Here is a 56074-nt window from a genome sequence, read left to right as displayed (position 1 = left end):
CCCGGCCGCCGGGCGGGACGAACTTGGCCGCGTTGTCGAGCGCGATGTCCGCGATCCGGCCGACGGCGGCGGGCAGCGGGGCCTCCTCGACCTCACCCGCCTCCAGGGTCAACCCCTGCGCCGCGTACACCTCCTGCCACCCGGCCAGCCGGGGGAGCAGCCCGCCGGCCGGGACCTCCTCCGGCAGCCCGGCGTCCGCCTCCACCCGGGCCAGCGCCAGCAGGTCCTCCAACAGGGCCGCCAGCCGGTCGAGTTCGGCGAGCGTCTCCGCGTACTCGGGCTGCCCGTCGGCGGTCAGGTACGGCTCCAGGTTCTCCAGACGGAGGGAGAGCACGGTGAGCGGGGTGCGGAGCTCGTGCGAGGCATCGGCCACGAAGGCGCGCTGGCGCTCCAGCGCGGCCGAGATGGCGTCCGCCATGGCGTTGAACCGCTCCTCCAGACGGCGCAGCTCCACCGGGCCGCGGACGGTCGACACCCGCGCCCCGAGCCGGCCCCCGGCGATCTCCCGGGTGGTGGCGTCGAGTTCGGCCACCGGGCGGAGCACCCAGCCGGCCAACCGCCGGGCCGCCGCGAGCGATCCCGCCAGGGCCAGCACCGCCCCGACCGCCAGCGCCCCCCAGACCACGGCCACCTCCCGCCGGGCCGAAGCGGTCGGCACCCGGAGCACCACCGCCCCCGACACCTGCCCGTCCCGCCCGGCCGGCTCCGCCACCAGCACCGTCTCCGGTCCGCCCGGCGTCAGGAGCGGCAGCTCCGCCGTGGTCCGCCCCGACAGCGCCCGCCGCAGCGCGGCCCCGCCGCCGACCGCCCGCCCCGCGATCAGCACCCCGTCCCGGTCCCTGACCTCCACCGCCGTCCCGTACACCTCCGCGTACCGCTCCACCTCCGCCCCCAACCCCGAAGGCCCGCCCTCCCGCAACGCCCGGTCCGCCAACTCCGCGAACCGCGTCGCATCCGCCCGCCGCGCCAGCAGCAACTGGCCGGTCCGGTGCGAGGCGTAGGCGTACGCCAACGGCACCGCCAACGCCGCCACCAGACACACGATCAGCAACCCCTGGAGCACGAGCAACCGCCGCTGCATCACGCCTCCGGCCGGGGGCGGGAGGAGTTCTGGGGGCGGGTGTGGGCCGGGTCTCGGGCGATCGCGGACAGGCGTGCCGCGTGCGCGTGGGTGGTGGCAGCGGGGTGGGAGGGTGTGCGGGCGAGGTGGAACCAGCCCTCCGGGCAGGGGTGGGGGGAGTTTCGGGAGCGGGTGTGGGCCGAGCCCCGGGCGATTGCGGACGGTCGTGCCGCATGCGGCGACCTGCCGCGGGTGGTGTCCGCGGGGCGGGGGCGTGTGCGGGCGAGGCGGAGCCGACGGGCCGTCAGGAGCGGCCGCCCGCTGCCGTCCGGCCGCCTCGCGCCGGCCCGCCGCAGGCGGTACGCCACCCGGGTGCCTCTCCCGTGCCCCGCAGCCCGCCGCAGGCGCTCGCGTGCCGCCTCGCCGGCCCGCCGTGGCCGTCCTTCCCCCGCCCGCCGCAGGCGATGTTCATCCCTCATTCGGTGGCCAGGCGGTAGCCGGTGGCGCGGAGGGTCTGGATCAGGTGGGGGCGGGCGGTCTTGGCGCGGATGCCGGCCACGTGGACGTCGAGGGAGCGGGAGGCGGAGAGTTGGACGTCGCCCCAGAGTTCGTCGAGGATCTCCTCGCGGCTGCGGACCACCCCGGGCTCCCGGGCCAGCAGGGCGAGGACGTCGAACTCCCGGCGGGTGAGGGTGATCGCGGTGCCGGCCACCAGCACCTGGCGGGCCGTCAGGTCGATCCGGACGTCGCCGGCCTCGACCACCGGCCCGGCGGCGGCCAGCGGGCGGCTGCCGCGCCGCACCACCGCCGCCATCCGCGCCACCAACTCCGCCGTCCGGAACGGCTTCGCCAGGTAGTCGTCGGCTCCGGACCGCAGGCCGCGCAGCACGTCCCGCTCCTCCGTCCGGGCGGTCAGCACGATCACCGGCACCGTGGAGACCCGCCGCAGCCGCCGCAGTGCCTCCAGCCCGTCGAGGTCGGGCAGCCCGAGGTCGAGCAGGACGAACTCGCAGGTGTCCTTGAGTCGCAGCGCGTCGTCGGCCCGTGCCGCCCGCACCACTTGGTGGCCGTGCCGGGCCAGCGCCGGGATCAGCGCAGCCGCCAGCCGGTCGTCGTCCTCGACCAGGAGCACCCGCATGCCCACACCCTAGAGGTCGCGGGCGCGCAGCAGGGTGACGCCCAGGGAGATCAGCCAGAGGCTCCAGAGCACGTACCCGGCGAAGTTGGCCTGGCCGGCCCCGGGCACGCCGAGCGGCACCAGCAGCCCCGCGAGGATCAGCGGCACCGCCACCAGTGCCAGCGCGCCCGACGCGCGCCCGACGAGGCCGCCGCGCCGGAGGAGGAGCACGGCCAGGACGGTCCAGGCCGCCGTGAGCAGGTAGCCGAGGGTCTCGCCGATCACCTGACCGAGCACGGTGTTCAGGGTCGCGAACCGCTCCACGGCCTCCGCCGTTCCCGCGTGGTCGGCGACCCGCCCGGCCAGCGAGGGCACCAGCAGCGGCCAGCGCAGCAGTCCGACGACCTGGACGGCGGCCGCGGCCACGCCGGTGACCGCGACGCCGAGGGCCAGGCGGCGGGGGCCGCCCAGCCGGGCCAGCCGCAGGGCGATCGGCGCGAGCAGGGCGGCCCCGGCCGCGAGCAGGGCGAACAGGCCGCCGATCAGCGGGGCGTCCGCGTGGAAGCGCAGCAGTACCTGTTCGCCGGGCTGCTGGAGGACGTCCGGGTACTCGAAGGCCGAACCCAGCAGCACGAAGGCGGTGTTGGCGATCAGGGCGGCCCCGACGAGCAGGGCGCCGGTGACGACGTGGGGGGATCTCGCGGACATGGCTCCGCCTCTCGACCATATCTCTGTACAGCGTCCAATCTGTACGGCGTACAGCGATTCTGGACGGCGTACAGTATTCGCGTCAAGGGCTCCTCACCGGACGGAAGGCGGCACGGCATGACGACGGCACAACGGGGACGGCCCGGCCCGCGGCGCACCCTCACCGCGGAGGCGATCGTGGACGCGGCGCTGCGGCTGCTGGACCGGCGCGGGGCCGAGGCGGTGTCGGTCCGGGGCATCGCCGCCGAGCTCGGGGTGGCGCCCAACGCGCTCTACACCTACTTCCCGGACAAGTCGGCGGTGCTGCGCGCCGTGGTGGACCGCCTGGTCGGCGAGTACGATCCGGCCGCCCTGGCCGACCCGGCCCGGCCGTGGCGCGACCGGCTGCACGGGCTCGCCCTGTCGCTCCGCGCCCGGCTGCTGGCCCACCCGGGCGCGGCCGGGCTGCTGCTCGGTGCCCCCATGGACGGCCCGCGGGCGCTGGCCCTCGGCGAGGCACTCCTGGAGCTCCTCGCCGGGGCCGGCCTGGACGAGCGGGACGCGGCCCGCGCCTCGTACCTGCTGATCGTCTACGTCCTGGGCGCCATCGCCCTGGAGGCCGCCGAGCTCGACCCCGCGCTGCCCGTCCCGCCCGAGGCGGACCGCGTCGCGGCCCGCCGGGCCGCGCTCGACGCCGTCCCCGAGGAGACGTACCCTCGGACGGCCGCCGCCGCGCGGACCGTGTCCCGCTACATCACCACCGAGCAGTTCCGCTGGGGTCTGGACCGGGTCCTCGACGGTCTCGCCGTGAAGGGCTGAACCGGTCAGGCGGCCGTGGCCACCTTCGCCGGGGCCGCCTCCACGGTCAGCGCCGCGCCGCGGGTCTCACGCATCGTCAGGTAGACCACCAGCGACACCGCCGCGAGCCCCGAGACGTACCAGTAGTACCCGGACTCCATCCCCGCGTCCTTGAACCAGAGCGCCACGTACTCCGCCGTCCCGCCGAACAGCGCGTTGGCCAGCGCGTACGGCAGCGCCACCCCGAGCGCCCGGACCTGGGTCGGGAAGAGCTCGGCCTTCACCACCGCGTTGATCGAGGTGTACCCGGTGACGATGACCAGCGCGGCCAGCGCCAGCAGCAGGGCCTCGCCGAAGCCGCCCGCGTGCGAGAGCGTGGTCATCAGCGGCACCGTGCCGAAGGTGGCCCCGATCCCGAAGGCGATCAGCAGCGGCCGCCGCCCGATCCGGTCGGAGAGCGCCCCGGCCAGTGGCTGGAGCAGCATGAAGACGGTCAGCGCGCAGAAGCTCACCAGCGCCGCGTCGCTCTTGCTCAGCCCCACCGTGTTCGACAGGTACTTCGTGAGGTACGTCGTGTAGGTGTAGTACGCCACCGTGCCGCCCATGGTGAGCGCCATCACCAGCGCGAACTCCCGCTTGTGCTCCAGCAGTCGGCGCAGCGTGCCGCGCCCGTCGGCGTTCTCCGCCTCCTCGTAGGCCTCGGTCTCCGGCAGGTTGCGCCGCAGCCAGAAGACCACCGCCGCGCCGACCGCCCCGACCACGAAGGGGATCCGCCACCCCCAGGAGTGCAGGTCCCCGGCGGTCATGGTCCGCTGGAGCACGATCTGCAGCCCCAGCCCGATCAGCTGACCGAAGGTCATCGAGACGTACTGGAAGCTGGAGACGAAGCCGCGCCGCCGCGGCACCGAGGCCTCCGTCAGGTACGTCGCGCTGGCCGCGTACTCGCCACCGACCGAGAGCCCCTGCAACAGCCGGGCGATCAGCAGCACCACCGCCCCGGCGTAGCCGACCTGCCCGTACGTCGGTGCCACGGCGATCAGCAGGGCGCTGGCCGACATCATGGTGACGGTGAGGGTGAGCGCGGCCTTCCGGCCCCGCCGGTCGGCGTAGCGGCCGAGCAGCCAGCCGCCGACCGGGCGCATGAAGAAGCCGACCGCGAAGATCCCGGCGGTGTTGAGGAGTTGGGCGGTCGGGTTGCCGTGCGGGAAGAACGCGGCGGCGAAGTAGGTGGCGAAGCTGGCGTAGACGAACCAGTCGTACCACTCGACCAGGTTGCCGACCGAGCCGCCGAGCACGGCCTTCCACGGTGTCCGGGCTGATGACACGGGTGTACCTCCCCAGGTCGAAGGGCGGCGGCCGGGTGGGAGCCGCCGTGCCCGGAAGGTTCCTCCGCCCGGCACCCCGGGGACAGGGAGGCGCCCAAGACCTAACCTCCGGTTAACAGAGGCGGTAGAAATGTTCGTATGACTTCTGAGCTGGTGGACCGCGCCCGAGCCCTCCTCCGCACCGCCCCCGTGGTGGACGGTCACAACGACCTGCCCTGGGCGATGCGCGCCCAGGCCGGCTACGACCTGGACGCCATCGACCTGACGGCCGACCAGAGCGGCCGTCTGCACACCGACTTCGACCGCCTGCGCAGCGGCGGGGTCGGCGCGCAGTTCTGGTCGGTCTACGTCCGCTCGGACTTCGCGGGCGACCACGCGGTCAGCGCCACCCTGGAGCAGGTGGACTTCGTCCGGGAGATGACGGCGCGTCACCCGGAGGTGTTCCGCCTCGCGCTGACCGCGGACGAGATGGAGGCGGCCCGGGCCGAGGGCCGGATCGCCTCGCTGATGGGCGCCGAGGGCGGGCACTCGATCGACTGCTCGCTGGCCACCCTGCGGGCCCTGCACCAGCTGGGCGTGCGGTACATGACGCTCACCCACAACGACAACGTGCCGTGGGCCGACTCGGCCACCGACAAGCCGGAACACGGCGGGCTGACCGCCTTCGGCGAGGAGGTGGTCCGGGAGATGAACCGGGTCGGCATGCTGGTCGACCTCTCGCACGTCTCGCCCGACACCATGCGGGACGCGCTGCGCGTGTCCGAGGCACCGGTGGTCTTCTCGCACTCCTCCGCCCGCGCCGTCTGCGACCACCCGCGCAACGTGCCGGACGACGTGCTGGCCCAGCTCCCGGCCAACGGCGGCCTGGCGATGGCCACCTTCGTGCCCAAGTTCATCCTGCCCGCCGCCATCGAGTGGACCCTGGCCGCCGACGCCAACATGAGCGCCCACGGCTTCCACCCGCTGGAGACCACCCCCGAGGCGATGGCCGTCCAGCACGCCTACGAGGCCGCCCACCCGCGCCCGGTGGCCACCGCCGCCACGGTCGCCGACCACCTGGACCACATGCGCGAGGTGGCCGGCGTCGACCACGTCGGCATCGGCGGCGACTTCGACGGCACCGCCTTCACCCCGGCCGGCCTGGACGACGTCTCCGGCTACCCCAACCTGATCGCCGAACTGCTCGGCCGCGGCTGGTCCGAGGCCGACCTCTCCAAGCTCACCTGGCACAACGCCGTCCGGGTGCTCCGCGACGCCGAGACGGTGGCCGCCCGCCTCCAGACCGAGCGCCGCCCGTCCATCGCCACCATCGAAGCCCTGGACGGCCCGCGCTCCTGATACCGCCCGGCACCTGTGTGGCTGGCGTGAGTGGCTACACTGGGGGCGCGGGGAACTGCGCGCGGGGGAACGGCAGCACCTGCAACTGGCTCGCCTGCCCCGACCTCACGCTGGTCCGCCTTCCGGACTCGCGCAGTTCCCCGCGCCCCCGGGGTGACCAATGACCGGGTCGCCCCGGGGCGACCACCACCACGCCGCTTGCCGGATCTTGCCGACGGGCCTGACGGAGTCTCAGGGCATGGACGCGGCGAACCGGCCACGGTTAGGGTCCGTGACCATGACCTTCTCTGTGGTGGCCCGCTCCGGCGGTGCCTGCGGCATCGCGGTGGCCAGCAAGTTCCTCGGCGTCGGCGCGGCCGTCCCGGCGGCCGAGGCGGGCGTCGGGGCACTGGCCACCCAGGCGCTGGCCAACCTCGCCTACCGCCCGCAGGGCCTGGCCCTGCTGCGCACCGGCGTCGGCCCGGCCGAGGTGGTGGCCGGGCTGACCGCGGCCGACCCGGAGCGGGCGCACCGTCAGCTCGGCGTGGTCGGCCCGGAGGGCGACGGCGCCACCTACACCGGCGCGGAGTGCCTCAGCTGGGCGGGCGGTGTGAGCGGCCCCGGCTACGCGATCCAGGGCAACATCCTGACCGGCCCCGAGGTGGTCGAGGCGATGGAGCGCGCCTGGCTGGCCGGTGCCGAACTCCCCTTCGCCGAACGGCTGGTGGCCACCCTGGCGGCCGGGGACGAGGCCGGCGGCGACAGTCGCGGCCGGCAGAGCGCCGCACTCTGGATCGCCGAGGAGGGCGCCGGCCTCGGGGCCCCGGGCGGGATCAGCCACGACCTGCGGGTGGACGACCACCCGGCCCCGGTCACCGAACTGCGCCGCCTGCTGGCCGTCCACGACATCCTCTTCGGCACCCCGGACCCGGCCGCCCTGCTCGACCTCACCGGCGAGCTCGCCGAGGAGGTCGCCGCCCTGGTCGCCACCACCGGCTACACCACCCTCGACCAGTGGGCGGGCGTCGAGAACCTGGAGGCCCGTCTCGTCCCCGGCCGCATCGACCCCCTGGTCCTCGACCACCTGCGGGCCGTGACCAAGACCGCCTAGAGCCGGGGCAGTTCGATCGCCGGGCAGCGGTCCATCACCATGTCGACCCCGGCCTCGGTGGTGCGCGCGTAGGCCTCGGGGTCGACGACGTCCAGCTGGAACCAGACCGCCTTGGCGCCCTTGGCCACCGCCTGGTCGGCGACCTCGCCGGCCAGCGAGGAGTTCACGAAGACGTCCACCACGTCCACGTCGAAGGGGATCTCGGCGAGCGAGGCGTAACCCTGCTCGCCGAGCACCGTCTCGGCCTTCGGGTGCACGGGCACGATCCGCTTCCCCGCGCGCTGCAGCACCCGGGCCACGCCGTACGCGGCCCGCGCCGTGTTGCTGGAGAGCCCGACGACCGCCCAGGTGTCGCCGCTCTCGGTCAGGATCTTCCGCACCACCGGTTCCACGCTCATACCGGTGTGCAACCCCGCCCGCCCGGAGGGCTATTCCACGGTCGGGCGGCCCATCGCGCGGTAGGTCCAGCCGGCCGCGCGCCACTGGGCGCCGTCCAGCACGTTCCGCCCGTCCACCAGCCGCCGCTCGGCGACCACCGCGCCGATCGCGGCCGGGTCGAGCTCGCGGAACTCCTGCCACTCCGTCAGGTGGAGCACCACGTGGGCGCCTTCGACGGCCTCCAGCACGGAGTCGGCGTAGGTGATGCCGGGGAACATCTTCCGGGCGTTGTCCATGGCCTTGGGGTCGTAGACGGTGACCTGGGCGCCCTGGAGCTGGATCTGGGCCGCGACGTTCAGCGCGGGGGAGTCCCGGATGTCGTCCGAGTTGGGCTTGAAGGCGGCGCCGAGCACGGCCACCCGGCGGCCCAGGAAGCCGCCGCCGCACTGCTCGCGGGCCAGCTCCACCATCCGGGAGCGGCGCCGCATGTTGATCGAGTCCACCTCGCGCAGGAAGGTGAGCGCCTGGTCGGCGCCGAGCTCCCCGGCCCGGGCCATGAAGGCGCGGATGTCCTTGGGCAGGCAGCCGCCGCCGAAGCCGACCCCGGCGTTGAGGAACTTGCCGCCGATCCGCTCGTCGAAGGAGAGCGCCTTGCTGAGCTGCACCACGTCGGCGCCGGCGCTCTCGCAGACCTCGGCCATCGCGTTGATGAAGGAGATCTTGGTGGCCAGGAAGGAGTTGGCGGCCGCCTTCACCAGCTCGGAGGTGGCGAAGTCGGTGACCACGAAGGGCACGCCCTCGGCGATCGGGGTCGCGTAGACCTCGCGCAGCAGCTGCTCGGCCCGCTCGCTGCGCACGCCGACCACCAGCCGGTCCGGGTGCAGGGTGTCGCCGACGGCGTAGCCCTCGCGCAGGAACTCCGGGTTCCAGGCCAGCTCGGCGCCCTCGCCGACGGGGGCCAGCTCGGCCAGCCTGACGGCCAGTCGGTTGGCGCTGCCCACCGGCACGGTGGACTTGCCGACCACCAGCACGGGGCGGGTCAGCAGCGGGGCCAGCGAGTCCATCGCGGCGTCCACGTAGGACATGTCGGCCGCGAACTCGCCCTTGCGCTGCGGGGTGTTGGTGCAGATGAAGTGCACGTCGCCGAATTCGGCGACCTCTTCGTAGGAGCTGGTGAAGCGCAGCCGCCCGGTGGAACCGGGGTGCCCGGGCACGTGCTTGACGAGCAGCTCGGCCAGGCCGGGCTCGTACATCGGCACCCGGCCCGCCGCCAGCATGGCGATCTTCTCCGGGTCGATGTCCAGGCCGAGCACCTCGAAGCCGAGCTCCGCCATGCAGGCGGCGTGCGTCGCGCCGAGGTATCCGGTGCCGATCACCGTGATGCGGAGGGTCACGCGGGTCCCCTTTGGTCGTGCTGCGCGGGCGCTGGACAGTCCCCGATGCTAGTCGCTCGCCGGAGGGCCGTGTAACGAGTTCGCCCTAGTCCAGACCGTTCCGTTCCGGCCACCCCGGAGCCGCCGCCACAATGCCCGCATGACCTCCGAGAACGGGCCGGACCCGGCCGGGCTGAGCATCTTCGACGACGCCGACGAGGCCGCGGAACGGCCGGCCGCGAAGCCCCGCCGGCGCCGCGGCCGGCGGGTGCTGCTGATCACCCTGGTGGCACTGCTGCTGGTGGTCGGCGGTTGCACCGGCACGGTCTACTGGACCGCCGAGCACTACGCCTCCTCGGTGGCCCGCATCCCCGGTGCCTTCCCGACGGTGGCCGAATCCGCCCAGCCGAAGCCGGTGCCGAACAGCGGCCAGACCTTCCTGCTGGTCGGCCTGGACGCCCGCACCGACCCGACCGCCAAGGCCAAGGCCCCGGTCTGGAAGGCGGGCGCGGCCCGCAGCGACACCATGATGCTGCTGCACGTCTCGGCCGACCGGAAGAGCGCCTCGCTGGTCTCGCTGGCCCGCGACACCTGGGTCGACGTCCCCGGCCACGGCAAGGCCAAGCTCAACGCGGCCTACGCGTACGGCGGCCCGGCCCTGATGGTGCAGACGATCCAGGACCTCACCGGCGTCCGGATCGACCACCTCGCGGTGATCGACTGGAACGGCTTCCGCTCCCTCACCGACGCGGTCGGCGGGGTGGACATCACCATCCCGCAGACCATCGAGGGCAAGGGCGAGGCCCGCCAGTGGGACGCCGGCACCCACCACATGGACGGCGCCACCGCCCTCCTCTACGTCCGCGAGCGGTACGGCCTGCCCGGCGGCGACCTGGACCGGACGCGCCGTCAGCAGTACTTCCTGCGCGCCCTGATGCAGCAGACCCTGGAGTCGGGCACCCTCGGCAACCCCGGCAAGCTGCGGGGCCTGCTCGGCGCGGTCGGCGAGGTGGTCAGCGTGGACGACCGGCTCTCCAACGGCGACCTCTACGAGCTGGCCTGGAGCCTGCGCGGCCTGCGCGGGGACGGGGTCCGCTTCCTGAACGCGCCGTTCGGCGGCTTCGGCGACGAGGGCGGCCAGTCCGTGGTCTACCTGGACCGGAGGGCGGCGGAACCGCTCTGGGAGGCGATGCGCAACGACCGGATGGCGGAGTACCTGGCCGAGCATCCCGGCTCCGGGGAGCTCGGTGACGTAGTCCGTTGAGAACGGTGTCGCGCATGTCACGTACGGGGTAGGCAGGGCGCGAGCCTAGAATTACGCTTACTTAACGGTAATTAACGTGGTCCGAGTTCAAGGGGCGAGGCACATGGCGGGCAACTCCGGGGCGGATTTCGACCTCTTCCGGCTCAGCGAGGAGCACGAGATGCTCCGTGAGGCGGTGCGGTCGCTCGCGGAGGCGAAGATCGCCCCGTACGCGGCCGAGGTGGACGAGCAGGGCCGCTTCCCGCAGGAGGCGCTGGACGCGCTGCAGGCCAACGACCTGCACGCCGTGCACGTCCCCGAGGAGTACGGCGGCGCCGGCGCCGACGCGCTGGCCACCGTCCTGGTGATCGAGGAGGTGGCGCGGGTCTGCGCGTCCTCCTCGCTGATCCCGGCGGTCAACAAGCTCGGCTCGCTGCCGGTCCAGCTCTCCGGCTCCGAGGAGCTGAAGGCCAAGTACCTGGGCGCGCTGGCCCGGGGCGAGGGCATGTTCTCCTACTGCCTCTCCGAGCCGGACGCCGGTTCGGACGCGGCGGGCATGAAGACCCGCGCGGTGCGCGACGGCGACTTCTGGGTGCTCAACGGCGTGAAGCGCTGGATCACCAACGCCGGCGTCTCCGAGTACTACACGGTGATGGCCGTGACCGACCCCGAGAAGCGCTCCAAGGGCATCTCCGCCTTCGTGGTGGAGAAGGGCGACGAGGGCGTCTCCTTCGGCGCCCCCGAGAAGAAGCTCGGCATCAAGGGCTCGCCGACCCGCGAGGTCTACCTCGACAACGTGCGCATCCCGGCCGACCGCATGATCGGCGAGGAGGGCACCGGCTTCGCCACCGCGATGAAGACCCTGGACCACACCCGCGTCACCATCGCGGCCCAGGCGCTCGGCATCGCCCAGGGCGCGCTGGACTACGCCAAGGGCTACGTCCAGGAGCGCAAGCAGTTCGGCAAGCCGATCGGTGACTTCCAGGGCGTCCAGTTCATGCTGGCCGACATGGCGATGAAGCTGGAGGCCGCGCGTCAGCTCACCTACGCCGCCGCCGCCAAGTCGCAGCGGACCGACTCCGACCTCACCTTCTTCGGCGCGGCTGCCAAGTGCTTCGCCTCGGACGCGGCGATGGAGATCACCGTCGACGCCGTCCAGCTGCTCGGCGGCTACGGCTACACCCGTGACTACCCGCTGGAGCGCATGATGCGCGACGCGAAGATCACCCAGATCTACGAGGGCACCAACCAGATCCAGCGCATCGTCATGGCGCGCAACCTGCCGTAAGGCCGGGCGCCCCGCGCGAAGGGTCCTGCCGGGTGACGGCGGGGCCCTTCGCCGTTCCTGCTCCGCGGCCGACGGTCCGTCATGACCTAGCGTGGGGTGGTGCGTGTTGCCGAGCGGGTGCCGCTCCTCTGCTTCGTGGGGTGCTTCGTGTTCGCCGGGGGGAACGCGGTGGGCATCCGGTTCAGCAACCGGGAGCTGGACCCGCTGTGGGGCGCGGCGGTCCGGTTCGGGGCGGCCGCGGTGGTGCTGCTCGTCGTGATGGCGGTGATGCGGCTGCCGCTGCCGCGCGGACGGGCCCTGGCCGGGGCGGTGCTCTTCGGGGTGCTCAACTTCGGCGTCACCTTCGGCCTCGCCTACTACGCGCTGCAGCGCGTCCACGCCGGGCTCGGCCAGACCATCCTGGCCCTGGTCCCGCTGGTCACCCTGCTGCTGGCCGCGGCCCAGGGCCGGGAGCGGCTGCGCGGGCGGGCCGTGCTCGGCACGCTGCTCGCGGCCGCCGGGGTGGCGGTGGTCTCCCAGGCCTCACTCTCCCGGGCCGTCCCGGTGCTCTCGCTGCTCGCGATCCTCGGCGCCGTCCTCTGCTTCTCCGAGGCCGCCGTGCTCGCCGACCGCCTCCCCCCGCTCCACCCCGTCACCACCAACGCCGTCGGCATGACCGCCGGGGCCGCCGTCCTCTTCCCCGCCTCCCGCCTGGCCGGCGACGCCTGGACCCTCCCCACCCGCCCCGCCACCTGGTGGGCCGTCAGCTACCTGGTCCTGATCGGCTCCGTCCTCACCTTCGTCCTCTACCTGCTGGTCATCAAGGGCTGGGGCGCCCCCCGGGCCGCCTACATCTTCGTCCTGGTCCCCGTGGCGACGATCGTCCTCTCCGCCTGGCTCGACGACGAACCCCTCACCGCCGCCCTCCTCCTCGGCACCCCGCTGATCATCGCGGGCGTCTACCTCGGAGCCCTCCGGAGACCCGCCCCGGACTGACCCGCCGTCAGTACGGCAGCAGTCCGGTGGTGGCGAGCTCGAAGCGGCCGGCTTGGGCGGACCAGGCGTTGCCGGGGCGGACATCGGGGGTGGCCAGCCAGGCGGACCACTCGTCGGTGGCTGGGTGGGGGCGGACCAGGAGTTGGGCGTGGGGGCCGTCCGGGCCCTGGTAGAGGAGGGCGGGGACGGGCGGGCCGTAGTCCACGGCCTCGTCGCAGTCGCAGTCGTCCTCCTCCTCGTCGTCCTCCGGGACGGTGGTGCCGGGCCAGGGGAGCCAGCGGCCGTCCTCCCAGACGTGCTCCTCATGGAGTGTCAGCTCCCAGAGGGGCGGGCCGGCGAGCGGGCCGGCCTGGGGGCCGTACCCCGGCTGGAAGAGGACGCGCAGGGCCGGGGCCCCGGGCCGTCGGACGAGGGCACGGCGGATGCGGACCGCCTTGGCGGCGGAGGCCAGGCAGACCAGGCCGAGCCCGGCCAGGCCGGCGGTCACCACCAGCACCGTGGGGTCGGCGAGTTGGAGCGCCGCAGCCCCGGCGAGCAGCACCGCGCCGAGGACCACGCGTCCGGCGGGAGGGGAGGGGTGATCGGCGAAGGGGGAGGGATGTCCGGCCAGGGTCCACGGGTACGGGACCTCGGGGCCCATCAGTTCGGCCAGCTGCCGACGGGCCCGGCGGCGACCGAGGGCGGCGACGGTCAGTAGGGCGGCCAGCGCCGCCTCGGCGAGCAGCAGGACCCAGAGGGCGGCCCCGTCCGGGGCGCCGGGGGCGTACCAGAGGAGGGGGAGCAGGGCGTAGGCAGCGAGCGGGAGTCCGCGCGGGCGGGCCCTCAGCGCCAGCGCCTGGAGCAGCAGGGCGGCGACCACCGCGTCCACCGAGGCGTACCAGTGCGGTGCTTCGTCGAATTCGGGGCCGGTGGGCACCACGAGCAGGAGGAGGATCAGCCCGAGCGGGAGCAGCCCCAGCCGGCGGGAGTCCCAGCGGTGGGCGGTGCGGGCGGAGCGCCAGCGGGCGGCGGCCTCGGGGGTGAGCGGGGGAGCGTCGGGCAGGGGCGGTGCGGGGTGGAGCATGGCGGCGATGGTGTCACGGGGTCCGGCGCCGGTGCGATGAGATTTCCAATCACGCGTCCGGGGCGCCCGTTGTTGCGCCCTGCGGCGGGGGCTCCCTAGGCTCGCCGGGCACCGAGTGCCCACGGAACGAGGAACCGTCATGACCGTCGCCGCCAGCCGGGACCTGCTGGACCGGAAGATCGACCTCTGCTTCGGGCAGGCCGACCTCGACAAGGACGGGGTGATCGACGCGACGGACGTGCTGGGCCTGGCCTCGCGGATGATCGACGCGTCCGGGGTGGCCTTCGACTCCCCGGAGGCCACCGCGATGCTGACGGCGGCTCAGGGCTGGTGGAAGGCGCTGGTCGCGGACCTGGACACCAACAAGGACCGCAAGATCCAGGAGCACGAGTACCGGGCCGGGATGCGGCTGCTGGCGCAGGCGCCGGGGGCCTTCGACGACGTGCTGGCGCCGGCCGCCCACGCGGTCTTCCGGCTGATGGACCGGGACGGCGACGGCCGGATCTCGGCGGCGGAGTTCTGGGACTTCCAGCGGGCGTTCGGGTCGAGCGAGCCGGCCGCCCGGTTCGCCTTCGAGAAGCTGGACACCGACCGGGACGGGGTGCTCTCGGAGGCGGAGGTGCTCTCGGCCTTCCGCGGCTTCTACACCTCCACCGACCCGGACCACGTCGGCAACTTCCTCTTCGGCGACGCGCTCAGCTAGCGAGAAGAACGACCGAAGGGCCGCACCCCCGTGGCGGCCCCTCGGTCGTTCCGTGTGACGTTCCGTGTGACGTCCGGTCAGGTCAGTCGGTGGCGATGGCCGCCAGGACGTTCATCCGCCCGGCCCGGAAGGCCGGGAAGAGCGCGGCCAGCAGGCCGATGACCGCCGAGGCGATCAGGATGCCGATGATGGTGCCGACCGGGACGTTCAGCAGGTTGAGGCCCTGGGAGGCCAGCACCTGCTGGGAGGTGACGCCCCAGCCGAGGCCGAGGCCGGTGCCGAGGAGGGCGCCGAAGACGGCGATCACCACGGACTCCAGGCGGATCATCCGGCGGAGCTGACGGCGCGACAGGCCGATGGCGCGCAGCAGGCCGATCTCGCGGGTGCGCTCGACCACCGAGAGCGCGAGGGTGTTCACCACACCGAGCACGGCGACCACGATGGCCAGGCCGAGCAGGCCGTAGACCATGTAGAGCAGGGTGTTGACCTGGCTCTGCACGAGGTCCTTGTAGCCGGCCTTGTCGGTGATGGTCAGCTGCGGGTACTCCTTGAGCGAGTCCTGCAGCGCGGCCAGCGACTTCGCCGGGTCGACGCCGTCGGCGGCCTTGGCGAAGGCCATCCGGTCCGCCGGGAGTTCGGCGGCCGGGATCACCTTGGCGACGGTCTCGGTGTTGAGGAAGATGCCGGACAGGATGTCGTTGCCGCCCTTGGCGATCAGGCCGACGGTGAGCTCCTGGGTGTGGCCCTGGCCGTAGTCGGCGGCGATCTTCGAACCGATCGAGAGGCCGCGCTCCTTGGCGAAGTCCTCGCCGACCACGACCCCGCCGGGGGCGAAGCCCGCCTCAGGGGTACCGGCCTTGGCCTCGAACTTGAAGTTCCTGATGAAGGAGGACGAGGCCGCGGCCAGGTGCTCGCTGGTCCGCTTGCCGTCGGGAGTGGTGAGCTTGGCCTCGACGTTCTTCTGGAGCGTCAGCTCCTTGAGCCCGGGCGTCCGCTCGATCGCCTGGACCATCGCCGGGGTGAGCTCCGCGGCCTGGCCGGCCACGATGTAGTCGGCGCCGACCGAGCTGTCGAGCTGGTCGTTCGCCGAGGTGACCATCGAGGAGGTGACCACCGAGGCCCCGGTGACCAGCGCGAGGCCGATCATCAGCGCGGCGGCGGTGGCGCCGGTGCGGCGCGGGTTGCGGGTGGCGTTGCGCTGGGCCAGCTTGCCGGACGGGCCGAACAACGCGGGCAGTACCGCACCGAGCACCCGGACCACGAAGGTGGCGAGCAGCGGGCCGACCACGACCAGGCCGACCAGGGTCAGCACCACGCCGCCGCCCAGGAGCATGCCCCCGGTCCCGGCGGCGGAGGCGCCCGCGGCTGCGGCCAGCAGGGCGGCGCCGCCGGCGGTGAGCACGATGCCGATGGCGGCCCGGATCCGGTTGGCCTTGGGCTCGGTGGGGGTGCCGTGGTCGCGCAGTGCGGCCATCGGGGAGATCTTGGAGGCCCGGCGGGCCGGGATCCAGGCGGCCAGCACGGTGATCACCACGCCGACCAGGTACGAGGCGATCGGCACGCTGGCGCCGATCTCCAGCTCGGCCGACGAGAGGTTCATCCCGGCGGCCTTCATCAGCTGGATCAGGCCCATGGCCAGACCGATCCCGGCCAGCAGACCGAGGGTGGAGCCGAGCACGCCGAGGATCAGCGCCTCGACCAGCACCGAACGGTTGACCTGGCTGCGGCTGCCGCCGATGGCCCGCATCAGGCCGATCTCGCGGGTGCGCTGGGCGACCAGCATCGAGAAGGTGTTGATGATCAGGAAGCCGCCGACCAGCAGCGAGATCCCGGCGAAGCCGAGCATGGCGTACTTCATGAAGTCCAGGAAGCCCATGTCCTTCTTGCCCTGGGCCTTCTGTTCCTCGGCGGTGAAGGCCTCGTAGCCGCTGCCGAGTGCGCCGAGCGCGGCGCTCTTCAGCTGCGCGTCGGTCTTCGAGCCGTCACCGGTCACCTCGACCGAGGTGAAGGCGGTCGCACCGAGCAGCACCTTCTGCGCGGTGGGCACGTCCATGAAGGCCAGCGCCGCACCGGGGTTGGTGGTCTGGAAGGTGGCGATGGCGGAGATGGTGAAGTCGTGGTTGCCGGTGGCGGCTATCAACCGGAGTTTGGAGCCGAGGCCGAGCTTGGCCTTCGAGGCGGTGTCGGCGTCCAGCACGATCTGCTCGGGGCCGACCGGGGCCTTGCCCGAGGTGATCTTCAGCATCACCTGGTCGTCGTGCCAGGAGCCGGTGATGGTCGGGGCGCCGGAGGTCGGGCCGACCAACTTGTTGGTGGCCGGGTCGACCAGCACCGCGCTCTGCGAATTGACCTCGCCGCGCGCGGACTTGACGCCCGGCAGGGCGGCGACCTTGGCCTGGACGTCGACCGGGACGGTGCGGGCCTTCTCGCCGATCATCCCCTCGCCGTCACCGTCCTCGTCCGGCGCGGCCGGGCGGACGGAGAGGCTGGAGGCGGTGGTGGCGAAGAGCTTGTCGAAGGTGGCGGTCGCGGTGTTGGAGAACACCAGGGTGCCGGAGACGAACGCGACCGAGAGGACCACAGCGATCAGGGAGAGCGCCATCCGCCCCTTGTGGGCGAAGAAGCTCCGTAGGGAGGTCTTGAGCAGCATCGGATTCTGATCCCGTCTCAGCTGGTGCGCTTGCCGTCGAAGCGGCGCATGCGCTCGAGGACGGAGTCGGCGGTCGGGGCGTACATCTCGTCGACGATCCGGCCGTCGGCGAGGAACAGCACGCGGTCCGCGTAGGAGGCGGCGACCGGGTCGTGGGTCACCATGACGATGGTCTGGCCCAGCTCGTCCACCGAGCGGCGGAGGAAGGTGAGCACCTCGGCGCCGGAGCGGGAGTCGAGGTTGCCGGTCGGCTCGTCGCCGAAGATGATCTCGGGGCGGGCGGCCAGCGCCCGGGCCACCGCGACGCGCTGCTGCTGGCCGCCGGAGAGCTGGGTCGGGCGGTGCTTGAGCCGGTCGGCCAGGCCGACGGTGGCGACCACCTGGTCGAGCCAGGCCTTGTCGGGCTTGCGGCCGGCGATGTCCATCGGCAGCGTGATGTTCTCCAGCGCGTTGAGCGTGGGGAGCAGGTTGAAGGCCTGGAAGATGAAGCCGATCTTGTCCCGGCGGAGCCGGGTGAGGTGCTTGTCCTTCAGGCCGGTGATCTCGCTGTCGCCGATCCAGATCCGCCCCTCGGAGACGGTGTCCAGCCCGGCCAGGCAGTGCATCAGGGTCGACTTGCCGGAGCCGGAGGGGCCCATGATCGCGGTGAACCGTCCGCGGTGGATGTCCACGTCGACGGCGTCGAGCGCGGTGACCCGGGTCTCCCCGTCCCCGTACGCCTTGGTCACCTGCCGCGCTGCCGCGGCGATGGCGGCGTTGCCGCCCGAGAGCTGCGGGTCCTGCACGGCGTTCGCTGCCGTCGTCACTGGATACTCCTGAGGTCGTGGTCCACCCGTGTCCCCGCTCTTCGGGGCCTTGGGGCGGCCTGACCGGCGAGGTAAGAACCACGTTAGGAGCGGCGCCCGAACGGATCGTCATCCGCCGGGAGGAAGCCGCCCAACTCTCGATGTACGGGCTACCCCCCGGTTCCCCTAGGGGTTTTCGGGCACCTTCTCAGGGACGCGAGGTCAGGGTCAGCAGGCCATCGCGGGCACCCGGTGGCGCTCCAGCGCGGCCGCGAAGGCGTCCACCACCGGGGTGAGCTGGGCGGCCGCCTCCGGGTCGAGCACGGTGGACCCGTCGGCCGCCGCGCCGACCTGACGGTCCAGCAGGAACCAGCCCTGGGTGATGTGGCCCGCCCCCATGGAGGAGAGCACCGGCCGCAGGGCGTAGTCCACCGCGAGCACGTGCGCGGTGGAGCCGCCGGTGGCCAGCGGGAGCACGGTCTTGCCGGCCAGCCCGTGCTGCGGCAGCACGTCCAGCAGTGCCTTCAGCAGCCCCGAGTAGGCCGCCTTGTACACCGGGGTGCCTATCACCACGCCGTCCGCCTCGGCGAACAGCCGTGCCGCCTCGATGAGTTGGGGGTCCGAGAAGTCAGCCGAGAGCAGTGCGGCGGCCGGCAGTGCGCGGGCGTCCAGCTCGACCACCCGGTGGCCGTGCTCGGCCAGCCGGGCGTCCACCACGTGGCGGAGCAGGCGGGTGGTGCGGGAGGTCGGTGACGGGGAACCGGAGACGGACAGGACAGTGGCCATGGGGACACCTCGGGGCGTGGAAGCGGCAGGGCTGAACGCGCGGCGGAGCGCGGAGAAACGGGGAGAAGGGTGGCGAGCGGTCAGCCACTACACAGGGAGCAGGCCACGCGCAGCAGGTCGACGTGCCGCCTCCGCGTGAGAATCCTCTGCTGCTCCATGCGTTTCATGGGACCACGGGCCCTTCGGAGGGGTCAAGGTCGGTCCGGTCCGTGGCCAGGTGTCCGTCCGGTCGGTGACCATGCCCCCGGGCCGTCCGCGGCGTGCATCAAAACGGATACAAGGGGGCCCAGGGGTGGCCCCGCCGTACTGACCGGCCCGGGTTTCGGGCATCCTTCCCCCCATGAACACGTGGCAGGAGGGCCGCCAGGGCGGCGGCAACGGGTACGGCGGCTCGCCGGGCGGCTACGGCTCCGAGGGCGAGCCGAACCCGTACCGCGCCCAGAACGGGAGCACCCCGGGCGAGAGCGCCCCGTACCCCGAGGAGCCGACGCTCCCCGCCGGGCTGAACCCGCGCGGTCCCAACGCGCCGAAGCCGCTCAAGCCGGGCCAGAGCCGCCCGGCCCCGCAGCCCGTGCCGCGGCAGGCGGACCGCGGGCAGCTGCCGGCCTCGCTCAACCCGCGCGGCCCCGGCGCCCCGACCCCCGCCTACACCCCGCCCGCCCCGGACGTGCCCGCCGCCTCGCCCGCGGGCCCCGGCGCGCCGATACCGCCCGGGCCGGGCACCCCCGGTGCCCCGGGCACGCCCCGCCCGGCCCGGCCGTCCAACTCCGCCTGGCCGCGCAAGCGCAAGATCAAGGTGGGCGTCTACGCCACCCTGGCCGCGCTGCTGCTGACCGCGACCGGCACCTACTTCTGGGCCGACTCCAAGCTCAACCACGAGAACGTGCTGGCCGACTACAAGGGCCGCCCGCCGGCCGGCAAGGGCACCAACTGGCTGATCGTCGGCTCCGACAGCAGACAGGGCCTCAGCGACGCCCAGGAGGACGCGCTGCACACCGGCTCGGCGGTCGGCAAGCGCAGCGACTCGATGATGCTGCTGCACATCGGGGACAACGGGAACACCCTGATGAGCATCCCGCGCGACTCCTGGGTCAACATCCCCGAGCACCCCAACACCAATGGCAACGGCAAGACCGTCCCGGCCACCACCTCGAAGATCAACGCGGCCTTCAACGGCGGCGGCGGCCGCCTGCTGGTGCAGACCGTGGAGGCCAACACCGGCCTGCGGATCGACCACTACGCCGAGATCGGCTTCGCCGGCTTCGTCGGCCTGGTGGACGCGGTCGGCGGCGTCGAGATGAAGATCGACAAGGACATCAAGGACCGCGACTCGGGCCTCGACCTCAAGGCCGGCACCCAGACCCTGAGCGGCAGTCAGGCCCTGGCCTTCGTCCGCCAGCGCCACCAGATGGCCGACCAGGACCTGGGCCGGATGCGCAACCAGCAGAAGTTCCTGGCCGCGCTGGCCCACCAGGCCGCCTCGCCCGGCACCGTGCTCAACCCGTTCACCTTCTACCCGATGGTCAGCGCGGGCCTGGGCACCCTGATCGTGGACGAGGACGCCGGCCTCGGCGACATCGGCTCGCTCTTCCTGGCCATGCGCGCGGTGACCGGGGGCGAGGGCCGGTCGATCACCGTGCCGATCTCCAACCCGGACTTCCGGACCAAGACCGGCGAGTCCGCGGTGAAGTGGGACGACGCCAAGTCGAAGCAGCTCTTCGACGCCTTCAAGAACGACACCAAGATCCCCGAGTTCAAGTAGCCCCGGCGGGGGTGTCGCGCCCGCCCCGGCGGGCCCGGGCGCGACACTCGGGGAATGGGCGGTGACATCAGCAACAGCGGTGGCGGACGGAACCGGTGGCGCATCGTCAGGTGGACGGTGGGCCTGCTGCTGCTCGCCCTGGTCGGCACCGCGCTCGGGACGTACCTGTGGGCCGACGGGCGGCTGCGGCACGTGGACGCCGTCACCGACTGGGACGGCCGCCCGGGCAACGGCCCCGGCACCAACTGGCTGCTGGTCGGCTCGGACAGCCGGGCCGGCCTGACCCCCCAGCAGCAGCGCGACCTGCACGTCGGCGGCGAGTCCGGCACCAACACCGACACCGTCATGGTGCTGCACCAGGGCGACAACGGCCCGGTGCTGATGAGCATCCCGCGGGACAGCTACGTCGCGATCCCCGGGCACGGCAAGAACAAGATCAACGCGGCCTTCGCCCTCGGCGGCCCCGCCCTGCTGGTGCGCACCGTGGAGTCCACCACCGGCATCCGGATCGACCACTACGTCGAGGTCGGCTTCACCGGCATCGTCGACATCGTGGACTCCCTCGGCGGGGTCGAGATGTGCCTGGACGAGCCGGTGAAGGACGCCAAGTCGGGGGCCGACCTCCCGGCGGGCTGTCAGGACCTGAACGGCACCCAGGCCCTGGCGCTGGTCCGCACCCGGTACTCGCTGCCCGACTCCGACCTCAGCCGGATCGGCAACCAGCAGGCCTTCCTCAAGGCGCTGGCCTCCGAGGTGCTCAGCCCCGCCACCCTGCTGAACCCCTTCGTCCTCTACCCGTTCCTGAGCGCCACCCTGGACGCCCTGACGGTGGACCAGGGCTCCTCGCTCTGGACCCTGGCCCGCTTCGCCCGGCAGATGGACCAGGTCTCCGGCTCCGGCGGCACCGCGCTCACCGTCCCGATCGCCGACCAGAATTACCAGACCCCGGCCGGCTCCTCGATCCTCTGGGCCCCGCAGGCCTCCAAGCGCCTGTTCGAGGCGATCCAGAACGACCGGCCCGTCCCGAACTCCTGACCGCGCCTCACCTCACGCACCGTCACCGCCGGTCCACAATGGGCTCCATGTCACTGGTGACCACCCTCATCGCCCACCGCCGCAGCCGCCTCCTCGGCCGTCTGGTCCAGGAGATCCTGGCGCTGTACGGCGTCGAAGTCCCCGCCCCCGTCGAGATCGGCCCCGGTCTGAAGGTCTACCACCGCGGCTTCGGCACCGTGCTGCACCCGTACACCACCCTCGGCGCCGACGTGACGCTCTACAACGGCGTCACCATCGGCCGGGCCGACCCCTGGGTGCCGCAGGAGCGCAGCGCGATGGAGCGGGTGGTGCTGGAGGACGGCGTGATGGTCTGCGCCGGTGCGAAGATCGTCTGCAAGCGCGGCGTCCTCACCGTCGGCGCGGGCACCATCGTCGGCGCCAACGCGGTGCTCACCACCTCCACCGGCCCCAACGAGATCTGGGCCGGCGCCCCAGCCCGCCGCATCGGCCTGCGCACCCCGGCGCCCCGCATCCCGCAGCCCTGAGGCCCGCAGCCCCGGGGCCCCGCGCCGCACCCGGTGGGCGGGCCGCCGAGGGGCGGATGGGACCATCGGGCCCATGTTCCATCCCGCACCGCCGCTCCCCGCCGCACCGCCGCCCCTGACCGACACCCTCGCCGAGCAGTGGCTGGCCGCCCGGACCGCCCAGCGGTGGGACAGCCGCTGGCTGTGCGTGGTGCCGCTGCTGGTCTGCGTGGTGGCGATGGGTCAGGCCGCCCGGACGCCGCTGCTCTGCGGCCCGGCCCACCCGTGCGGGCAGAGCTGGGCGGAGGGCGCGGTCGCCGCCGCCCTGCTGGCCGAGGCCGTCGCGCTGCTCGCCCGGCCCCGCGGCGTGGTGCTGATCCCGGCCGCCCTGCTCCCGCTGGTCTGGTACGTCCCGGACGGCCTGCCGGACCAGGTCAGCCGCTGGACCGCGCTGGCCGCCCAGGCCGCCCTCCTGGTGGTGCTGGCCCGGGCCGGCGCCGGCCGCCGGGCCGCCCGGCAGCGGCTGGCCGACCTGATGGGCGGTCAGCACCCCTACCCCTGGACCCTGGCGGGCGCCCCGGCCCCCACCCCGCCCCGGCCGGTGGTCCGGCTGGTCCTCGGCGGTCTGCTGCTCGGCCTGGCCACCGTCTCGGTGCTCACCGGACTGGACCGCCAGGAGGAGAGCGACGCCCGGGCCGCCCGGGCCGAGGCCGTTCCCGGCCGGGTGCTCTCCTCGGACGAACTCGGCGACACCGAGGTCGAGTACCGGCTGCCCGGCGACGACCGCCCCCGCACCGCCGAGGTGGAGGTCTACTGGGACGCGTACCCGAAGCCGGGCGACACCCTCCCGCTGCTGGCCGACCGCGACGGCTGGGTCCGCCCCGCCGGCGACGCCTACGACCCCACCGTCTGGCTGATGGCGGCGACGGTGCTCGGCAGCCTCGGCCTGGTCGTGCTCGGCTCCTCCGCCCGCAGCGTCCGCCTGATCCGCGACCTCGCCGCCCCCGGCGCCCCCGTCCTCCGGGTGGTGCACCACCCGGACGGGGACGAGGAGGTGGTCGGCCCCGAGGACGGCGGCCCGCTCTGGCGGCTCTCCACCCGGCAGTACCTCGGCTGGAACGGCACCGCCTGGGTGCCGCTCGGTGACTTCACCGTCAGCTGGGACGGCGAGGAGGACCGCGTCCTGGGACCGCAGACGGCCCTGCTCTACCAAGGACCCGACGGTGCGTCGGCCCCCGTCCTGGTGCGCCGCTGGACCCACCAGGACGACCGGGAGGGCGAGCTCGACCTCGACTGGATCGCCGTGGTCTGCACCCCGCAGGTGAAGGTACTCCGCCGCCCGCGACCCACCGCCCCGCGCCTGACGCAGGACCAGGGCATGCCCGCCCGCCTCCGGCTGGCGGTCGGCCCGGCCGCCGCCCTGGTCCTCGGCGCGGTGGTGGTCTCCCGCTCCGCCGACGGCTGGTGGACCGGCCTGCTCCAGCCCCTGCTCTTCGGCGGGTTCACCATCACCGGCGTGGTGGCCGCCCTCGGCTGGCAGGCCCGCTTCGACCGCGACGCCCTGGTGACCAGCACCGGCCTGACGAGGCGTCGGACCGCCTGGCCGGAGATCGCGGGGGCCACCGCGGAGAACGGCCGCGTCACGGTCCGCACCAGCGACGAGCAGGAACTCCGCATCGGCCACCGCGCCGTCGAATGGCTCGGCCTCGGCGACTACGACCCCCACGCCCTCGCCACCGCCGTCACCCGCGCCGCCCACGAACCCACCGCCCGCCCCACCACCGACACCCCCGACCACTTCCCCGAACACCTCGTCAACCGCCTCTCCCTGACCGCCTACCTCCTCACCACGGTCACCGTCTGGCTCACCTGACGTACGTGCTCCCCCCGGCGCGAAGTCGTACCTGGTTGCACCGCCGGGGGCGCGAGGAACTGCGCGCGGGGGAACGGCACCACGCGCAACTGGCTCGCCTGCCCCGACCTAGCACTGGGCCGCCTTCCGATTCGCGCAGTTCCCCGCGCCCCCAGCGGCGTAGCCACGTTCGTCAGGGGCAGCTGATGTCCGCGCCCGTGCTGGCCGTCACGGCGGGCGCGGTCGCGGACGGGGCGGCCGCGCTGGGCGAGGCCTGGCCCGGCAGCGCGCCCGTGTAGTCGGACCCCGCGATGACCTGCATGGTGGCCCCGAGCCCCGGCGCCTGGACCAGCTCCGCGTACGGCAGGGCGGCGGCCAGCGTCTTCACCGACTCGTCCCACCGGGGGTCGTACCGCACGACCGTCCGCACCGCACTCCCCCCACCCGCGTTCGAGGGCGCCCCCGTCGTCGCGAACCCGGCCTTCCGCAGGTCCCCGTCCACCCGCGCGCCGAGCCCCGCCGTCCCGGCCCCGTTGAGCACCTGGATCCGGATCTGCCCGGGCGGCACCGCCCCGGGAGCGGCCGCCGCGGCCGCCGCGACCGACGGCGCCGCCGCCCGCTCGGTCAGCGCCCGCCCGCCCCGGACGGCGTCGAACAGGGCCTTCGCCCCCGCCGGGTCCCAGAGCACCGTCGAACCCCACCCCTCCACCTGGTGGTTGACGTCCTTGAGCGGGACCGTCGCGAAGTCCGCGGTGGCCGGCGAGAGGTCCTTGAGCTGCGTCGCCAGCGCCACCAGGTCCGCACTCGACAGGTCCTGGTCGGCCTTGACCGACCGCAGCACCGTCTCCGTCACCCGGGTGAGCTTCACCGGGTTGAGCAGCGTCCCGCTGCCGGTGGCCTGCCGCAACAGCTGGGCCAGGAACTTCTGCTGACGCTGCATCCGCCCCAGGTCGGAGCTGCCGTCCACGTGCCGCGCCCGGACGTACTTGAGCGCTCCGGCCCCGTCCAGCCGGGTCGTCCCGGCCGGGAGGTCCAGCCCGGAGTACTGGTCCTTCAGGGGCTTGGCGGTGCAGACCTCGACGCCGCCGAGCGCGTCCACGGTGGAGACGAAGGAGAGGAAGTCGACCTGGAGGTAGTGGTCGATCCGCAGGCCGGTGTTGCGCTCCACGGTGCGGACGGTGAGGGCGGGGCCGCCCATCCCGTAGGCGGCGTTGACCTTGCCGTGGCCCTCGGGGACCTCCCGGCCGGTGGCCAGGTCGCGGTGGGCGGGGATCACCACGTAGGAGTCGCGCGGGATCGACACCACGCTGGCCCGGCCGCCGTGCTCGGCCAGCTGGACGACCATCAGGGTGTCGGTGCAGTGGCAGGACTCGCCGCCGGCGTGCAGCAGGCCCTTGAGGGTGGAGGCGGGGATGCCCTCCCGGTCGTCGGTGCCGGCCACCAGGAAGGTGGTCACCCCGTCGTCGGGCGGCCGGTCCCCGGCGTTGCCGAAGGCGTCCACCCGGCCGATCGCGTCCCCGACCCCGGCCAGCAGGGTCCGTCCGCCGCAGGCGGTGGCCAGGACGGCGAACGAGACGGCGGCCGCCAGCCAGCGGCCCCACCGGCGGCGCACCGGCGGGGTGCGCTGGTGGTCGTTCCCGGGGCGGGCGGCAGTCGGCGGCACCCTCGGATGGTAGGCGCGCCGCGGGAGCACGGAAGCAGGACGCGCCGGGCGGGTACGCCGTACGCGGGCCCTTCCGCCGAAACGTTCATGCACCCGTTCGCCGCAGCCGGACCATCCGTACCAACCGGCCCCGCGCCAGGGCCCCGTGACGCTATGTTCGGCGCCATGGGGAACCCAGTGCGAGTGGTGGAGAGCGCCGACGTCGACGAGCGGGCGCGGATCGGCGAGGGCAGTACGGTCTGGCACCTGGCCCAGGTCCGCGAGGACGCGGTGATCGGGGCCGAGTGCATCATCGGGCGCGGCGCGTACGTCGGCCCCGGGGTGGTGATCGGTGACCGGGTCAAGCTGCAGAACCACGCCCTGGTCTACGAGCCCGCCGTCCTGGAGGACGGCGTCTTCGTCGGCCCGGCGGCGGTGCTCACCAACGACGTGTACCCGCGCTCGGTGGACCCGGACGGCAAGCTCAAGCGCGGGGACGACTGGCACGCCCAGGGGGTGACGCTCCGTCAGGGCTGCTCCGTCGGCGCCCGCGCGGTGATCACCCCCGGGGTGACGGTCGGCCGCTGGGCCCTGGTCGCGGCCGGTGCCGTGGTGCACCGGGACGTCCCGGACTTCGCCCTGGTGGCCGGCGTCCCGGCCCGCCGCCTCAAGTGGGTCGGCCGGGCCGGCGAGCCGCTCACCGAGACCGCCCCCGGCAGCTGGCGGTGCCCCCGGACCGGCGAGCGCTACACCGAGACCGAGGGCGTGCTCCGCGAGGACGCGTGAGGCCGCCGCTCAGAAGGTGTAGAGCCCGCCCTGCGGGTTGACGTCCATGCAGTTCTTGTCGTTGTCGGCGGTGACGGCCTCGGCCGACTTGGGCAGCTGGGTCGGCGGGGCGGTCACCGGGAAGGTGGTGCCGCTCGGCCAGTCGGCGCCGACCGAGAGCACCAGGTCGCTCTTGGCGGTGCCCTCGTGCAGGGCGGTGCGGGGCAGTCCGAGGGCGGCGGCCACGGCCTGGGCCTGGGCCGACTGCTCGGGGGCGTACTCGAGCTGGGTGGTCTTGCGGGCCGTCCCGTTGGCGGTGGTCGAGGCCTTGGTGAAGCCCTTGGCGACCAGTGCCGCCCTGAGGTCGCCGGCCCGGCGCTCCACCCCGGAGGAGTTCTGCACGGTGACCGCCACGGCGGACGGGGTCACCGTGCTCGCGGACGGGGAGGGCGTGGGGGAGGGCGAGGGCTGCGCGGCGGGGGAGGCGGTGGGGGCCGGGCCCTTGTCGTCCAGCGGACGGTCGGCCAGCAGCATGTCCCAGATCTGCTTGGTGTCGGGCTCCTTGAGCTCCAGCCGGTTCTCGTCGCTGGTGGCCGTCACGGTCGGCACGGTGAGGGTGGTGATCCGCTCGGTCGGCACCTTGCGCAGGTCGGTGCCGAGGTCGATCAGGGCCTTCACGTCGGCCAGGTCCTTGTCCAGGCTGATCGAGCGCGAGGCGGTCTCGGCCAGCTTCAGCAGACCGGCCGGGTCGGTGAGCGTCCCCTTGGACTTCAGCTCGCGGATCATCGAGGAGAGGTACATGTGCTGGGCCTTGGTCCGGCCGATGTCGTCGCCCCAGGCGTCGCGGGTGCGCAGCCACTGCAGCGCCTGCTCGCCCTGGATCCGGTGGGTGCCCTTGGCGAGCTTGAGGTCGGTGCCGCCGTGGCCCTTGCGGTACCGGTCGTAGAGGTTCATGTTGACGCAGACCGGGACGCCGCCGACGGCGTCGGCCATGTCCACCACACCGGCGAAGTCGATCATCATGTAGTGGTCGACGTACAGGCCGGTGATGGCCTGCCAGGTGCCGAGCAGGCAGCCGGGGCCGCCGCGGGCCAGTGCCTCGTTGATCATCGCCCGGCGGGCCGAGGGCTTGGTGGTCTTCCCGTCCTCGCTGCGGCAGGCCGGGATGGTCACCAGGGTGTCGCGGGGGATGGATATCAGCGAGGCGTTGGAGCGGTCGGCGGAGACGTGCAGCAGCATCTGGACGTCGGCCAGTCCGGGCCGCCCGGCGTCGTCGGCCGAGCCGCCGAGGGCGATGTTCTTGGCCGAGCCGCGGTTGTCGGTGCCGATCATCAGGATGTTGATCGGGGTCTGGCCGGCCGCGTTGGGGGCGGTCCTCGCCCCGGAGGCGTCGCTCAGGTTCCGCTCGCCGGCCTGGAAGTTGGCGTTCAGGTGCTGGTAGTACCAGTAACCGCCGCCGCAGGCGGCCAGCAGCAGGAACGCCAGGCCCAGGGCCAGCCACCGCAGTATTCGGCGCCGTCCGCCCCGCTCCTGTTTCGCGGCCTGACGGGCGGCGGCGCGCCCCTCGGACGGCCTCGTCCGGACGTTCGTCATCGGTGACACCACCACTCGTCCCGAGCAGCCCCCCGTAGGCCACCTGTTCGGAACCTACCCGACGCCGTCACGGACATCGCGGATCTGTTACACAGTCAGAACGATTGTGCGACTGTGAGTTTGGCCATCCGGGCTCACTTGGCGCACACGTCGGCGTCGTCCGCCTGCACCCGCTGGAGGTCCTTGGGCGCCTCGGCCGGCACCGGTACGGCGGGCTTGCCGAGCTCGGCGGCGTCCTTGCCGAGCACCAGCAGCAGCGGCTCCCCGGCGGCGATCGCGCTGCTCTCCTTGACCGCCTCGGCCGGCAGCCCGAGCGCCGCGGCCAGGGCGGCGGCCTGCTCGGCCCGGCCCTTCGGGTAGGAGACCGTGGTGGTCGCGGCGGTGGCGGTGTCCTTGCCGGTGCCGGCCTGCGCGAAGCCCTTCCCCTTCAGGGTGGTGACGGCCTTTCCGGCCTGCCCGGGGGTGCCGGAGCCGTTCCGCACGGTGACCCGGACGGCGGCCGCGTCCACCGCGGCGGCGGGCGGGGCGGTGGGCTGGGCGCTCGGCTGGGCCGGCGACGGGTCGGCCGAGGGGGCGCCGGCCACCTCGGTCAGCGAACGATCGGCCGCGATCATCGCGAACAGCTGCGCGGCGGGCTTGTCGTTGAGGATGACCCGGCCCTTGTTCTTCGGGTCGTCCAGCACCGGCACGGTGGCGAAGGTGATGTGCTTGGTGTCCACCTTGGAGAGGTCCAGCGCGAGGTCCTTGAGCTTGTCCACGCTCTTCAGGCCGGGGTCCACGGTGAGCGCCTTGGTGGCGGCGTCGGCCAGGTTGAACAGCTTGGTCGGGCTGGTCAGGGTGTCGCCGCTCTTCATCTTGCGGATCATCGAGCTCAGGAACTGCTGCTGGAGCTCGATCCGGGACAGGTCGCTGCCCTGGCCGACGGCGTGCCGGGTGCGGACGAAGGCGAGCGCGTCCTCGCCCTGGACCACGTGCCGGCCCTTGGTCAGCTTCAGGTGCGAGCCCGAGTCGTTGATGTCCTTGGCCACGCAGACCTCCACCCCGCCGACGGCGGTGGAGAGGGTCTTCACGGCCTCGAAGTCCACCATCAGGAAGTGGTCGATCCGGATGTCGGTCATCTTCTCGACGGTCCGCCAGGTGCAGCCCGGGTCGCGGCCCTCCTGCCCGAGGCTCTCGTTGAACAGCGTCTTGGCGGTGCCAGGGATCTTCTTGTCGCCGGTCTCGCACTCCGGGATGGTGACCATCAGGTCGCGCGGGATGCTCATCACCGTCGCGTTGCTGCGGTCCTTGGCCACGTGCATCAGCAGGGTGGTGTCGGCGTGGCCGGGGCTGCCCTCGTCGCCGTACTCGCGGCCCAGGCCCTTGCGGCTGTCGGTGCCGATCACCAGGATGTTCATCGCCCCGGCCGCGGCCTGCGGGCGCTCGGAGTCCGGGCCGACCTGGACGTTCACCGAGGAGATGTTGCCGTTGAGGCGCTGGTAGGCGTAGAGCGCCCCGCCGCAGCCGGCCACCAGCACCAGCGCGGCCACCCCGGCCGTCCACTTGACGGCCCGTCGGCGCCCGCCGCCGGACTGGCGGCGCGAGGCCCGCCCGCCGGTCGGCGGGGCGGCCGCGGACCGGGCGGCCCGGGGCCGGGGCACGGTGGCCGGGGCCGGGGGAGGGGTGGCGTCCAGGTCCAGTCGGAACTCCCCGGTGGCCGGGTCGAGCACCCACTGGTCGGCCGGGTCCACGGCGGCCGGGGCCTGGTCCGCGAGGTGTCCGTCGTGCCGGTTTCCGCTGTTCACCCCGGACACCCTAGACGAGCTCCGGCCATGATCCGGTCGTACTGTGACCGTTGCCACGGCGGTCAAACACCATGAAAACGGTCAAAGTTCACGCCCCGTCGGGCCCCGGCCGACCCCTCCGCGACCGCCCGCGGTCAGTGCATCGAGCAGGCCTCCTGGTCCGCGGTCCGGCCCTCCAGGGTCGGGTCGGCGGTCGGCAGGGTGGTCGGTCCGGCGGACGGGGTCCAGCCGCCCAGGTCGTCCGGGAGGGGACTCGCGGAGGCGCCCGGCGGGGGCTCGTGCGCCGTGGAGCCGTCCACCGAGGGGTCGCGGAGCAACGGCGAGGGCGCCCCGTCGGCCAGCAGGGTGGCCGAGGGCGAGGCGCTCACCTGGTAGGCCCGCACGCTCACCGAGCGGTCGGACCGCAGCGCGGCGAACAGCTGGTCGGTGTCCGGCTGGACCAGCTGGTCCCGGTCCCAGTTCCCCGGGTACGGGCGGCGCGGGGTGGTCAGGAAGACCACGTTGGAGGCCGGCATCGAGCGCAGGTCCTGGGCCAGGTCGTAGAGCGCGCCCAGCCGGCTCAGCCCCTCGTCGGCGGTGACCGCCCCGGTGGCGGCGTTCAGCAGCGGCCAGAGCCGGGTCGGGTTGAGCAGCACCCCGGTGGACTGCACCTTGCGCACCAGCGAGGCCAGGAACTCCTGCTGACGCCCCATCCGCTGGGTGTCGCTGCCGTCCCCGATGGTCTCCCGGGCCCGGACGTACCCCAGCGCCTGCTCCCCGCCCAGCACCTGGCGCCCGGCCGGCAGGTCCAGCTTGGCGTTGCGGTCGTGGATCGCCCGCGGCACGCAGACCTCCACCCCGTCGACCGCGTCCACCATCTTCTTGAAGCCGGTGAAGTCCAGGATCAGGTGGTGGTCGATCCGGATGCCGCTGAGCCGCTCCACCGTACGGATCGTGCAGGCCGGACCACCCAGCTCGAAGGCCCAGTTGAACTGGACGAACCGGGGCGTCGAGCGGGTCCCGTCCGGGAGCTCGCAGGCCGGCACCCGGACCATCGCGTCCCGGGGGATGGAGACCGCGGTGGCGTGCTCCCCGTCCGCCGACAGGTGCAGCAGGATCGTGGTGTCCGAGCGCTGCCCGCCCGCGAAGCCGTACTCGCCGTTGGCCCCGCTGCGGTCGTCGCTGCCGATCAGCAGGATGTTCCTGGCCTGCTGCGGCCCGCGCTCCGGGCGCTCCGACTCGTCCTGCCGCAGCAGCCGCCCGGTCGCGCTGTCGGTCCCGATGTTGCCGTCCAGCTTCCGGTAGCCGATCCAGGCCACCACGCCCCCGGCGACCAGCAGCAGCGCCAGCACCCCGGAGAGGATCAGCAGGATGCGGCGGCGCCCCCCGCCGCGGACGGTCGGGGGGCGCACGCTCTGGTCATCGTCCTCGGACATGACCGGGATTCCTACCCGGTCGCCGTACCGGGCGGATCAGCCCAGACGCAGAGTCACTCGTTCGGATTCGATCCGCTTCGCCCACTGCTCCTCGGTCAGCCCGTCCGAGTTCCGGCAGAGCACCACCGAGGCGCCGGCCGCCAGCGGGGCCAGCAGCCCGGCCTCCAGCCCGGCCCAGTCGTCGTACGAGAGCGTGCTGAGCACCCGGCTGGAGGTGTCCAGCCCGAGCCGGGCCGCGCCCTCCCGGGCCAGCGCCACGGTCTGTTCCCCCGTCAGCTTCAGCGGCAGGCCGTCCTCCACCACGGTCTCCAGCGCCATCGCCTGCGGGTGCACCGGCGAGTACGGGGCGAACCGGTCGCCCTGCCCCGGCACCTCGGCGGCGTAGTCCAGGAAGCCGTCCGGCCGGGCCGGGAACCGTCCGCCGAGCGGACGCAGCGCGAGCGCCACCCGTTCGCCGGAGCAGTCCTTGGCGGAGTCCAGCCCGTCCGGGCCGCTCACCACCAGATCGGCGTCGGCCGGAGCGCCGCCGGGCACCGCGACCACGCCCACCGACCAGCAGGCCAGCAGCCAGACGGCGGTCTGCCAGTGGGCGGGCAGGAGCAGCGCGGCCCGGTCCTCCGGACCGGCGTTCAGCTCGTCCTGGAGCAGGTTGGCGGTCTTGGCGACCCAGTTGTCGAAGGTCTTGGCGGAGAGCTCCACCCGCTCGCCGGTCGCGTCGTCGTAGAACGTGACCAGTGGACGGGTCGGGTCCGCGTCGAGGGCCCCCGGGCGCAGGTATGCGTGCAGCAGCTCAGCGGGGGTGCGGGCGTCGGCAGCGAATGGCGCAGTCATGGTGCGGTCCAGCCTACGACCTCCCCGTCCGGCGGGGGAGAGGCGGCCGCCCGGCGGAACCGACATGGCGTCAGAAACGGTTTGCCCCCAATATCCCTTTCATGCGCCTCGCTCTGCTCGCCGCCACCACCGTCGCCACCGGCTCCCTCCTCCTGCTCCCCCCGCCGGCCCTCGCCTCGGACCCCGCCGGGGGCCCCTCCGGAGGCGTCACCACCATCCCCCTGACGAACGGTCAGCGCGGACTGCCGCAGCACGGCACCGCCCCCTTCTCCCTGGTCGGCGTCAGCTGGGACGACCCCGCCGCCACCCCCGACGGCACCGTCGAGGTCCGCACCCGCACCGTCGGCGGCGGCTGGGGCCCCTGGCACCCGCTGTCCGTCGAACCCGACGACCGCCCCGACCCCGAAGGCCCCGAAGCCGCCCGGCGCGGCGCCACCTCCCCGCTCTGGGTCGGCCCCAGCGACGGCGTCGAGGTCCGCTTCACCGGCACCGCCCTCCGCGGCCTCCGCGCCGAACTGGTCGACCCCGGACGGGACGTGCCGCTGCGCCGCGCCGGCGGGGCAGCGCCCCGCCCCGGCATCGTGACCCGCGCGGGCTGGGGCGCCGACGAGACGCTCCGCGAGCCGGACTTCCCCTACACCGGGCCGGTCCGCGCGGTCTTCGTCCACCACACCGACACCGCCAACGACTACGCCTGCGCCGACGCACCCAAGGTCATCCGGTCGATCTACCAGTACCACGTCAAGAGCAGCGGCTGGCGCGACCTCGGCTACAACTTCCTGGTCGACCGCTGCGGCACCGTCTACGAGGGCCGCGCCGGCGGCGTCGCCCAGCCCGTCCTCGGCGCCCACACCCTCGGCTTCAACACCGACACCGCCGGCGTCGCCGCCCTCGGCCGCTACACGGCCGACGCCGTCCCCCAACCCCAGCTCGACGGCATCGCCAAACTCGCCGCCTGGAAACTCGGCCTCACCGGCCAACCCGCCAACGGCAAGGTCACCCTCACCTCCGCCTCCGACGGCAGCCGCTACAAGAAGGGCACCACCGCCACCTTCGACACCATCTCCGGCCACCGCGACGCCTTCAACACCGAATGCCCCGGCACCGCCCTCTACACCCGCCTCCCCACCATCCGCACCCGCTCCACCCACCTCCAGGGCCGGTAGACCAGACGACGTACGGCAGGGCAGCGACCCAGGGGCGCGAGGAACGCAGGTGGTTACACCGGGGGCGCGGGGAACTGCGCGAGTTCGGAAGGCGGCCCACCGCTAGATCGGGGCACGTCAGCCAGTTGCACGTGCTGCCGTTCCCCCGCGCGCAGTTCCCCGCGCCCCCGGCATCACCAAATCCCGCCACGTATCCTCACCTCGGAGGTGCGGCAAGGTGTCGGAGGCGGTGCGTCGTTGGGAGCCCGGGTTCCCGCTGGACCTCGGGCGGACCTTGCTGCCGTTGCGCCGCGGCCCCGCCGACCCGGCGTACCGCACCAGCGGCGACGGCGCCGTCTGGCGAGCCTCCCGGACCCCCGCCGGCGTCGGCACCCTCCGCCTGTCCCAGAGCTCCGGCGCGATCGAGGCCCACGCCTGGGGCCCGGGAGCGCAGTGGCTGCTCGACCGCGTGCCGCTGCTGCTCGGCGCCTCCGACGACCCGTCAGGACTCCGTCTCCCGCCCGGCCCGCTCCGCGAGGCCCAGCGCAACCACCCCGGCCTGCGCCTGACCCGCACCGGCCTGGTCCTGGAGTCCCTGATCCCCGCGGTCCTGGAGCAGAAGGTCACCACCGAGGAGGCGTACCGCGCCTGGCGCACCCTCCTCAAGGACTTCGGCACCCCCGCCCCCGGCCCGGCCGAGGGCATGCGGGTGTCCCCGTCGGCCCGGGAGTGGGCGATGCTGCCGTCCTGGGAGTGGCACCGCGCCGGGGTGGACCCCAAGCGCGCCGCCACCGTCGTCCGCGCCGTCCGCCTCGCGCCCCGCCTCGAAGAGGCGTCGGCCCTTCCGCACGAGGAGGCGGTCGCCCGTCTCACCACCGTCTCCGGCATCGGGCCCTGGACCGCCGCCGAGACCCTCCAGCGCAGCAATGGCGACGCGGACGCCGTCTCGGTCGGCGACTTCCACCTCCCCAACCTGGTCGGCTGGGCCCTCGCGGGCCGCCCCCGCAGCGACGACGCCCAGATGCTCGCGCTGCTGGCCCCGTACGCGGGCCACCGCCACCGGGTCTGCCGCCTGATCGCCCTCACCGGCGCCCGCGCCCCCCGCTACGGCCCCCGCCTCACCCCGAACGACCACCGGCACCGCTGAGCGGGCCCCGGACCTCCACCGTCCGCCCGTCCGGATCGGTCACCAGCCGCACCCCGTTCGCGCCGTCGACGGACAGCCCGAGCCGGAGCGCGCCCGTCTCGCGCCCGGTCCGGGCGGGGTAGAGCTCCAGGACGGTGCCGTCGGCCAGTTCGGCCGCGTAGTGCTCGGGCCCGGTGCCGTGCCGCTCCGCGACGAACCGCAGCCCGAGCCCCCGGTAGAAGTCGACGCACTCCGTGAGCCGTGCGGTGTAGACGACCAGCAGCCCCAGCCCGCTCATCGCACCGTCAGGAAGGCGTCCGCCGACCGTGCCTGACGCCCCTTCGGCGCCTCGGCCGGCCGTCCGACCGCCACCGCGCCCATCGGGTCCCATCCGTCCGGCAGGTCCAGGACCTCCCGCACCGTGTCGCGGCAGAACATCGTCGAGGAGACCCAGGCCGAGCCGTACCCCTCCCCGGCCAGGGTGACCAGCAGGTTCTGCACGCCGGCCCCCATCGCCACCACGAACATCTCCCGCTCCGCCGCGGCCCGCCGCGCGTCGGGGTAGTCGTGCGAGCCGTCCGTGACCAGGCAGGGGACCACCAGGTACGGTGCGTCCCGCAGCACGTTGCCGCGCGCCGTCCGCCGGGCGATCTTCGCTTCGTCCCAGCCGTCGAGTTCGGCCAGGTCGCGCCGCCAGGCGGCGAGCATGGCGTCCAGCAGCCGCTCCCGCACCTCCGCGGTCTCGACCAGCACGAACCGCCACGGTGTGGTGTGGTGCGGGGCCGGGGCGGTCACGGCCGCGGCCACCGCCCGCCGCACCGCCTCCGGGTCGACCGGCTCCGCGGTGAAGGAGCGCACCGTCCGCCGCAGCGTGACGGCCTCCCGCAGGGCCTCCGAGGTGCCCATCCGGAACAGGTCGTCGACCACCGGCCGCAGCAGCGGGCGGATGCCCTCGCCGTCCTCCTCGGTGACGGCGCCGGCCAGGCCCCGCACCACCGCGACCGGCACCCCGCTGGCCTTGCCCTTCACCAGGTCGCCGGCGGCGGCCAGTTCGTCGGCGGTGGCGGTCACCGTCAGGGTGAGCTCGTTGCCGTGGCTGTCCCGGCGTCCCCGGTGGTCCTCCAGCACCGCGACCCCGGCGGCGCCGATGGCCACGTCGGTCAGGCCGTTGCGCCAGGGGCGGCCGAAGGTGTCGGTGATCAGCACGCCCAGCCGACGGCCCGTCAGCTGCTGCAGCCGGGCCCGCAGGGCGCGGGCCGAGGCGTCGGGGTCGGCCGGGAGCAGCAGGACGGTGCCGGGGGCGGTGTTGGAGGCGTCCACCCCGGCGGCGGCCATCACCAGGCCGTTGCGGTTCTCGACGATCCGGGAGCGGCCGCGCCGGGCCACCACCCGGACGGTCTCGGCGTCGATCGCGGCCTCCCGGTCGGCGGCCTCGACGATCCGGCCCTCCGCCTTGGAGACGATCTTCGAGGTGACCACCACCACGTCGCCGTCCTCGAACTCGCCCGCCTTGGCGATGAGTTCGGCCAGGTCGGTGCCGGGCTCGATCTCCGGCAGCCCGGCCACCGGCAGGACGCCGATCGGCCCCGCCGGGCTCACCCGCGCACCTGCTCGGCCAGCTCCAGCGCGACCCGGGCCATCTCGGCCGTGGCCGGCACGTCGGTCATCAGCAGCGGCACCGCCCGGCAGGCGATCCCGGCCGCCTCCACCGCCTCGACCGCGGCCGCGTCGACGGTGTCCACCAGCCAGCCGTCCAGCAGGTCGGAGCCGTAGTTCAGCGCCACCGCCTCGGCGGTGGCCGCCACGCCGACCGCCGCCAGCACCTTGTCGGCCATGCCGCGCACCGGGGCGCCGCCGATGACGGGGGAGAGCCCGACCACCGGGGCGGCGGCCGCGGCCACCGCCTCCCGGATGCCGGGCACGCCCAGGATGGTGCCGATCGAGACCACCGGGTTGGACGGCGGCAGCAGGATCACGTCGGCCGCCGCGACGGCCTCCAGCACGCCGGGGGCGGGCTTGGCGGTCTCGGTGCCGACCGCGACGATCGCCTCGGCGTCCACGGACGCGTGCAGCCGCACCCAGTACTCCTGGAAGTGCACCACCTTGGGAGCGCCGTCCTCGGTGATCCGCACGTGGGTCTCGACCCGGTCGTCGCTCATCGGCAGCAGCCGCACGCCCGGCTGCCAGCGGTCGCAGAGCGCCTCGGTGACGGCGCTCAGCGGGTAGCCGGCGGCGAGCATCTGGGTGCGCACGATGTGGGTGGCGAAGTCCCGGTCGCCGAGCCCGAACCAGTCGGGGCCGACCCCGTAGGCCTTCATCTCCTCCTTGACCGACCAGGTCTCGTCGGCCCGTCCCCAGCCCTGCTCCTCGTGGATGCCACCGCCCAGGGTGTACATCACGGTGTCCAGGTCGGGGCAGACCTTCAGCCCGAAGAGGTGGATGTCGTCCCCGGTGTTGCCGATGACGGTGATCTCGTCCTGAGGGCCGGTCAGTTCCCGGAGCCCGCGCAGGAAGCGCGCCCCACCGATGCCGCCTGCCAGTGCCACGATGCGCATGCGCCCATCCTGCCAGGCGGCACCCGTGCCGGGGCGACGGGTCGTCAGTGCGCGTCGATGCGGCGCTCGGCCGGGGTCTGCGCACCGTACTGGTTCATCTCGACCAGGCCCGGCGCGTAGAGGTGGATGGAGACGGCCGGCTCCAGCGAGGCGTTCACCATCTCGTGCAGGTAGCCGGAGGAGAACACCCGGCGGGCGCCCTCGGGCAGCGGCCGCCGCTGCTCGCCGTCCTGGGTCAGGGCCCGCTCGACCAGCTCGCCCTGGACCACGGTCATCACGCCGGAGGAGGCGCCGTGGTCGTGGAAGCCGCTGCCCTGGCCGGGCAGCCAGCTGAGCAGCCAGACCTCGTAGCCGGGGCCGGTCTCCAGTCGGGCGTACCAGCGGGTGAGGGCGTCGTAGCGGACCAGCGGCTTCCAGCGGGACTCGTCGGCGGCGATCTCGCAGACCAGCCGGGCGTAGCCGGCCACGGTGGTGGGGTGGACGGGCAGGTCGGTGCGGGCCAGGTGCTGGAAGGCGGTCGGGTCGCCGGCGATCGAGACGTCGCTCAGGCCGTCGGTCCAGCGGGGCGCGGGCACGGGCGCGGTCACGGCGGCGGGTGCGGGGGCGGCTGCGAGCAGGCGCTGCTGCCGGGCGCGGTCACGGTTGCGCTTGCGGAGGCGGGGCATTCGCATGGGGCGGAATCCTCGGATGCGGAGATCGGCGGGTGTTCAGCCGGTCCGCGGGGGATTCAGGGGGGACTGTCGCGGTCGGCCTCGGTGCTCCTGAGGGCGGCGCGCGGTGGGACGCGTGCGCCTAGATACAGGAACAGAGGCGACAACAGAGGGAGCTCGCGGCACGACGGAGCAGCGCCTGGCGGCGGCTCACGAGGGTGGCGAACTCTGACATGAGGGCAAGGAGACCGCAAGAGGGGCCGCAGTGTCAACCCGAGCCCCGGGGCATTCCGGGAACTTCGAGCATGAACCACCGGATGGGGTGATAAATCACCCTCTATGTTTCGATGTGAAGATCGCCGGGAAGGCAGCCGGTGACCAGCGGCAACCGAGTGCGCCGCGCCCCGCGTCCACCCGTTCGGGGGGTGGTGGGGCTGAGGGGGCGTCAGGTTGACTGCATGTCAGGCGGTGGGTGCTTCCGGTTGGTTGGTCCGATTAGGGCAGTAAGACCACCATGTCCGGATATGTACACTTGTCGTAGCGCCTTGGTTCCGGGGAGTGAATCCTCGGCCCAATACCAGAGCCCGGCTTGACTGGGCCAGAGTGACGCACATGTAATTTCACTCGTGTCGTTCCGCCGCTCCAGGCAACGGCAACACCACGGGGACGCCAAAAGGGGCAGAGGAGGCGCCAGAGATGAGCGAGCTCTTTGAGCTGTTGATCGGTGAGGGCATCGAAGAGGAAGAAGAGGAGCTCGGCTGGCAGGAGCGCGCGCTCTGCGCCCAGACCGACCCGGAGTCCTTCTTCCCGGAGAAGGGCGGCTCCACCCGCGAGGCCAAGAAGGTCTGCCTGGCCTGCGAGGTCCGCTCCGAGTGCCTGGAGTACGCCCTCGCCAACGACGAGCGGTTCGGCATCTGGGGCGGTCTCTCCGAGCGCGAGCGCCGTCGCCTCAAGAAGAGCGCGGTCTGACCGGCCGTTCTCGAGTTCGTGCAGCGCCTCACCGAAGACGGTGGGGCGCTTCTGCATTTCCCGCCCAATTCCCGCACGACCCGTGAATGTGCCCACGGCACCTCTCGGGCGGGGTGTGCCGCACCCTTCCGCCGCCCCTTTCCCCCCGCCCCGCTCCCTCCTCGGCGGCACACCGAGGACGAGCCCGCCACCTGGAGCCGTTAGTGTGGTGCGCCACCTCCCTTGGCCGCACCGAGAAGCTTGGGGCTCACGCACTCGATGACCGTCTACAGCCACCAGAGCGGCTTCTCCGCTGCCCGGCCACCCGCATACCCGCGCCACCTGGTCACCGCCGTGATCGTCTCCCACGACGGTGCCCGGTGGCTCCCGCAGGCCCTGGCCGGCCTGCTCGGCCAGGACCGCCCGGTCCAGCGCATCCTCGCCGTCGACACCGGCTCCACCGACACCTCTCCCCAGCTGCTCCGGGACACCCTGGGCGACTGGCTGCCGGAGAGCGGTCCGCTGGTCCTCGGCCGTCGCTCCGGCTTCGGCAACGCCGTCGGCCAGGCCGTCTTCAACTCCCCGCCGCTGCGCCCCGAGGACCTCCCGTACAGCCTCGACCCCTCCGGGTACGACCCGGTGACCGGCGGCTGGGACGACTTCGGCGACCCGCTCGGGGCCGAGGACGAGCTCGGCCGCGGCGGCCCCCGGGAGACCGAACCGGTCGAGTGGCTCTGGCTGCTGCACGACGACTGCGAGCCGCAGACCGACGCGCTGCGCCGGCTGCTCCAGGTCGCCGACTCCACTCCGACCGCCGCCGTGGTCGGCCCCAAGCTGCGCAGCTGGTACGACCGCCGGCAGCTGCTCGAAGTGGGCGTCACCATCGCCCGCTCCGGCCGCCGGTGGACCGGCCTGGACCGCCGCGAGCAGGACCAGGGCCAGCACGACCAGGTCCGGCCGGTGCTCGCCGTCTCCACCGCGGGCATGCTGGTCCGCCGGGACGTCTTCGAGGAGCTCGGCGGCTTCGACAAGGCCCTCCCGCTGATGCGGGACGACACCGACTTCTGCTGGCGGGTCAACGCGGCCGGCCACCGGGTGGTGGTCGCCCCCGACGCGGTGCTGCGGCACGCCGAGGCGGCCAGCCGCGAGCGCCGCCAGATCGACTGCGCCTCCGCCCACCCGCACCGGGTCGACAAGGCCGGCGCGGTCTACACCCTGCTGGCCAACTCCAAGGGCCTGCTGCTCCCGTACGTGCTGCTCCGGCTGGTGCTCGGCACCCTGCTCCGGATGCTGGTCAACGTGGTCGGCAAGGACCCCCGCCAGGCCTACGACGAGCTGGCCGGCCTCGGCCACGAACTGGTCCGGCTGCCCCGCCTGCTGCTCGCCCGCAAGCGGCGGGCCAGGACCAGGTCCGGCGACCCGCTGGACGACCGCACGCTCTTCCCGGCCCCCGGCGCCACCACCCGCCTGGCGATCGAGGGCGCCATCGGCTCCCTCGGCATCGGCGGCGGCGAGGACCCGGGCGCCGGCCGGCACGGCTCGGCCGAGTCCGGCCCGGGCGACGAGGACGCCGACGACCTGGTGGTCGAGCAGTTCGCCCTGGTCAAGAAGCTGGCCCGGCGCCCCGCCCCGCTGCTCTTCACCGCCCTGCTGGTGGTCTCCGCGATCGCCTGCCGCAACCTCTTCGGCAGCGGCTCCCTGCTGGGCGGCGCGCTGCTGCCCGCCGCTGACGGGGCGTCCGGCCTCTGGTCGATGTACGCGGACGCCTGGCACCCGGTCGGCGGCGGCTCCACCGCCACCGCCCCGCCCTACCTGGGCGTGCTCGCGGTGCTCTCCTGGCTGCTGCTCGGCAACGCCGACCTGATGGTCGCCCTGCTGCTGGTGCTGGCCATCCCGCTCTCCGCGGTCAGCGCCTACCTGGTCTCCCGCCCGCTGATCGAGTCCAAGCTGGTCCGCGCCTGGGCCAGCGCCGGGTACGCCCTGCTGCCCGCCGCCACCGGCGCGCTGGCCCAGGGCCGGATCGGCACCGCGGTGCTCGCCGTGCTGCTGCCGCCGCTGGCCCGCGCCGCCGCGATCAGCGCCGGCCTCGGCATCCGCGCCGAGACCGCCGCCAAGGGCGCCCGCCCCGGCTGGCGCTCCACCTGGATGACGGTGCTGATGCTCACCGTCTGCACCGCCTTCGTCCCGCTCACCTGGGCCATCGCCGTCCCGCTCTGCCTGGCCGCCCTGGTCCACGCGGTGCTCCGCGGCGGCGCGTACGGCTCCGGCGGCGAGGCCGTCCGGCTGCTCGGCCTGCGCGTCCTGGTGATCCTCGGCACTCCCGTGCTGGTGCTCGCCCCATGGTCGCTGGAGGTGCTCGCGCACCCGTCCCGGCTGCTGCTGGAGGCCGGCCTGCCCGGTCTGGAGGGCCCGGCGGCCAGCCCGCTCGGCCTGGCCCTGGTCAACCCCGGCGGCGCCGGGGTGCCGCCGGTCTGGCTCTCGGCCGGCGTGGTGCTCGCCGCGCTCGCCGCGCTGCTGCGCGCCGACCGCCGCCGCGCCGTGCTGGCCGCCTGGGGCGCCGCCCTGGCCGGTCTGATCTTCACCGTGGTGGTGGCCGGCACCAGCGTCACCCCGGCCTCCGGCGGCCTCCCGGTCGCCGCCTGGGCCGGCCCGGCCACCCTGCTGGCCGGCGTGGCCCTGCTGGCCGCCGCCGCGATCGGCGCCGACGGCGCCAACGCCCGTGTCTCCGGCATCGCCTTCGGCTGGCGCCAGCCGGTCGCCGCCCTGGTGCTGGCCGCCGCCGTGCTGGCCCCGTTCGGCACCGCCGTCTGGTGGGCCGTCACCGGCGCCGACGGCCCGCTGCGCCGGGGCGACGCCGCCCAGGTGCCCGCCTTCATCGCGGAGGAGGCCGGCACCACCGACCGCTCCCGCACCCTGGTGGTCACCGGCGACGGCGACACCGTCCGCTACGCCCTGGTCCGCGGCTCCGGTCTGACGCTCGGTCAGGCCGAGGGCACCGTCGCCGTCGGCGACGACCCGAAGGGCGCGCTGGACGGCCTGGTCGGAAAGCTGCTCGGCGGCTCCGGCGGCGAGCAGGCCAAGGCCCTGGCGGCCCGCGGCATCGGCTACGTCGAGCTCAAGGACCCGCTCACCGCCAAGGCCCGCGACGTGCTGGACACCACCCCCGGCCTGACCAAGCTCAGCGAGGAGGACGGCATCGGCCTCTGGCAGGTCACCGGCGCCACGGCCACCCGTGCCGTGGTGGTGGACGCCAAGGGCGCGGCCAAGCCGTTCCCGGCCGGGGTCCGCGAGATCCACGGCAAGCTCCCGGCGGGGGAGGCCGGCCGCACCCTGCGGCTGGCCGAGGACGCCGCCCCGGAGTGGAAGGCCACCCTGGACGGCACCGAGCTGGAGCCGGTCACCCTGGACGGCTGGGCGCAGGGCTTCAAGCTCCCGGCCGGCGGCGGCACCCTGGACGTCTCCCGCGGCGGCAGCCTGCTGCACACCGGGTGGATCTGGGCCCAGGTGCTGCTCGGCGTCACCGTCCTGGTGCTCGCCCTGCCCGGCCGCCGCAACCACAACGACGACGACCTGCCCGAGGAGGTGGTGGCCGCCGCCGCGCTGGCCGCCGCCGCCCAGGCGCAGGCCCCCGTCCCCGGCAGCCGCCGGGCCCGCCGGATGGCCGAGCGCGGCGAGGGCGAGGAGCAGTCCGGCGCCGAGGAGACCGGCGTCTACGCCGCCGTCCCGGCGCAGGCCGCCGCCGAGCCCGGGCCCGCCGCCCCGGCGGAGCAGTACCAGGACCCGTACCAGCAGGCCGACCCGTACGGCTGGGACCAGTACGCCGTCCAGCAGCCCGCCGCCGTGCCCTACGGCTACGAGCAGCAGCAGTCCTACGGCTACGACCCCTACCAGCAGGGCTACGAGCAGCAGCCGCAGCCCGAGTTCCCGGGCTACGACCAGCCGGAGCAGCAGCCCTGGGTGCCGGGGCAGCCGCAGCAGGAGCCCTACTACGACCCCAACGACCCCTACGGCCAGCAGTACCGGCCCGGATCGGGGAGCTGACCCGCCGTCATGAAGAAGCCCACTCTCAAGGCCCCCACCCTCAAGGCCCCCAAGTTCGGCAGGTCCGCCCCCGGGGCGGACGAGCCGGCCGCCCCCGGCGCTCCGCGGCCCTCCGGCCCGACGGCGTCGGGCGCCAGCCGCACCGGCGTCTCGCTGCTGGCCGGCGCGGTGGCGATCGGCGTGGTCTTCGGCGTCGCCGAGCTGCGTCCGCCCGCCGACCCGGAGGCCTCCGCCCCGGCCGCCGCCACCAGCGCCAAGGTCGAGCGGACGGCGCTGGTCTGCCCGCAGCCGCTCCACGGCCTGACCGGTTCGACCGCGCTCACGCTGTTCTCCCCGCAGGACGGCGGGACGGGCGGCTACGGCGCGCTCTCCGACGTGCTCCCGCGCACCTCGGCCGACGTCCCGTCAGCCGCCCCCGCGGCGGCCCCGTCCGCCGCGGCCTCCGGCGCCCCGGCACCGGGTGCCTCCCCGGCCCCGGCCCCGGCCGACGCGGCCCCCGCCGACGCCCGGGTGGTGCTGGCCAAGCCCGGCGTCCCGGTCACCGGCCCGGCCGCCAACGCCGACACCGCCCCCGGCACCACGGCGGTGGCCACCGGCGGGTACGCCCCCGGCTTCACGATCTCCCAGACCACCACCGTCACCGACGAGCAGGGCCGGGGTCTGTCCGGCTTCAACTGCACGCCGACCGGCACCAGCTTCTGGTTCTCCGGCGCCAGCACGGCGGGGGACCGGGTGGACTACGTCAGCCTGGTCAACCCGGACCCGCTGGTCCCGGCGGTGGTCGACCTCAAGCTCTTCGGCGAGAAGGGCCCGATCGACAACCCGGCGGCCGAGGGCATCGCGCTCGGCCCCGGCGCCTCGCAGGCGATCCGGCTGCCCTCCCTGACGAAGGACCAGAAGGACCTGGCCGTCCACGTGGTGGCCCGCAGCGGCCGGATCGGCGCCGGCGTGCACGCCGCCGACGGCACCAAGGGCTCGGACTGGATCCCGCCCTCCGCCGCCCCGGCCGCGACCCAGGTGCTGCCCGGCCTGGCGGCCGACACCTCGGCCGCCCGGCTGGTGGTCGCCGCCCCGGGCGAGGAGGACGCGGACCTGAAGATCCAGGTCTCCGGCCGCAACGGCTGGTTCACCCCGGCCGGCTTCGAGACCATCCACGTCAAGGCCGGCATGGTCAGCGCGGTCGACCTCGGCCAGGTCACCCGGGGCGAGCCCGGCGCGCTGCGGCTCAGCCCGAGCGACGAGACCCACCCGACCCCGGTGGTCGCCACCCTGCGGCTGGACCGCGCGCAGAACAACAAGGCGGACGCGGCCTGGATCACCGGCGCGGTGCCGGTCGGCCCGCGCGCCTCGATCGCCGACAACCGGGGCGGCAACGCCACCACGCTCTACCTGACCTCCACCGGCGAGCAGGAGGCCAAGGTGAAGGTCACCGCCTCGGCGGGCAGCGGCGGCGGGACCCCCGCCACCAAGGAGGTCTCGATCCCGCCCGGCGCCACGGTGGCTCTCCCGGCCCCCGAGCCGGCCGGGCTCAACGGGGCCTTCGCCCTGACCGTGGAGACCGTCTCCGGCGGCCCGGTGACGGCCGCGCGGATGCTCACGGTGGCGGTCAAGGACGTCCCGGGCTTCACCGTCCAGGCCTTCCGCGACGACCACAGCACCGTCAGGATCCCGCAGTCCCAGCCGAATCCGGCGGTCCTGCTGCACTGACGGACCGACAGGTGGCGCACCCACGGGCGCGCACGACGACGCCCCCGGCCGGACCACCGGCCGGGGGCGTCCCCGTCACTCCTCGTCGTACCGCGGGTCGATCGCGTCCGGCGACAGGCCGAGCAGGTCGGCGACCTGTTCGATCAGGATCTCGTGCACCAGCGCGGCCCGGTCGTCCCGGCTCTTGGCCCGGATCTCCACCGGCCGCCGGTAGATGACGATCCGGCTCTTGCGGCCCTGCCCGGCCGGCACCAGCCGCCCGAGCGGCACGCCGCCGTCCTCGTCGTCCTCCTCGCCGGGCGTCGGCACCTCCTGCACGGCGAACTCGACGTCCACCAGCTGGGGCCAGCGCCGTTCCAGCCGTTCCACCGACTCGCGGACGTAGTCGTCGAACAACTCGGAGCGGGTGAGCGAGATGGGCACCTGGGGCGGTGCCAGGGGTCCGCGCAGGCCACGGCCGTGCCGGTCGCGGTGGCGCCGGACGCGGGGCGGGTCCGCCGGTGATCGGGGTGCGGAGCTGTCCATATCAGTGTCGAGCGTAGTCCTTGGAGCCCCGGAAGTGGACCACCCCGACGGCGCCCATGTCGGCGACACGTGACACTCGGTGGGGGGCGGGTCTTCGCGGCCTGGTCAGGAGTGCGGTACCGTCCACCCTCGTGAGCTCTGTACGTCGTTGTTCGCGGACCGCGTGCGGCCGTCCGGCCGTCGCGACGCTGACGTACGTCTACGCGGACTCCACCGCCGTGCTGGGACCGCTCGCCACCTACGCCGAGCCGCACTGCTACGACCTGTGCGCCGAGCACGCCGAGCGCCTCACCGCCCCGCGCGGCTGGGAGGTCGTCAGGCTGGCCGCCGACACCGGCCCGCTCCGCCGCTCCAGCGACGACCTCGAAGCGCTCGCCAACGCCGTCCGCGAGGCCGCCCGCCCCCAGACGCCCCGTCAGCCCGGGCCCCGGGGCCCGGAGTCCACCGAGGCCGGCCGCCGCGGCCACCTGAGGGTGCTCCGCTCCCCGGAGAGCTGACGCCGCACGTCGGCGGAGCTGACGTAGGACGCTGTGTTCACCAACCGTCCATCACCTCCCGGTACGCTGCCCTGGTCTGAGTACCCGACAACTGGAGCGGTTGTGCGTGACCTGAAGCAGCTGGTGAAGGCGTACGACGTCCGGGGTGTGGTGCCGGACCAGTGGGACGAGGTGCTGTCGCGGGCGTTGGGTGCGGCGTTCGTGCGGGTGGTGGGTGCCTCGGCGATCGTGGTGGGCCATGACATGCGTCCGTCGTCGCCGTCGCTGTCGCGGGCGTTCGCCGAGGGTGCGGCGGCCTCGGGCGCGGACGTGGTGGAGATCGGGCTGTGCTCCACCGACCAGCTGTACTACGCCTCGGGGTCGATGGACCTGCCGGGTGCGATGTTCACCGCCTCGCACAACCCCGCGCAGTACAACGGGATCAAGCTGTGCCGTGCGGGTGCGGCGCCGGTGGGCCAGGACACCGGCCTGTCCGAGATCCGTGAGCTGGTGGAGTCCTGGACCGCCGCCGACGACACGATCACCGTGCCGGCGCTGGACGTGGAGACCGGCTCGATCTCGCAGCGCGAGACGCTGCGCGGCTACGCCGACCACCTGCTGGGCCTGGTGGACCTGTCGGCGATCCGGCCGCTGAAGGTCGTGGTGGACGCGGGCAACGGCATGGGCGGCCACACGGTGCCGACCGTGTTCGAGGGTCTGCCGCTGGAGGTGGTGGACCTGTACTTCGAGCTGGACGGTACCTTCCCCAACCACGAGGCGAACCCGCTGGACCCGGCGAACCTGGTGGACCTGCAGGCCAAGGTGGTCGAGGTCGGCGCGGACATCGGCCTGGCCTTCGACGGCGACGCGGACCGCTGCTTCGTCATCGACGAGAGGGGCGAGCCGGTCTCCCCCTCCGCGATCACCGCGCTGGTCGCCGCCCGCGAGATCGCCCGCGCCCGCGCGGCCGGCGAGGACAACCCCACGATCATCCACAACCTGATCACCTCGCTGACCGTCCCGGAGGTGGTGCGCGAGCTGGGCGCCACCCCGGTGCGCACCCGGGTGGGGCACTCCTTCATCAAGCAGGAGATGGCCAACACCGACGCCGTCTTCGGCGGCGAGCACTCCGCGCACTACTACTTCCGCGACTTCTGGCGCGCCGACACCGGCATGCTCGCCGCCCTGCACGTGCTGGCCGCCCTCGGCGGCCAGGACCGCCCGCTGTCCCAGCTGACCGCCGCCTACGACCGCTACGCCGCCTCCGGCGAGATCAACTCCACCGTCGCCGACCAGGACGAGCGCACCCAGGCCGTCCTGGCCCACTACAACGGCGACGACACCACCGTCGACACCCTCGACGGCGTCACCGTCACCGGCCCCACCTGGTGGTTCAACCTGCGCGCCTCCAACACCGAACCCCTGCTGCGCCTGAACGTCGAGGCCAAGGACCAGGCCACCATGGAGGAGATCCGCGACACCGTGCTGGGCATCGTCCGCGCCTGACACCACCAGCCCCAGCCCCGGCCGGTAAGGTTGCCACCGGCCGGGGCACCGCTGTACCGGCGCCGTACCCCACCGCACCCAGGAGCCTGACACCCCATGAGCAACCTGCCGTCCTTCCTGCTGGAGATCCTGGTCTGCCCGGAGTGCCACTCGGCGCTCGACGAGGAGACCCAGGGCGAGGCGCACGAGCTGCGCTGCACCGGTGAGACCTGCGGCCTGGCCTACCCGGTCCGCGACGGCATCCCGGTGCTCCTGGTGGACGAGGCCCGCCGCCCCTCCTGACGGCTGACGCCGCGTCAGGCCCGCCCGGCCCCACCCGGGCACCCCGCGCCCCGTACCCGGGGCGCACCCCGCACCTCCCCGACCGACCCCACCGTCCGTCCAGCGCGAGGCCGGAGGCCAGCCGCATGATCGACGACGTCCTGCTCGACGACCCGGCCGCCCTCCAGCGCGCCGACCGCGACCACGCGCTGCTCGCGCTGGCGGGTGCCGGAGCCAGGATCCGCACCGCCCTCCGGCTGGCCGACGAGGCCGGGGTCCAGGCGTTGCGCCCCGACGGCCGTCCGCGCTCCCTGCTGGTGGCCGGTTACGGCAGCGCGCTCGCCGTCGGCCCCGCGCTGGCCGCGCTGGCGGTCGAGTCGACCCAGGTGCTCCCGCTGCCGCCGGTCGACGCCGAGCCCGTCCCGCGCGACCGGACGGTGGCCGCCCCGCCGTTCACCGCCGGCCTGCGCTGGCAGCTGCCCGGCTGGGTCGGCCCGCTCGACCTGCTGGTGATCGCCTCCGCCGACGGCCGCGAGGAGGGCCTGGTCGGCCTGGCCGAGCAGGCGTACGCGCGCGGCTGCACGGTGGTGGTGATCGCCCCGCCGGAGAGCCCGTTGACCGAGGCCGCCCGCCAGGTCCGCGGCCTGCCGCTGTCGTACGTGCCGACCACCGTCGAGGACGACCACCAGGCCGAGGAGCCCGACCTGCCCGCCCTCGACCCGGGTGCGCTCTGGGCCATGCTGGTCCCGCTGCTGGCCCTCACCGAGAAGCTCGGCGTCACCCAGCTCCCGGCCGGCTCCCTCCAGGCCGTCGCCGACCGCCTGGACGAGGTGGCCGTCCGCTGCCGCCCGGACGCCGCGGCCTACGTCAACCCGGCCAAGGACCTGGCCGCCCAGCTCTCCGGCACCGTCCCGCTGCTGTGGACCGACGGCCCGGTGGCCGCCGCGGTGGCCGGCCGCTTCGCCGCCATGCTGGCCGACCGCGCCGGGCGCCCGGCGCTGCCCGGTGCGCTGCCGCAGGTGCTCACCGCCCACCGGGGCATGTTCGTCGGCCAGTTCGGCTCCGGCGCCGACCCGGACGACTTCTTCCGCGACCGGGTCGAGGAGCCGGACCCGCTGCTGCTCCAGGTGCTGCTGCTCCGTCAGACCCCGGGCCGCGCCGCCGATCCGGCCGAGGAGGAGGAGAACGGCTTCGCCGAGCCCAGCCACCCGGTCCGCCGCGCCCACCGCCTGGCCGAGGCGCACGGCGTCCGCTTCACCGAGTTCCGCTCGGTGGAGGCCGATCCGCTGCACGCCCTCGCCGAACTGACCGCGCTCACCGACTTCGCCGCCGTCTACCTCGGCCTCGCCGCCGGGCAGGACTGACGGCGGCACGCCCGCCTGCTGACCACACCTCAGCTCCTTTGCCGGATCGGGATACTGTGTGCGGTCGACAGAGCTGAGCGTCGGCCGGTGCACGGGTACCGGCCCAGTCCGGAGGGACCCCATCCCAGCATGAGCACCGAAGGCGGTACCAAGGCCCTGGTAGCGGCGCTGTCCGCGAACCTGGCGATCGCGGTGAGCAAGTTCACCGCCTTCGCCTTCACCGGCTCCTCCTCGATGCTCGCCGAGGGCGTGCACTCCGTCGCCGACTCCGGCAACCAGGTGCTCCTGCTGGTCGGCAGCAAGCGGGCGGCCCGCGAGGCGGACGAGGCCCACCCCTTCGGCTACGGGCGCGAGCGGTACATCTACGCCTTCGTGGTCTCCATCGTGCTGTTCTCGGTCGGTGGCCTGTTCGCCGTCTACGAGGGCGTGGAGAAGATCCGCCACCCGCACGAGCTGGACGGCTGGTACTGGGCGGTCGGCGTGCTGGTCTTCGCGATCATCGCGGAGAGCTGGTCCTTCTACACCGCGATCAGCGAGGGCAGGAAGTCCAAGGGCTCGCTCGGCTGGGTCGAGTACGTCCGCCGGGCCAAGGCCCCCGAGCTGCCGGTGGTCCTGCTGGAGGACTTCGGCGCGCTGATCGGCCTGATCCTCGCGCTGTTCGGCGTCGGGCTGGCCGTGATCACCGGTGACGGCGTCTGGGACGGCATCGGCACCCTCTCCATCGGCGTGCTGCTGATCGCCATCGCGGTGGTGCTCGCCCTGGAGACCCGCTCGCTGCTGATCGGCGAGTCCGCCGACAAGACCGAGGTCGCCAAGATCCGCGCCGCCCTGGTCGACCACGACTCGGTCACCCGCATCATCCACATGCGCACCCTGCACCTCGGCCCCGAGGAGCTGCTGGTCGCCGCCAAGATCGGCGTCAACGCCGAGGACAGCGCCGTCCAGGTCGCCCGGGCCATCGACCTGGCCGAGGCCCGGGTCCGCAAGGCCGTCCCGATCGCCCGGGTCATCTACCTGGAGCCGGACATCTACTCCGCCGAGAAGGAGGCCGCCGGCCCCGACCGCGAGGCCACCCCGGGCGGCCCGTCCCACTGACGCGCCGTCAGGGAACCGGTCGAGGAACGGCCGAATCCGCTCGTACGAATCCCGTGCGATCACGCCACCGGTGTAGATTCGTCAGCAGAGCCAAATCGTCGCTGCTGATGGCGGTCGATCGGCATCCCCGGCACGCCGGGCGGTCCGGTCGAGGGAGAGAGGTCCTCCGACGGATTGTGCCGCAGCAGCGGAGCCCCGCATCCCGTCGGGCGCCCCGCCGCTCAGCACACCCGTAAACGACCCGATCCCGCACCCTGCGAGGAGCAGCAGACATGTCCGACTTCAAGGTCGCCGACCTCTCCCTGGCCCCCTTCGGCCGCAAGGAGATCCAGCTCGCCGAGCACGAGATGCCCGGCCTGATGTCGATCCGCAAGGAGTACGCCGCGTCGCAGCCGCTGGCCGGCGCCCGCATCACCGGCTCGCTGCACATGACCGTGCAGACCGCCGTGCTGATCGAGACCCTCACCGCCCTCGGCGCCGAGGTCCGCTGGTGCTCCTGCAACATCTTCTCCACCCAGGACCACGCGGCCGCCGCCATCGCGGTCGGCCCGAACGGCACCCCCGAGGACCCGCAGGGCGTCCCGGTCTTCGCCTGGAAGGGCGAGACCCTGGAGGAGTACTGGTGGTGCACCGAGCAGGCGCTCACCTGGCCGGACGGCCAGACCCCGAACATGATCCTGGACGACGGCGGTGACGCCACCCTCCTGATCCACAAGGGCGTCGAGTTCGAGAAGGCCGGCGAGGCCCCGGACCCGTCCACCGCGGACAACGAGGAGTACCGCCTGATCCTCGAGGTGCTCAACCGCACCCTCCGGGACACCCCCTCCAAGTGGACCGAGATGGCCGCCACCATCAAGGGCGTCACCGAGGAGACCACCACCGGCGTGCACCGCCTGTACGAGATGCACCGCGACGGCAAGCTGCTGTTCCCGGCCATCAACGTCAACGACGCCGTCACCAAGTCGAAGTTCGACAACAAGTACGGCTGCCGCCACTCCCTGATCGACGGCATCAACCGCGCCACCGACGTCCTGATCGGCGGCAAGGTCGCGGTCGTCGCGGGCTACGGCGACGTCGGCAAGGGCTGCGCCGAGTCCCTCCGCGGCCAGGGCGCCCGCGTCATCGTCACCGAGATCGACCCGATCTGCGCCCTGCAGGCCGCCATGGACGGCTACCAGGTCACCACCCTGGAGGACGTGGTCGGCATCGCCGACATCTTCATCACCACCACGGGCAACAAGGACATCATCCTTGCCAAGCACATGGAGCAGATGAAGCACCAGGCGATCGTCGGCAACATCGGCCACTTCGACAACGAGATCGACATCGCGGGCCTGGCCAAGCTGCCCGGCATCGTGAAGACCGAGATCAAGCCGCAGGTCCACGAGTGGAAGTTCGCGGACGGCCACACCATCATCATGCTGTCCGAGGGCCGCCTGCTGAACCTCGGCAACGCGACCGGCCACCCGTCCTTCGTGATGTCGAACTCCTTCGCGAACCAGACCATCGCGCAGATCGAGCTCTTCACCAAGACCTCGCAGTACCCGGTCGGCGTCTACGTCCTCCCCAAGCACCTGGACGAGAAGGTCGCCCGCCTCCACCTCGACGCCCTCGGCGTCAAGCTCACCACCCTCACCTCCGAGCAGGCCGACTACATCGGCGTCCCGGTCGAGGGCCCGTACAAGCCGGAGCAGTACCGCTACTGACCCCGCGTCAGCGGCAGTGACTCCGTAGCACGGAACGTGCGGCCGGTGCCCCCGTGGCACCGGCCGCACGGCCGTTTCCGGCCACCGATCAGTCCAGCACCCCGGCGCTCCACCCGGCCGGGTCGGCACCGAGCACCCGCACCTGCGCCAGCCAGCCGTCGATCCCGCCCGCCGCGCGCAGCTCGGCATCCGGCGAGGTGGACACGCAGAGCTCCACCCCCCGCTCCGTCCGGCACTTGCGCGGTGCGGTCCGGTCCGGGAGGAACTCGACGCCCAGGCGGTCCGGCCCGTCGGGGCGCAGCTGCTCCGTCACGGTCCCGCGGGACCCGAGGTCGTGCCACACCAACAGCTCCCACCCGTCCTGCCCGACGGGCCGGTGGCCGGTGAACCGCACCGCCCGCAGCCCGCTCGCCGTCGGCCCGGTCAGCCGCAGCGGCAGCGGGACGTCCTTCCGGCCGACCTCCACCGCGGCGGCGATCCGCAGCGGCACCCGCTCCCGGTCCGCACCGGTCAGCCCCGAGCTGGTCAGGCTGAGCCAACGCCCGTCCGCCGCACGCCAGTTGAGGATCGTGTCGGCCCGCTCCGCGTCCGACCCGGAGGCCGCGTCCCAGTAGGCCTCGGCACCGTTGACGGCCGGGGCGTCCACTCGCTGCCGGGGCCCGCCGGACGCCGAGGGCGACGGCGTCACCCCGGCCGCCTGCACGGTCAGCCCGTACGAGTACCGGCCCGGCGAGCCGTGCTCGTCACTCACGGCCGTCACGCCGGTCCCCGGCGCCCGCCACTCGTAGGTGACCGTGTTCGCCGTCCCCGGCAGCCAGCCGAAGTCCGCCTCCACCGTCAGGGCCGCCAGCCCCCGCGCGGGCGTGACCGTCACCGCCTCGGGCACACTGCCGCCCCGCCCGGGCAGGGCCAGTGCCCCTGCCGCCAGCACCGTCACCAGCAGCGCGGCCCCCACCACCCGGCGCCGGCGCAGCTGCCGCACGGCCGCCCGCCGCGCCGCGTGCGGGTCCACCGCGCACGGCGGCGCCTCCCCGTTCGCCAGGGCGTTCAGGCCCAGCACCAACTCGGCCTCGGACAGCACGAGATCCCGCTCCATCACGCACCCCTCCCCGTCACGACCGACCGCTCCTCCGCCGTCCGCTCCTCCGGCACGGGCCCCTCCGGTGCCGGTCCCGGAGCCAGCGAGCGCCGCAGCAGCGCCAGCCCCCGGGAGCTCTGGCTCTTCACGTTCCCGACCGAGCACCCGAGGGCGTCCGCGGTCTGCTCCACGCTCAGGTCGCAGTAGTAGCGCAGCACCACCGCGGCCCGCTGCCGGGCCGGCAGCCCCGCCAACGCCCGCCGCAGGTCCAGCGAGCCCGCCAGGTCACCCTCGGCCTGCTCCGGCTCCAGCCCCGTCACCCCGCCCCGGAAGGTCCGCCGCCACCACCAGGTGCGCTGCTCCGCCAGGAAGGTGTTCACCAGCACCCGCCGGGCGTACCCGTCCGGGTTCTCCGCCCCGCTGGCCCGCCCCCAGTTCAGGTAGAGCTTGGTGATGCTCTCCTGCACCAGGTCGTCCGCCCGGTGCCAGTCCGCGCAGAGCAGGTAGGCCACCTTCCGTAACCACCCGCCCCTGGCCGCCACGTAGGCGGTGAACTCCACGTCCCGCGACTCCTCGGTCGCCACAGGTCCCCCTCCGTCCCCGCACCCGGGCGCGCATCGCCGCACCCGCCGCCCTCCTGATGCGGTGGGACCCCGGAAAGGTTGCAGCCCCCGTACACCCCCTAGGCTTCACCCATGCCGAACGGCCGTTACTCACTCACCGACCCGCACGACGGCACCCCGCTCGGCGAGGAACGCTTCAGCTGCGCCCCCGGCCCGGCCGGCTGGCGCTACGTCTGCAAGACCTACGCCCCCGACGGCGCCGTGCTCCGCACCGCCGACCTCACCCTCGACTCCCGCAACCGCCCGCTCCGCCTCGAACTCCGCTCCGGCGGCTGGCAGGTCCGCGGCGGCGCGCTCGACGGCGTCAGCTGGGTCCGCACCGCAGCCGACGGCTCCGGCACCGACACCACCGAGGGCCACGACCGGGCGCACACCTTCTCCGGTTCCTCCCCGGCCTTCCTGGTCGCCACCGCCCGCCTGCTCCGCCTGGAGCCCGGCGCCTCGTCGCGCCTGCGCCTGGTCTCCTTCACCGACCCGGTGCTGGCCCCCCGCACCTTCGACCAGGGCTGGCTCCTCGAAGCCGTCGACACCCACCCCACCGACACCGGCCCCCTCCGGGTCGAGCGCTACCAGGTGGCCGACCTGGAGACCGGCGAACAGCAGATCGTCCACCTGGCCGGCGACGTCGTCCTGGACGCCCCCGGCATCGAACTCGAGGAACTGGAGTCCCCGCCCAACCAGTGGCCCGCCGAGTACAACCCCTAAGCCGGCGGCGCGAACCCGCCGTCGACCGGCGGAGCCGGCTGGGACTGCGGTGCGACCGGCGCCGGGGCCGCCGGGGCGGCCGGGGGAGGAGCGACGGGAGCCTCGTACCGCCGCGCCCGCTCCAAGGGCTGCCGCACCTGCTCCCCGCCCGATACCGGCTGCCCGTACTGCGCCTGCTGCGCCTCCGCCGCGTACCGCTGGGCGGCCACCGACCGCTCCCAGTCCCGGCGCTGACGCTCCACCAGCACCGCCCCCAGGTACTGCGCCGGATGCACCCCCTGCGGCACCGCCTGCCCGGTGTACGCCACCAGGTCCCCGGCCAGCCGCTGCGCCATCCCGAAGCCCACCGCCGGGTCCAACTGACCGATCCGGCTCAGGTACTGACGGACCGCCAGCCAGAGCGGATCCGGTACCGCCGACAGGTCGAGCGAGACCAGCCCGCTGCCGATCCCCGCCAGCAGCTCCGGCGGCACCGGCGGCAGCGCGTCCCGCCCCCTGCCCGCACCCGGCACCCGCTCCCGGACCACCAGCGTCCCCGCGAACACGTCCCCGAGCCGCCGCCCCTCCGGCGAGACCATCGAGCAGATCAGCGCGGGCACCCCCATCAGCATCGGCAGCTCGACGAACCCGACCAGCCCGCGCACCAGCGAGTGCCGGAACCGCACCGGCCCGCCGTCCGTCCGCACCACCCGCAGCCCGAGCGCCAGCTTCCCCAGCGACCGCCCCCCGGACAGCGTCTCCACCAGCACCGGCAGGATCACCAGGCAGAACACCATGAGCCCGAGCCCGATCGCGGCACCGGCCGCGTCGTCCACCTCGCTGACCAGCAGGGCCGAGGCGAAGAGCAGCGCGATCATCAGCAGGAACTGGGCGAGCAGGTCCAGCCCGATCGCCAGCATCCGGCTCGGCAGCTTGGCGGACCGCAGCCCGAGCACCACCGCCTCGCCCGTGACCAGTTCGCTCACTGCCGTCCCCCGCCCGCTCCGACTTCCACACCGCCAACAGTCCGCCAACATACGGGCCGCCAGAACCCGCAGGAAGGGCGGCCCACCCCTCTGGCATGCTGAGCCCCGACCCGCCTCACCACCCGCCGCCCAGCAGGAGAGCCTCCCCATGGACCTGGACGTCTTCGTCGCCGCCCACCAGGCGGAGTGGCACCGGCTGGAGGCCCTGAGCAAGCGCCGCCGCCTCACCGGCGAAGAGGCCGACGAACTCGTCACCCTCTACCAGCGCGCCACCAGCCACCTGGCCCAGGTCCAGTCCACGGCCCCCGACCCCACCCTGGTCGGCCGCCTCACCACCCTGGTCGCCCGGGCCCGCAGCGCGGTCACCGGCCGCCGCTCCTCCTCCTGGCGCGACGCCGGCCGCTACTTCGCGGTCAGCTTCCCGGCCGCCCTCTACCGCTCCCGCCGCTGGTGGATACCGATCGCGGTCCTCTCGATCCTGCTCTCCGCCCTGATCGCCTGGTGGGTCTCCACCCACCCCGAGGTCCGCGACTCGATCATCCCCCCCGAGGGCCTGCACGAGATGACCAAGGAGGGCGGCCAGTACGAGACCTACTACTCCGACCACCCGGCCACCTCCTTCGCCGCCCGGGTGTGGACCAACAACGCCTGGATCGCCGCCCAGTGCCTGATCTTCGGCGTCCTGCTCGGCCTCCCGGTCCTCTACGTCCTGATCAGCAACGTGATGAACCTGGGCATCGCCCTCGGCCTGATGTCCTCGGCCGGCCGCCTCGATTTCTTCCTAGGCCTCCTCCTCCCGCACGGCCTCCTCGAACTCACCGCCGTCTTCGTCGCCGCCGGCCTGGGCCTGCGCCTCGGCTGGACCGTCATCGACCCCGGCCCCCGCCCCCGCCTCACCGCCCTCGCCGAGGAGGGCCGCGCCGTCATCGGCATGGCCATCGGCCTCACCGTCGTCCTGTTCATCAGCGGCCTGCTCGAAGCCTTCATCACCCCGTCCCCCCTCCCCACCTGGGCCCGCATCACCATCGGCGCAGTGGCCGAGGTCCTCTTCCTCCTCTACGCCCTCGTCCTCGGCCGCCGCGCAGCCGCCACCGGCGAGGCCGGCGACCTCGAAGCCGCCGACCGCGAGGACCGTCACCCGGTTGCCGCCTGACCGGCGCGGCGCCCGCCGGTGGTCAGGAGTACCGGTCCTGACCTGGTAGTCTCATGATCAGCGCACAAAAACCGTTGACTCGGTTGGAGTACGCGAGTAGGTTTGAACGGTTGAGAGCGACTGGACAACGGTCGCGGTCAGACGTTAATGTCTACAACAACGCCAGACCGACGCGGTGAGCACCGAAAGGTGCCCGTTCGGGTGGGCGAATCCCTCCCAGTGGGAATTCAGAACGAATGAAGCCGGTAAAACGGTCGAAAATGTTCTGATAGGCTGGGAAACACGAAAGAACGAAGCGCCCGGAGGGCCTGCCGGAAGGCAGTCCGAAGGAAGCCACCGTTCCTTGAGAACTCAACAGCGTGCCAAAAGTCAACGCCAGATATGTTGACATCCCCGGCCTCACCGTTTCGGTGAGGTTGGAGATTCCTTTATGAAGTAAACACTAGCGAGGACGCAGTGCGCAGGGCCGCCTTATTCCGGTGGTTGCTGTGCCGCTCAACGCGGGTGCTTGCACGATTACGTGCAGACATTCACGGAGAGTTTGATCCTGGCTCAGGACGAACGCTGGCGGCGTGCTTAACACATGCAAGTCGAACGGTGAAGCCCTTCGGGGTGGATCAGT

The 56074-nt window shown here is 73.6% G+C and carries 49 protein-coding genes and 1 rRNA gene (1 of these 50 cut by a window edge); 26 read left to right on the top strand and 24 right to left on the bottom strand.

Annotation, left to right across the window (positions count from 1 at the left end):
- The 3 genes from ACIA8O_RS27300 to ACIA8O_RS27290 all read right to left on the bottom strand — a co-directional run.
- On the bottom strand, positions 1 to 1081 hold the 5' portion of the coding sequence (locus ACIA8O_RS27300) for an ATP-binding protein (protein WP_396296632.1). 251 nt of this gene lie to the left of the window's left edge; 1081 of the gene's 1332 nt are visible here — the first part of the coding sequence; its start codon is at positions 1079 to 1081; the stop codon falls past the left edge of the window.
- Between the two features lie 454 nt (positions 1082 to 1535).
- Entirely contained in the window at positions 1536 to 2198 is a 663-nt protein-coding gene (locus tag ACIA8O_RS27295) for a response regulator (protein WP_396296631.1), read from the bottom strand.
- Positions 2199 to 2207: 9 nt separating this feature from the next.
- Positions 2208 to 2885: a DUF4386 family protein gene (locus ACIA8O_RS27290; protein ID WP_396296630.1), complete on the bottom strand. Its 678-nt coding sequence runs from the start codon at positions 2883 to 2885 to the stop codon at positions 2208 to 2210.
- A gap of 117 nt (positions 2886 to 3002) precedes the next feature.
- Here ACIA8O_RS27290 and ACIA8O_RS27285 point away from each other — a divergent pair, with 117 nt between their 5' ends.
- The gene (locus ACIA8O_RS27285; protein WP_396296629.1) at positions 3003 to 3683 is read left to right on the top strand and encodes a TetR/AcrR family transcriptional regulator; all 681 of its coding nucleotides are present in this window, start codon (positions 3003 to 3005) and stop codon (positions 3681 to 3683) included.
- A 5-nt stretch (positions 3684 to 3688) separates the two neighbouring features.
- Here ACIA8O_RS27285 and ACIA8O_RS27280 read toward each other — a convergent pair whose 3' ends face one another.
- A complete protein-coding gene (locus ACIA8O_RS27280; protein WP_396296628.1) occupies positions 3689 to 4987 on the bottom strand; it encodes an MFS transporter in 1299 nt (432 codons plus the stop codon).
- Positions 4988 to 5125: 138 nt separating this feature from the next.
- Between ACIA8O_RS27280 and ACIA8O_RS27275 the strand changes: the two genes are divergently transcribed.
- Positions 5126 to 6325: a dipeptidase gene (locus ACIA8O_RS27275; RefSeq protein ID WP_396296627.1), complete on the top strand. Its 1200-nt coding sequence runs from the start codon at positions 5126 to 5128 to the stop codon at positions 6323 to 6325.
- A gap of 277 nt (positions 6326 to 6602) precedes the next feature.
- A complete protein-coding gene (locus ACIA8O_RS27270; protein WP_396296626.1) occupies positions 6603 to 7415 on the top strand; it encodes a DUF1028 domain-containing protein in 813 nt (270 codons plus the stop codon).
- Here the strand turns inward: ACIA8O_RS27270 and ACIA8O_RS27265 are convergent.
- Complete coding sequence (locus ACIA8O_RS27265) at positions 7412 to 7813, bottom strand: CoA-binding protein (RefSeq protein ID WP_396296625.1); 402 nt, start codon at positions 7811 to 7813, stop codon at positions 7412 to 7414. The genes ACIA8O_RS27270 and ACIA8O_RS27265 overlap by 4 nt on opposite strands.
- Positions 7814 to 7843: 30 nt before the next feature.
- Complete coding sequence (locus ACIA8O_RS27260) at positions 7844 to 9187, bottom strand: UDP-glucose dehydrogenase family protein (RefSeq protein WP_396296624.1); 1344 nt, start codon at positions 9185 to 9187, stop codon at positions 7844 to 7846.
- Positions 9188 to 9326: 139 nt separating this feature from the next.
- Here ACIA8O_RS27260 and ACIA8O_RS27255 point away from each other — a divergent pair, with 139 nt between their 5' ends.
- From ACIA8O_RS27255 to ACIA8O_RS27245, 3 genes are all read left to right on the top strand, one after another.
- Complete coding sequence (locus tag ACIA8O_RS27255; protein WP_396296623.1) at positions 9327 to 10430, top strand: LCP family protein; 1104 nt, start codon at positions 9327 to 9329, stop codon at positions 10428 to 10430.
- A 103-nt stretch (positions 10431 to 10533) separates the two neighbouring features.
- Positions 10534 to 11697, top strand: coding sequence for an acyl-CoA dehydrogenase family protein (locus ACIA8O_RS27250; RefSeq protein WP_396296622.1), 1164 nt, complete (start codon positions 10534 to 10536; stop codon positions 11695 to 11697).
- A gap of 99 nt (positions 11698 to 11796) precedes the next feature.
- Positions 11797 to 12672, top strand: a complete 876-nt coding sequence (locus tag ACIA8O_RS27245; protein ID WP_396296621.1) for a DMT family transporter — start codon at positions 11797 to 11799, stop codon at positions 12670 to 12672.
- A 7-nt stretch (positions 12673 to 12679) separates the two neighbouring features.
- On the opposite strand, the gene ACIA8O_RS27240 is transcribed toward ACIA8O_RS27245, so the two are convergent.
- Positions 12680 to 13735: a hypothetical protein gene (locus tag ACIA8O_RS27240; protein WP_396296620.1), complete on the bottom strand. Its 1056-nt coding sequence runs from the start codon at positions 13733 to 13735 to the stop codon at positions 12680 to 12682.
- 139 nt (positions 13736 to 13874) lie between these two features.
- Here ACIA8O_RS27240 and ACIA8O_RS27235 point away from each other — a divergent pair, with 139 nt between their 5' ends.
- Positions 13875 to 14438, top strand: a complete 564-nt coding sequence (locus ACIA8O_RS27235) for an EF-hand domain-containing protein (RefSeq protein ID WP_396296619.1) — start codon at positions 13875 to 13877, stop codon at positions 14436 to 14438.
- A gap of 82 nt (positions 14439 to 14520) precedes the next feature.
- Here the strand turns inward: ACIA8O_RS27235 and ACIA8O_RS27230 are convergent, their stop codons facing one another.
- From ACIA8O_RS27230 to ACIA8O_RS27215, 4 genes are all read right to left on the bottom strand, one after another.
- On the bottom strand, positions 14521 to 17088 hold the full coding sequence (locus ACIA8O_RS27230) for an ABC transporter permease (RefSeq protein WP_396296618.1): 2568 nt from the start codon (positions 17086 to 17088) through the stop codon (positions 14521 to 14523).
- 17 nt (positions 17089 to 17105) lie between these two features.
- Positions 17106 to 17837 (bottom strand): ABC transporter ATP-binding protein, encoded by a 732-nt coding sequence (locus ACIA8O_RS27225; RefSeq protein WP_396296909.1) that lies wholly within the window; start codon positions 17835 to 17837, stop codon positions 17106 to 17108.
- Between the two features lie 264 nt (positions 17838 to 18101).
- On the bottom strand, positions 18102 to 18659 hold the full coding sequence (gene ssuE / locus ACIA8O_RS27220) for an NADPH-dependent FMN reductase (RefSeq protein ID WP_396296617.1): 558 nt from the start codon (positions 18657 to 18659) through the stop codon (positions 18102 to 18104).
- Positions 18660 to 18739: 80 nt separating this feature from the next.
- The gene (locus ACIA8O_RS27215) at positions 18740 to 18817 is read right to left on the bottom strand and encodes a putative leader peptide (RefSeq protein WP_396296908.1); all 78 of its coding nucleotides are present in this window, start codon (positions 18815 to 18817) and stop codon (positions 18740 to 18742) included.
- A 182-nt stretch (positions 18818 to 18999) separates the two neighbouring features.
- Between ACIA8O_RS27215 and ACIA8O_RS27210 the strand changes: the two genes are divergently transcribed.
- From ACIA8O_RS27210 to ACIA8O_RS27195, 4 genes are all read left to right on the top strand, one after another.
- Complete coding sequence (locus ACIA8O_RS27210; protein ID WP_396296616.1) at positions 19000 to 20421, top strand: LCP family protein; 1422 nt, start codon at positions 19000 to 19002, stop codon at positions 20419 to 20421.
- A 54-nt stretch (positions 20422 to 20475) separates the two neighbouring features.
- A complete protein-coding gene (locus ACIA8O_RS27205) occupies positions 20476 to 21456 on the top strand; it encodes an LCP family protein (RefSeq protein ID WP_396296615.1) in 981 nt (326 codons plus the stop codon).
- A 47-nt stretch (positions 21457 to 21503) separates the two neighbouring features.
- The gene (locus ACIA8O_RS27200) at positions 21504 to 21962 is read left to right on the top strand and encodes a serine O-acetyltransferase (RefSeq protein ID WP_396296614.1); all 459 of its coding nucleotides are present in this window, start codon (positions 21504 to 21506) and stop codon (positions 21960 to 21962) included.
- Between the two features lie 73 nt (positions 21963 to 22035).
- Positions 22036 to 23814, top strand: coding sequence for a hypothetical protein (locus ACIA8O_RS27195; protein WP_396296613.1), 1779 nt, complete (start codon positions 22036 to 22038; stop codon positions 23812 to 23814).
- A gap of 172 nt (positions 23815 to 23986) precedes the next feature.
- On the opposite strand, the gene ACIA8O_RS27190 is transcribed toward ACIA8O_RS27195, so the two are convergent.
- Entirely contained in the window at positions 23987 to 25456 is a 1470-nt protein-coding gene (locus tag ACIA8O_RS27190) for an LCP family protein (RefSeq protein WP_396296612.1), read from the bottom strand.
- A gap of 165 nt (positions 25457 to 25621) precedes the next feature.
- Between ACIA8O_RS27190 and ACIA8O_RS27185 the strand changes: the two genes are divergently transcribed.
- Positions 25622 to 26221, top strand: a complete 600-nt coding sequence (locus tag ACIA8O_RS27185; RefSeq protein ID WP_396296611.1) for an acyltransferase — start codon at positions 25622 to 25624, stop codon at positions 26219 to 26221.
- Between the two features lie 9 nt (positions 26222 to 26230).
- Here the strand turns inward: ACIA8O_RS27185 and ACIA8O_RS27180 are convergent, their stop codons facing one another.
- The 4 genes from ACIA8O_RS27180 to ACIA8O_RS27165 all read right to left on the bottom strand — a co-directional run bounded on the left by ACIA8O_RS27180 (position 26231) and on the right by ACIA8O_RS27165 (position 31823).
- Positions 26231 to 27793: an LCP family protein gene (locus tag ACIA8O_RS27180; RefSeq protein ID WP_396296610.1), complete on the bottom strand. Its 1563-nt coding sequence runs from the start codon at positions 27791 to 27793 to the stop codon at positions 26231 to 26233.
- A gap of 134 nt (positions 27794 to 27927) precedes the next feature.
- A complete protein-coding gene (locus ACIA8O_RS27175) occupies positions 27928 to 29577 on the bottom strand; it encodes an LCP family protein (protein WP_396296609.1) in 1650 nt (549 codons plus the stop codon).
- A gap of 134 nt (positions 29578 to 29711) precedes the next feature.
- Complete coding sequence (locus tag ACIA8O_RS27170; protein ID WP_396296608.1) at positions 29712 to 30992, bottom strand: LCP family protein; 1281 nt, start codon at positions 30990 to 30992, stop codon at positions 29712 to 29714.
- A gap of 36 nt (positions 30993 to 31028) precedes the next feature.
- The gene (locus ACIA8O_RS27165) at positions 31029 to 31823 is read right to left on the bottom strand and encodes a TIGR03089 family protein (protein ID WP_396296607.1); all 795 of its coding nucleotides are present in this window, start codon (positions 31821 to 31823) and stop codon (positions 31029 to 31031) included.
- 101 nt (positions 31824 to 31924) lie between these two features.
- Between ACIA8O_RS27165 and ACIA8O_RS27160 the strand changes: the two genes are divergently transcribed.
- Both ACIA8O_RS27160 and ACIA8O_RS27155 read left to right on the top strand, forming a co-directional pair.
- Positions 31925 to 32989: a peptidoglycan recognition protein gene (locus ACIA8O_RS27160; protein ID WP_396296606.1), complete on the top strand. Its 1065-nt coding sequence runs from the start codon at positions 31925 to 31927 to the stop codon at positions 32987 to 32989.
- 172 nt (positions 32990 to 33161) lie between these two features.
- Positions 33162 to 34115: a DNA-3-methyladenine glycosylase family protein gene (locus ACIA8O_RS27155; protein WP_396296907.1), complete on the top strand. Its 954-nt coding sequence runs from the start codon at positions 33162 to 33164 to the stop codon at positions 34113 to 34115.
- On the opposite strand, the gene ACIA8O_RS27150 is transcribed toward ACIA8O_RS27155, so the two are convergent.
- From ACIA8O_RS27150 to ACIA8O_RS27135, 4 genes are read right to left on the bottom strand one after another with little or no spacing between them, the layout of a single operon-like run.
- Positions 34087 to 34392 carry a VOC family protein gene (locus ACIA8O_RS27150; RefSeq protein ID WP_396296605.1) on the bottom strand — a complete coding sequence of 102 codons (306 nt, stop codon included), beginning with the start codon at positions 34390 to 34392 and terminating at the stop codon, positions 34087 to 34089. The two genes, ACIA8O_RS27155 and ACIA8O_RS27150, sit on opposite strands and share 29 nt — an antisense overlap.
- Positions 34389 to 35693 carry a coenzyme F420-0:L-glutamate ligase gene (locus ACIA8O_RS27145; protein WP_396296604.1) on the bottom strand — a complete coding sequence of 435 codons (1305 nt, stop codon included), beginning with the start codon at positions 35691 to 35693 and terminating at the stop codon, positions 34389 to 34391. Before ACIA8O_RS27145 ends, ACIA8O_RS27150 begins: the two co-directional genes overlap by 4 nt.
- Positions 35690 to 36649 carry a 2-phospho-L-lactate transferase gene (gene cofD, locus ACIA8O_RS27140; protein WP_396296603.1) on the bottom strand — a complete coding sequence of 320 codons (960 nt, stop codon included), beginning with the start codon at positions 36647 to 36649 and terminating at the stop codon, positions 35690 to 35692. Before cofD ends, ACIA8O_RS27145 begins: the two co-directional genes overlap by 4 nt.
- Positions 36650 to 36693: 44 nt before the next feature.
- A complete protein-coding gene (locus ACIA8O_RS27135; RefSeq protein WP_396296602.1) occupies positions 36694 to 37320 on the bottom strand; it encodes a cysteine dioxygenase in 627 nt (208 codons plus the stop codon).
- 675 nt (positions 37321 to 37995) lie between these two features.
- Here ACIA8O_RS27135 and ACIA8O_RS27130 point away from each other — a divergent pair.
- The 3 genes from ACIA8O_RS27130 to ACIA8O_RS27120 all read left to right on the top strand — a co-directional run bounded on the left by ACIA8O_RS27130 (position 37996) and on the right by ACIA8O_RS27120 (position 43995).
- Entirely contained in the window at positions 37996 to 38268 is a 273-nt protein-coding gene (locus tag ACIA8O_RS27130) for a WhiB family transcriptional regulator (protein WP_104816397.1), read from the top strand.
- Between the two features lie 258 nt (positions 38269 to 38526).
- Positions 38527 to 42288 (top strand): glycosyltransferase, encoded by a 3762-nt coding sequence (locus ACIA8O_RS27125; protein ID WP_396296601.1) that lies wholly within the window; start codon positions 38527 to 38529, stop codon positions 42286 to 42288.
- Between the two features lie 9 nt (positions 42289 to 42297).
- The gene (locus tag ACIA8O_RS27120) at positions 42298 to 43995 is read left to right on the top strand and encodes a DUF5719 family protein (protein ID WP_396296600.1); all 1698 of its coding nucleotides are present in this window, start codon (positions 42298 to 42300) and stop codon (positions 43993 to 43995) included.
- A gap of 75 nt (positions 43996 to 44070) precedes the next feature.
- Here ACIA8O_RS27120 and ACIA8O_RS27115 read toward each other — a convergent pair whose 3' ends face one another.
- The gene (locus ACIA8O_RS27115; protein WP_396296599.1) at positions 44071 to 44520 is read right to left on the bottom strand and encodes a metallopeptidase family protein; all 450 of its coding nucleotides are present in this window, start codon (positions 44518 to 44520) and stop codon (positions 44071 to 44073) included.
- A gap of 56 nt (positions 44521 to 44576) precedes the next feature.
- Between ACIA8O_RS27115 and ACIA8O_RS27110 the strand changes: the two genes are divergently transcribed.
- From ACIA8O_RS27110 to ahcY, 6 genes are all read left to right on the top strand, one after another.
- Complete coding sequence (locus tag ACIA8O_RS27110) at positions 44577 to 45017, top strand: DUF3499 domain-containing protein (RefSeq protein ID WP_396296598.1); 441 nt, start codon at positions 44577 to 44579, stop codon at positions 45015 to 45017.
- 102 nt (positions 45018 to 45119) lie between these two features.
- The gene (locus ACIA8O_RS27105; protein WP_396296597.1) at positions 45120 to 46502 is read left to right on the top strand and encodes a phosphomannomutase/phosphoglucomutase; all 1383 of its coding nucleotides are present in this window, start codon (positions 45120 to 45122) and stop codon (positions 46500 to 46502) included.
- A 96-nt stretch (positions 46503 to 46598) separates the two neighbouring features.
- Positions 46599 to 46784, top strand: coding sequence for a Trm112 family protein (locus ACIA8O_RS27100; protein WP_396296596.1), 186 nt, complete (start codon positions 46599 to 46601; stop codon positions 46782 to 46784).
- A 125-nt stretch (positions 46785 to 46909) separates the two neighbouring features.
- Positions 46910 to 48127, top strand: a complete 1218-nt coding sequence (locus ACIA8O_RS27095) for an SIS domain-containing protein (protein WP_396296595.1) — start codon at positions 46910 to 46912, stop codon at positions 48125 to 48127.
- A 129-nt stretch (positions 48128 to 48256) separates the two neighbouring features.
- Entirely contained in the window at positions 48257 to 49222 is a 966-nt protein-coding gene (locus ACIA8O_RS27090) for a cation diffusion facilitator family transporter (RefSeq protein ID WP_396296594.1), read from the top strand.
- A 272-nt stretch (positions 49223 to 49494) separates the two neighbouring features.
- A complete protein-coding gene (gene ahcY / locus ACIA8O_RS27085) occupies positions 49495 to 50928 on the top strand; it encodes an adenosylhomocysteinase (RefSeq protein WP_396296593.1) in 1434 nt (477 codons plus the stop codon).
- 88 nt (positions 50929 to 51016) lie between these two features.
- On the opposite strand, the gene ACIA8O_RS27080 is transcribed toward ahcY, so the two are convergent.
- Both ACIA8O_RS27080 and ACIA8O_RS27075 read right to left on the bottom strand, forming a co-directional pair.
- Complete coding sequence (locus tag ACIA8O_RS27080) at positions 51017 to 52024, bottom strand: hypothetical protein (RefSeq protein ID WP_396296592.1); 1008 nt, start codon at positions 52022 to 52024, stop codon at positions 51017 to 51019.
- Positions 52024 to 52590 carry a SigE family RNA polymerase sigma factor gene (locus ACIA8O_RS27075; protein WP_396296591.1) on the bottom strand — a complete coding sequence of 189 codons (567 nt, stop codon included), beginning with the start codon at positions 52588 to 52590 and terminating at the stop codon, positions 52024 to 52026. Before ACIA8O_RS27075 ends, ACIA8O_RS27080 begins: the two co-directional genes overlap by 1 nt.
- Before the next feature lie 111 nt (positions 52591 to 52701).
- Here ACIA8O_RS27075 and ACIA8O_RS27070 point away from each other — a divergent pair, with 111 nt between their 5' ends.
- A complete protein-coding gene (locus ACIA8O_RS27070; RefSeq protein WP_396296590.1) occupies positions 52702 to 53334 on the top strand; it encodes a hypothetical protein in 633 nt (210 codons plus the stop codon).
- Here the strand turns inward: ACIA8O_RS27070 and ACIA8O_RS27065 are convergent.
- Positions 53331 to 54299 carry an RDD family protein gene (locus tag ACIA8O_RS27065; protein ID WP_396296589.1) on the bottom strand — a complete coding sequence of 323 codons (969 nt, stop codon included), beginning with the start codon at positions 54297 to 54299 and terminating at the stop codon, positions 53331 to 53333. The two genes, ACIA8O_RS27070 and ACIA8O_RS27065, sit on opposite strands and share 4 nt — an antisense overlap.
- A gap of 148 nt (positions 54300 to 54447) precedes the next feature.
- Between ACIA8O_RS27065 and ACIA8O_RS27060 the strand changes: the two genes are divergently transcribed.
- A complete protein-coding gene (locus tag ACIA8O_RS27060) occupies positions 54448 to 55452 on the top strand; it encodes a stage II sporulation protein M (protein WP_396296588.1) in 1005 nt (334 codons plus the stop codon).
- Positions 55453 to 55981: 529 nt separating this feature from the next.
- Positions 55982 to 56074 (top strand): 16S ribosomal RNA (locus ACIA8O_RS27055); the annotation flags it as partial.

Origin of the sequence: Kitasatospora sp. NPDC051853 (assembly GCF_044452665.1) — a bacterium.
In the GTDB taxonomy this organism is placed as follows: domain Bacteria; phylum Actinomycetota; class Actinomycetes; order Streptomycetales; family Streptomycetaceae; genus Kitasatospora.
Note: the sequence above shows the minus strand (reverse complement) of the source record. Positions and strands in the feature narration are given on the sequence as shown.

What these genes read in the sequence shown, in the direction of transcription:
- ACIA8O_RS27275 (WP_396296627.1), top strand. Translation starts at nt 5,126, where the DNA reads ATGACTTCTGAGCTGGTGGACCGCGCCCGAGCCCTCCTCCGCACCGCC.
- ACIA8O_RS27250 (WP_396296622.1), top strand. Translation starts at nt 10,534, where the DNA reads ATGGCGGGCAACTCCGGGGCGGATTTCGACCTCTTCCGGCTCAGCGAG.
- ahcY (WP_396296593.1), top strand. Translation starts at nt 49,495, where the DNA reads ATGTCCGACTTCAAGGTCGCCGACCTCTCCCTGGCCCCCTTCGGCCGC.
- ACIA8O_RS27160 (WP_396296606.1), top strand. Translation starts at nt 31,925, where the DNA reads ATGCGCCTCGCTCTGCTCGCCGCCACCACCGTCGCCACCGGCTCCCTC.
- ACIA8O_RS27080 (WP_396296592.1), bottom strand. Translation starts at nt 52,024, where the DNA reads ATGGAGCGGGATCTCGTGCTGTCCGAGGCCGAGTTGGTGCTGGGCCTG.
- ACIA8O_RS27215 (WP_396296908.1), bottom strand. Translation starts at nt 18,817, where the DNA reads ATGGAGCAGCAGAGGATTCTCACGCGGAGGCGGCACGTCGACCTGCTG.
- ACIA8O_RS27210 (WP_396296616.1), top strand. Translation starts at nt 19,000, where the DNA reads ATGAACACGTGGCAGGAGGGCCGCCAGGGCGGCGGCAACGGGTACGGC.
- ACIA8O_RS27120 (WP_396296600.1), top strand. Translation starts at nt 42,298, where the DNA reads ATGAAGAAGCCCACTCTCAAGGCCCCCACCCTCAAGGCCCCCAAGTTC.
- ACIA8O_RS27125 (WP_396296601.1), top strand. Translation starts at nt 38,527, where the DNA reads ATGACCGTCTACAGCCACCAGAGCGGCTTCTCCGCTGCCCGGCCACCC.
- ACIA8O_RS27235 (WP_396296619.1), top strand. Translation starts at nt 13,875, where the DNA reads ATGACCGTCGCCGCCAGCCGGGACCTGCTGGACCGGAAGATCGACCTC.
- ACIA8O_RS27240 (WP_396296620.1), bottom strand. Translation starts at nt 13,735, where the DNA reads ATGCTCCACCCCGCACCGCCCCTGCCCGACGCTCCCCCGCTCACCCCC.
- ACIA8O_RS27180 (WP_396296610.1), bottom strand. Translation starts at nt 27,793, where the DNA reads ATGACGAACGTCCGGACGAGGCCGTCCGAGGGGCGCGCCGCCGCCCGT.
- ACIA8O_RS27135 (WP_396296602.1), bottom strand. Translation starts at nt 37,320, where the DNA reads ATGCGAATGCCCCGCCTCCGCAAGCGCAACCGTGACCGCGCCCGGCAG.
- ACIA8O_RS27195 (WP_396296613.1), top strand. Translation starts at nt 22,036, where the DNA reads ATGTTCCATCCCGCACCGCCGCTCCCCGCCGCACCGCCGCCCCTGACC.
- ACIA8O_RS27165 (WP_396296607.1), bottom strand. Translation starts at nt 31,823, where the DNA reads ATGACTGCGCCATTCGCTGCCGACGCCCGCACCCCCGCTGAGCTGCTG.
- ACIA8O_RS27295 (WP_396296631.1), bottom strand. Translation starts at nt 2,198, where the DNA reads ATGCGGGTGCTCCTGGTCGAGGACGACGACCGGCTGGCGGCTGCGCTG.
- ACIA8O_RS27115 (WP_396296599.1), bottom strand. Translation starts at nt 44,520, where the DNA reads ATGGACAGCTCCGCACCCCGATCACCGGCGGACCCGCCCCGCGTCCGG.
- ACIA8O_RS27090 (WP_396296594.1), top strand. Translation starts at nt 48,257, where the DNA reads ATGAGCACCGAAGGCGGTACCAAGGCCCTGGTAGCGGCGCTGTCCGCG.
- ACIA8O_RS27290 (WP_396296630.1), bottom strand. Translation starts at nt 2,885, where the DNA reads ATGTCCGCGAGATCCCCCCACGTCGTCACCGGCGCCCTGCTCGTCGGG.
- ACIA8O_RS27285 (WP_396296629.1), top strand. Translation starts at nt 3,003, where the DNA reads ATGACGACGGCACAACGGGGACGGCCCGGCCCGCGGCGCACCCTCACC.
- ACIA8O_RS27060 (WP_396296588.1), top strand. Translation starts at nt 54,448, where the DNA reads ATGGACCTGGACGTCTTCGTCGCCGCCCACCAGGCGGAGTGGCACCGG.
- ACIA8O_RS27130 (WP_104816397.1), top strand. Translation starts at nt 37,996, where the DNA reads ATGAGCGAGCTCTTTGAGCTGTTGATCGGTGAGGGCATCGAAGAGGAA.
- ACIA8O_RS27205 (WP_396296615.1), top strand. Translation starts at nt 20,476, where the DNA reads ATGGGCGGTGACATCAGCAACAGCGGTGGCGGACGGAACCGGTGGCGC.
- ACIA8O_RS27200 (WP_396296614.1), top strand. Translation starts at nt 21,504, where the DNA reads ATGTCACTGGTGACCACCCTCATCGCCCACCGCCGCAGCCGCCTCCTC.
- ACIA8O_RS27270 (WP_396296626.1), top strand. Translation starts at nt 6,603, where the DNA reads ATGACCTTCTCTGTGGTGGCCCGCTCCGGCGGTGCCTGCGGCATCGCG.
- ACIA8O_RS27230 (WP_396296618.1), bottom strand. Translation starts at nt 17,088, where the DNA reads ATGCTGCTCAAGACCTCCCTACGGAGCTTCTTCGCCCACAAGGGGCGG.
- ACIA8O_RS27185 (WP_396296611.1), top strand. Translation starts at nt 25,622, where the DNA reads ATGGGGAACCCAGTGCGAGTGGTGGAGAGCGCCGACGTCGACGAGCGG.
- ACIA8O_RS27070 (WP_396296590.1), top strand. Translation starts at nt 52,702, where the DNA reads ATGCCGAACGGCCGTTACTCACTCACCGACCCGCACGACGGCACCCCG.
- ACIA8O_RS27095 (WP_396296595.1), top strand. Translation starts at nt 46,910, where the DNA reads ATGATCGACGACGTCCTGCTCGACGACCCGGCCGCCCTCCAGCGCGCC.
- cofD (WP_396296603.1), bottom strand. Translation starts at nt 36,649, where the DNA reads ATGCGCATCGTGGCACTGGCAGGCGGCATCGGTGGGGCGCGCTTCCTG.
- ACIA8O_RS27170 (WP_396296608.1), bottom strand. Translation starts at nt 30,992, where the DNA reads ATGTCCGAGGACGATGACCAGAGCGTGCGCCCCCCGACCGTCCGCGGC.
- ACIA8O_RS27150 (WP_396296605.1), bottom strand. Translation starts at nt 34,392, where the DNA reads ATGAGCGGGCTGGGGCTGCTGGTCGTCTACACCGCACGGCTCACGGAG.
- ssuE (WP_396296617.1), bottom strand. Translation starts at nt 18,659, where the DNA reads ATGGCCACTGTCCTGTCCGTCTCCGGTTCCCCGTCACCGACCTCCCGC.
- ACIA8O_RS27100 (WP_396296596.1), top strand. Translation starts at nt 46,599, where the DNA reads ATGAGCAACCTGCCGTCCTTCCTGCTGGAGATCCTGGTCTGCCCGGAG.
- ACIA8O_RS27255 (WP_396296623.1), top strand. Translation starts at nt 9,327, where the DNA reads ATGACCTCCGAGAACGGGCCGGACCCGGCCGGGCTGAGCATCTTCGAC.
- ACIA8O_RS27265 (WP_396296625.1), bottom strand. Translation starts at nt 7,813, where the DNA reads ATGAGCGTGGAACCGGTGGTGCGGAAGATCCTGACCGAGAGCGGCGAC.
- ACIA8O_RS27110 (WP_396296598.1), top strand. Translation starts at nt 44,577, where the DNA reads ATGTCGGCGACACGTGACACTCGGTGGGGGGCGGGTCTTCGCGGCCTG.